The following is a 56,661-nucleotide window of genomic DNA, read 5'->3' on the forward strand; positions in this document are numbered from 1 at the left end:
GGTTCGGTCCTCCACTATGTGTTACCACAGTTTCAACCTGCTCATGGATAGATCACTCGGTTTCGCGTCTAATTCTTCCGACTTAATGCCCTATTCAGACTCGCTTTCGCTATGGCTCCATAGCTGAACTATTTAACCTTGCCGGAAAAATTAACTCGTAGGTTCATTATGCAAAAGGCACGTCGTCACCTCACGAAGAGGCTCCGACAGCTTGTAGGCGTATGGTTTCAGGATCTATTTCACCCTTCTATTCGAAGTACTTTTCACCTTTCCCTCACGGTACTAGTTCACTATCGGTCTCTGAGTAGTATTTAGCCTTACCGGATGGTCCCGGCAGATTCAGACAAGATTTCCCGTGTCCCGTCCTAATCAGGTTACTACATTAGGTCAACTTTCTATTTTGTATACAGGATTATCACCTTCTATGATTGGTTTTTCCAAACCATTCTACTATAAAAAAAAGACTTTATTATTGTAGACCTACAACCCCTTTACAGTCTCAAGGAACTATAAAAGTTTAGGCTGTTCCATTTTCGCTCGCCACTACTAACGGAATCACTTTTGTTTTCTTTTCCTCTAGATACTTAGATGTTTCAGTTCTCTAGGTTTACTTTACTTTATCAAAAAGTAATATCATAATATTATTTATGATAGGTTTCCCCATTCGGAAATCTGCGGATCAATTTGTATGTGCCAATCCCCGCAGCTTATCGCAGCTTATCACGTCCTTCTTCGCCTCTCAGAGCCTAGGCATCCACCATACGCCCTTATTTAGCTTTTTTCCCTAAAAATTTATTTTAGTATGTTATGTTATGTCAAAGATCTTTAAATAAAAATGGAGAATATCGGAGTCGAACCGATGACCTCCTGCTTGCAAAGCAGGCGCTCTATCCAACTGAGCTAATCCCCCCCCTTCTTTTTCTCAAATTGTTTTATATATACTATTTAAGTATTATTATATCTTCTTAATTAATTATATAGTCTCGCGCGGAATTGAACCGCGGACCTCTACATTATCAGTGTAGCGCTCTAACCAACTGAGCTACGAGACTGAACATGTAAATGAAACATGATCTATAATTAATTAGATAGATATTTTATTTTAATAAAAAGAAAACTTCTAACCCTGATACTTCAGATTTTTTTTGTAAAAAACTCCGAAAAAAGAGATATTCCAGCCGCACCTTCCGGTACGGCTACCTTGTTACGACTTAGCCCCAGTTATCGATTTTACCTTAAGCAGTTCCTTTTACGGTCACCGATTTCAGGTCCCCCCGACTTCCATGGCTTGACGGGCGGTGTGTACAAGGCCCGGGAACATATTCACCGCATCATGGCTGATATGCGATTACTAGCGATTCCAACTTCATGGAGTCGAGTTGCAGACTCCAATCCGAACTGAGATCGGCTTTTAGAGATTAGCTTTTGATTGCTCAGTAGCAAAACCCTTTGTACCGACCATTGTAGCACGTGTGTAGCCCAAGGTATGAGAGCCGTGATGATTTGACGTCATCCCCACCTTCCTCACGACTTACGTCGGCAGTCTTGTTAGAGTCCCCGACTTTACTCGCTGGCAACTAACAATAAGGGTTGCGCTCGTTGAGGGACTTAACCCAACACCTCACGGCACGAGCTGACGACAACCATGCAGCATCTTGTACTCCGTCCGAAGACTAAACTATTTCTAGCTTATTCGTAGTACATTTAAACCTTGGTAAGGTTCCTCGCGTATCATCGAATTAAACCACATGCTCCACCGCTTGTGCGGGCCCCCGTCAATTCCTTTGAGTTTCAGCCTTGCGGCCGTACTCCCCAGGTGGATCACTTATCACTTTCGCTTAGCCGCTGAATGAAAATCCAACAACTAGTGATCATCGTTTACGGCGTGGACTACCAGGGTATCTAATCCTGTTTGCTCCCCACGCTTTCGTGCCTCAGCGTCAGTATAGACTTAGTAACCTGCTTTCGCGATCGGTGTTCTGTGTAATATCTATGCATTTCACCGCTACACTACACATTCCAGCTACTCCAATCTCACTCAAGTTGATCAGTATCAATAGCAATTTTAACAGTTAAGCTGCAACATTTCACTACTGACTTAATAAACCGCCTACGCACCCTTTAAACCCAATAAATCCGGATAACGCTTGTGTCCTCCGTATTACCGCGGCTGCTGGCACGGAGTTTGCCGACACTTATTCGTATGGTACCTTCATAATTTTTATCTCGTAAAAATCTTTATTTCCAATACAAAAGCAGTTTACAACCCGTAAGGCCTTCCTCCTGCACGCGGCGTGGCTGGTTCAGAGTTTCCTCCATTGACCAATATTCCTCACTGCTGCCTCCCGTAGGAGTCTGGTCCGTATCTCAGTACCAGTGTGGGGGATCACCCTCTCAGGCCCCCTACCGATCATTGTCTTTGTAGGCTTTTACCCTACCAACTAACTAATCGGACGCACGCCTATCTTTTGCCGCATTTCTGCTTTAATAATATAGTCATGCAACTTAATTATACTATAGAACATTAATCTAAGTTTCCTTAGGCTATTTTCTTGCAAAAGGTAAGTTACGTACGTGTTACGCACCCGTTCGCCGGTCGCCATCAAAAACTATTATAGAATAATAATTTCCATGTTGCCCCTCGACTTGCATGTGTTAAGCCCGCCGCTAGCGTTCATCCTGAGCCAGGATCAAACTCTCCGTTGTGTATTAATTATATAAAAATGTCAAATACGCAATTATAAAAACCCGTTAAGAACCAGGAATTAGAAGCTTTTCTTTTAAATTTCATAATAAAGACAAAGAACTATATATTTTTAATACCTAATAATATAATAAATCAAAAATTAGGTATATAAATAAAAAACAAACAAATGTATATATTTTTTTTCCTAAAAAAAAATAAACTAATTTTAAAGAATTAATTTTTTTATAATTTTTTAATTTTTTTTTCATGAGAACCTCAAATTTTGAATTTGACTATCCTTTAGATTTACTAGCAAAATATCCAACAAAAGAAAGAGACGAATCCAGATTAATGATTATTCATAGGCACAACAATAAAATTGAACATAAATATTTTAAAGATTTACATTTTTATTTCGAAGAAGGAGACACTCTTATTTTAAATAATACAAAAGTTTTTCCGGCAAGATTATTTGGAAATAAAGAAAAAACAGAAGCAAAAATAGAAGTTTTTTTACTCAGAGAATTAGATTCATCAGATAGAATTTGGGATGTTCTTGTTGATCCAGCAAGAAAAGTAAGAGTAGGAAATAAATTAAATTTTGGTTCTGGATTAACAGGAGAAGTTATAGACAATACCACTTCAAGAGGAAGAATTCTTCAAATTCATTTTAATGGAACACACGAAAAACTTATAAAAAAAATAAAGGAATTAGGAAAAACTCCTCTCCCAAAATATATTAAAAGACTACCAGAAAAAATTGACGAAATACGTTATCAAACTATTTATGCAAAAATAGAAGGATCAGTAGCTGCTCCTACAGCAGGGCTACATTTTTCAAAACATTTATTAAAAAAATTAGAAATTAAAGGAATAAATTTAGTAGAAATTACATTACATTTAGGATTGAGTAGTTTCTTTCCCGTAGAAGTAGAAGATATATCAAAACATAAAATGGATTCTGAAAAATGTTTTATAAAAAAAGATGTTTGCTCTATTATTAATAATACAATTCAACAAAAAAAACGTATATGTGCTGTAGGGACATCATCTATGCGTGCTATAGAAAGTTCAGTTTCTTCTAATAAAAACCTTAATCCATTTTCAGGATGGACAAATAAATTTATTTTTCCTCCTTATAATTTTAGTATAGCAAATACTATGATTACAAATTTTCATATGCCTAAATCTACCTTATTAATGATGATAGCAGCATTTTCCGGATATGATCTAATAATGAAAGCATACAAGATAGCTATAGAGGAAAAATATAGATTTCACTCTTATGGAGATTCCATGCTTATTTTATAAAAAAATGAATAATGTTAGATAAACTTTTTATTTTTTTATCTTCACATTTATAATAAATTTCTATGAAATCTATCCTAAATTCTATCAAAAAAACTATCAAAAAGGAAATGATTCTCTTTGAAAAAGAATTTTCAATTCTTTTAGAGAGTAAAATCCCCCTTGTAAATAAAATAACAAATTATATTATTCATAGAAAAGGAAAAGAAATACGTCCCATGTTTGTTTTTTTAATAGCAAAAATGCTTGGATGCATACAAAAAAAAACATATCATACCGCATATATAATAGAACTAATTCATACTGCTACTCTTGTTCATGATGATGTCATAGATAATAGTTCATTACGTCGAGGTTCTCTTTCAATCAATGCTATTTGGAAGAATAAAAAAGCCGTTTTAATAGGCGATTTTTTACTTTCTAAAAGCCTTTTATTAGCCACAGATAATAATTATTATGATTTACTAAAAATTATATGTAAAACCATCAAAAATATGAGTGAAGGAGAATTATTACAAATGGATAAATCGGAAAAATTAGACATTACAGAGAAAATATATAAACAAATTATTTTTTACAAAACTGCTGGTCTAATTTCTGCTTCTTGTGAAGGAGGAGCCTTATCAGTTAATGCTGAGACAAAAACAATATTTCAAATGAAAAAATTTGGAGAATTAATTGGTTTAGCATTTCAAATTCGAGACGATTTATTTGATTATGATGAATTAAATAATTCAGGAAAACCTATTGGTACTGATTTAAAAGAGAAGAAAATTACACTACCTCTTATATATGCTATTCGAAATGCTTCAAAAAATGATCAAGAATCAATCTTAAATTCCATAAAATATTATAATAATGAAAAAAGAAATCACATAATTTATTATGTTAAAAAATATGGAGGAATAAAATATGCAACAAAAAAAATGATACAAATACGTGATAGTGCTTTGAAAATATTAAATAAATATCCAGAAAGTTTAGAAAAAGAATCGTTAAAAAAAATGGTTTATTTTGTTATAGAAAGAAATATATAATAATTAACAATGAAAAATAATTTAGTGATTGTTGAATCCCCTACTAAAGCTAATACTATTCAAACATTTCTTAATAAAGATTTTTATGTTGTTCCAAGTTACGGACATCTTATAGATCTTCCGGAAAAAAAAATAGGAATTGATATTCATAAAAATTTTAAACCAAATTATGTCATTCTTCCAAAAAAAAGAAAAATAATCCAGAGATTAAAAGAATTAGTTAAAAAGTTTAATACAATATGGTTAGCTTCAGATGAAGATAGAGAGGGTGAAGCTATTGCCTATCAGATTTATAAATCTCTAAAAATACCTTCTAATAAATTTAGAAGAATAGTTTTCCATGAGATTACAAAAGATGCTATTCTTCATTCTATAAAACATCCAAGATCAATAAATTATAACCTTGTTTATGCTCAACAAACTAGAAGAATTTTAGACAGATTAGTAGGTTTTCTATTATCTCCTATATTATGGAAAAAAGTTAACACTGGATTATCTGCAGGAAGGGTTCAATCCGTTGCAGTTAGACTTATAGTAGAACGTGAAAAAGAAATACAAAAATTTAAGCCAATTTCCAAATTTCAGATATCTGGATTTTTTTCAAATGAAAATAAAGAAGTTTTTGTCGCTAAACTAGAAAAAAAAATAGATAGTAAAAAAGAAATGGAAAAAATTTTATTATCATGTATTAATTCTGATTTTTTTGTAAAAAATATTGTTGTTAAAAGAGAAAAAAAAACACCTCCACCTCCTTTTACTACTTCATCTTTACAACAAGAAGCTTCTAAAGTATTGAATTATTCCATATCTAAGACTATGTTTTTAGCACAAAAATTATATGAAAAAGGATATATTACATATATGAGAACAGATAGTCTTCATTTATCTCAGTCTTTTTTATCGGAAGTAAAAAATCATATTTTATTTTCTTATGGAAAAGAATATTTATCTCCAAAAACTTTTTCATCTGAAAAAAAATTTACTCAAGAAGCTCACGAAGCAATCCATCCTACTAATATAAAAGAATTATTGAATGATTTTGAAGATTTAAATCAAAAACGTCTTTACAAAATGATATGGGAAAGGTCAGTTATAGGACAAATGACCGATTCAAATTTAGAAATAAAAAATTTTTATATTCAGTCTTCCAATCTAAAAGATTTAGAAAACCATTCTTTTATCTATATAAATAAAACCGTAATTTTTGATGGTTTTATGAAAATAAAAAATCAAAATTTTCAAAAAGATAATATTCCAAAAATTAAAAAAGGAACTTTTCTTCAGAAAAAAGAAATTATAGCAAAAAAAATATACACAAAACATATATCTAGATATAATGAAGCATCTTTGGTAAAAAATTTGGAAAGATTAGGAATAGGGAGACCATCTACTTATGTACCTATAATATCAACAATTCAAAAAAGAAATTATATAAATAAGAAAAAAATAATAGAGGTTTCCAAAAAAAATGAAATTTTTATTCTAAACGAAAATAATATTATTATTGAAAAAAAAGAAAAAATTTATGAAAAAGAAAAAGATAAATTTATTCCGACTGAAATGGGTTTTATTACTACTGATTTTTTGAAAGAAAACTTCCAAGAAATTTTAAATTTTGATTTTACTGCAAATTTAGAAAAAGATTTTGATAATATAGCTAAGGGAGAACTTTCTTTCCAAGAAGTGATTAAGAATTTTTATGAAAAATTTCATGAGAAAATAGAATACGTAAAAAAAAACGTAAAAAAAATACATAAAGAACGATTTTTAGGAATAGATCCAATATCTAATAGAAAAATATTTGCAAAAATAGCAAGATTTGGTCCCATTTTACAGATGGGAGAATTTAAAGATAAAAAAAAACCAAAATTTTCTCCATTGTTAAGTAGTAAAAAAATAGATACTATAACTTTTGAAGAAGCATTAAAATTACTTGAATTACCTAAATCTATGGGGGTCTTTAAAGAAAATGAAATTTTCTTAAAAATGAATAAGAACAATATTTATTTCGAATATGGTAAAAATTTTTTTAAAGTAAAAGAAGATATTTTTTTTCATTCTTTTGATTTAAAAGACGCTATAAATATGATAGAAAAAAATATCAATTAATTCTTATAATTAATTTAACTATCGAAATATCTTTGATTTAAATAAGTAGTAGGATATGCTTGGTCATGTCCTGTCCTTTTAATATGATCTAAATATTTAGGAATGTATGATAAAGCTTTTATTCTATCAGATAAAGACATTCTATTCCATATGCTTTCTGCCATTTTTTTTTTACCTACTTTGTATTGGTAATCTATCCAAAAACGATTAAAAGATAAATCAATAGGAATTTCTTCTATAGAAAAAGAAGCTCTAGTACTTTTCATTTTACTTATAATAGACTCATTATAAGGAAGAAATCTTCCTATCCATATATAATGAGAAAAAGAGAGTTTTTCTGGAAATATTATTTCCCTCAAAGCCCCATTCAGATCATATTTAAACACTATTTCTCCAGAAAATAAAGAACTTCTAAATATGTATTTCTTTCCTTTCATTTCTTTTTTCGTTTCATTCATATTAATTTTTAATAAATAATTAATCAAATTAATATTAATTAGGATTTAATACATTAAGTAAATTCTACAAAAAAAACGATTTTTAAAAGATTTTATAAAAGTTATGGTTTTTTCCTAAAAAATAAAATATATGTTATATATAGTTCCAACCCCTATAGGAAATATGGAAGATTTAACTTTCAGAAGTTTACGAATATTAAATGAAGTAGATCTTATTCTAGCAGAAAATAAGAATTATTCAAAAAAATTATTAAATTTTTACAAAATAAAAACCCCCACAAAAACTTACCATATATCTAATGAGAAAAAAATAATTCCATTTTTTTTAGAAAAAATAAAAAAAGGAGAAAAATTAGCATTAATTACCAATGCTGGAACTCCAAGTATTTCAGATCCAGGATATCTTCTTATTAAATCTTGCATAAAAAAATCTATTACTATAGAATGTTTACCAGGAGCAACTGCTATTATTCCGGCTATAGTAATATCTGGTTTTTCTATTAATGAATTTACATTTATTGGATTTTTATCCAAAAAAAAAAGAGAAAAAAAACTAAAAAATTTATCAAAAGAAAAAAGAACTCTAGTTTTATATGAATCCCCTCATAGATTATTACGTACATTAAATGATTTAAAAAAATTTTTTGGATGTAAAAGAAATATTGTTGTATGTAAAGAAATTTCCAAATTATTTCAAGAAATACTAAGAGGTAATATAGAAGAAATAATTCATTTTTATCAAATAAAAAATAAAAAAATATTAGGAGAATATGTTTTAATCATAGATAAAAAAAATTAAATATAATTTTTATCTATTAAGTATTCAGATATTTGTACTGCATTAGTTGCTGAACCTTTACGTAAATTATCTGCGACAATCCAAAGATTTAATGAATTTATACAAGAAAAATCTTCACGTATACGTCCTACAAATACATCATCTTTTTTATGTGAAAAAATAGGTGTTGGATAAATATTTTCTTTTGGAAAATCTAAAATAATTATTCCTCTTTTTTTTGAAAGAATCTTATAAATATGATTAATATCAGGTTTTTTTTTAAATGTAATATTAACACATTCAGAATGTCCTCCTATAACTGGGACACGTACTGCTGTAGCTGTTATAGAGATATTTTTATCATTTATTATTTTCTTTGTCTCTTCTATTAATTTTATTTCCTCTATTGTATAATTATTATCTAGAAAAGAGTCACATTGTGGTAATACATTTCCATAAATAGGATGAGGATAAACTTTTTTTGAAAAAAAAAGTTTATCCTTTTCTTTATTTAATTGATCTACTGCTTTTTTTCCTGTACCAGTAACAGATTGATATGTGGAAATAACGACTCTACTTATATGATATTCCATATGTAAAGGATATAAAATCATAACTAATTGTATTGTAGAACAATTTGGATTAGCTATAATTTTATCTTTTTTTTCTATAGAAGAACTATTTATTTCTGGTACTATTAATTTTTTATCAGGATCCATTCTCCATGCAGAAGAATTATCAATAACAATTGATCCTTTTTTAGCAAATAAAGGAGCCCATTTTTTAGAAATAAGAGAACCGGCTGAAAATAAAACAAGATTAGGTCTTTTTAAAAAAAGATCTTGAATACTAATTATCTGATATTTTCTTTTTCGAAAAAAAATTTCTTTTCCAACAGAATTTTTAGAGGCTGAAAAATACAATTTTTTTATCGGAAGATCCTTATTTTCTAAAATATCAATTATTTCCCTACCAACCATTCCCGTCGCTCCAACTATTCCAAATTTCATAATTAATTTTATCTATTTATCTTTCCATTTCTATTCTATGGAGAAACAAAATTAAGAAATATTAATATATTAAATTAATACTCATAAATACTCACACAATCTTTGAATCTTATTGATTCCATATTTATCATAATAATATAATTTAATCATGAAAAAAGGAAAAATGATTATTTTATCAGGACCTTCAGGATCTGGAAAAACAACAATATCACAATATTTATTGTCAATTATACCAGAATTAGAATTTTCTATATCATGCACAACTCGTCCTATAAGATTAGAAAAAGAAAAACAAGGAAAAGATTATTTTTTTATTTCTAATAATAAATTTTTATCCAAAATAAAAAAGGATCAATTTGCGGAATGGGAAGAAGTATATCCAAAATTGTTTTATGGAACTTTAAAAAGTGAAATATCCAAAATATGGAACAAAAAAAAACATGTTTTATTTGATGTAGATGTTAAAGGAGCCCTTCATTTAAAAAAAAAATATCCAAATAATTCCTTATCCATATTTATCATGGTAAATTCCACTATTTTATTAAAAAAAAGACTGGTAAAAAGAAATAATGAAAATTTATCAAAATTAATAATTCGTTTAAAAAAAGCAGAAAAAGAATGGAAATATGCTAATTTTTTTGATAAAATTTTGTTAAATATAAATTTAAATAAAACAAAAAAAATAATACAAAAATTAGTTTCAAATTATCTCAATTAATTCAATGATAAATGAATAAAAAGCTCCTCAGGCTGGATTCGAACCAGCGACCCCCTGATTAACAGTCAGATGCTCTAACCTACTGAGCTACTGAGGATATTTATTTGTAAATTGAAATTTTTTCTATTCTTTTTTTATGTCTACCTCCTTGAAAATCGGTATTTAAAAAAATATCTACTATTTCTAAAACATCTCTTTCTTTATTTAAAAAACGAGCTGGAAGACTTAAAATATTTGCATCATTATGTTTCCTAGCTAAAGAAGCAATTTCTTTTTTCCATACTAAAGCAGCTCTAATATTTGGATGTTTGTTAGCCGTCATTGCTGCTCCATTTCCACTACCACAAATAATAATTCCATATAGAGATTCTTCATTTTCTACCGAATTAACTGTTGGATGAATAAAATCAGGATAATCTACTTTTCTTTCACTACTATAAGAACCAAAATCTATCATGTTATATCCTTTATTATTTAAATACTCTATTATTAAATTTTTATGATATACACCAGTATGATCAGACCCTATTGCTATTTTCAAAATTTTATCCTAAAAATACATTAAAAAATTGTATTTTTCAGAACTATATAATGTAGTAAAAAATATATATGATGATAGCTAATATAAAAACAATAAACGATTTTGATTTTAAAAATAAAATAGCTTTAGTTAGAGTTGATTTTAATGTTCCTATAAAGATTAATGAAAAAATGAAATGTGAAATCATGGATGATACTCGTATTTTATTGAGTTTACCTACAATTAATAAAATTATTTCAGATAACGGAAAAATAATAATTATTACTCATATAGGAAGACCAAAAGGAATACGTTCTGAAAATCTTTCAACAAGATTTCTTGTTCCATTTTTATCCAAAAAACTAAAAGTATCTGTAAAATTTTCAGAAAATTGCATAGGAAAAACTGTAGAAAATGAAATCTCACTATTGAAAAATAGAGAAATTCTCTTATTAGAGAATATTCGTTTTTACAAAGAAGAAGAAAATGATGATAAAAATTTTTCTTTTAATTTATCTAAACTTGGAGATATTTATGTTAACGATGCTTTTGCTGTTTCTCATCGTTTACATGCTTCAGTACACACAACTCCAAAATTTTTTAATAAAAAAAAATGTATCGGGTTTCTCATGAAAAAAGAAATTCATTCATTAAAAAAAATTTTAGGAAAAGGAGAAAAACCAATTACTATTTTATTAGGAGGAGCAAAAATCTCTTCTAAAATAGCTATTATTGAAAATCTTATAAATAAAGTAGATAACATATTAATAGGAGGAGGAATGGCTTATCCTTTTATTAAAGCTAAAGGAGGAGAAGTTGGAGACTCTCTTATAAAAAATGAGTGTAAATATGTTGAAAAAACAATAACTAATATTTTAAATTATTTAAAATTTAAAGAAAAAAGAACAAAAATTTTTTTTCCTGAGGACGTGATAATAACAACTATGAATCACAATCATCATTCCAATTCTTCTCCTAAAAATATCAAAATTGTACCTATTCATTCTATTCCTTTCGGATGGGTAGGATTAGATATAGGTCCATCAACCATAAAAACTTTTTGTAAAAAAATAAAAAAATCGAAGACAATTTTATGGAATGGACCATTAGGTGTATTTGAAAAAAAAGATTTTTCTTTGGGAACTAAATCTATAGCAAAAACAATAATAGAAACAACTAAAGAAGGTTCTTTTTCTTTAATTGGAGGTGGAGATACTATTGCTTCATTAAAAAACATAAAAAAAAGAAAAACTGATATTAGTTATCTATCTACTGGAGGAGGAGCCATGTTAGAATTTTTAAAAAATAAAATTATTCCTGGAATCAAGTCTATTTCTTTGGAATGAAAATTATTTACCAAAATAAATATATTATAGTATCTTTATTTATTTTTAATTTAATACAAATTTATAATTAATAAATATTAATACTTATGTCATTTAAACTTCCAAAATTATCTTATTCATATAAAGACTTTGAACCATTTATAGATGAAAAAACAATGGAGGTTCATTATACAAAACATCATGCAACATATACAGATAATTTAAATAAATCCATTTGTGGTTCTGATTTATTAAATCTTTCTATAGAGGAAATATTAAGAAGAGCTAATATTGAAAAACTTGCAGTAAGGAATAACAGTGGAGGATATTATAATCACAATTTGTACTGGAAAATATTAGTTCCTTATTCAGAATACCTTTCTCCAAGCCAATATTTAAACGATATAATAAAAATATATTTTGATTCATTTGAATCTTTTAAGAATAAATTTTCTTCTGAAGCAATGAATCGATTTGGTTCAGGATGGGCTTGGTTATGCGTTAAAAATAAAAACGAATTAACTATTTGTTCTACTCAAAATCAGGATAATCCTTTAATGTTAGGCATAGGTTGTGAAGGAAAACCTATATTAGGTTTAGACGTATGGGAGCATGCTTATTATCTTAAATATCAAAATCGTCGTTTAGACTATATTTCTTCTTTTTGGAAAATTATCAATTGGAAACAAGTAGAAAAAAATTATAAAGAAGCTATTCAATAATGGAATGGGAAAAATTCTTATAGAAAATTTAAGATTATTTGGATTTCATGGATGTATGCCTGAAGAATCTTTGATAGGATCTCATTATACTATTAATTTAGAAATTGAATTAGATTTAAATAAAGCATCTATTAGTGATGATTTATCACAAACTGTAAATTATGTAGATTTATATCGTATAGTAAAAAAAGAAATGTCTATAAGATCTAAATTGATAGAACATTTAGCAAAAAGAATTGTAAAAAAAATAAAAGAACATAAAAAGGATTCAATCAAATCAACAAAGATAAAAATTTGCAAAGAAAATCCTCCATTAAAAAATATGGTAGATAGAGTTTGTATTATTTTAGAAGAATAGGCACTGTGGCCGATTGGAAAGGCAGAGGTCTGCAAAACCTTTTATAGCGGTTCGATTCCGCTCTGTGCCTTTTTTTTTATTATATCAATTATAATTTTTGATCCTTACAATATGAAAAAATATAAATAAAATTTTTTGTAATTTTGCAAATTTATATATTTTATATTCATGAAGATCAATCATATATTAATTTCGCAACCTTTTAAAAATTCTTATTCTCCATACATAGAACTTGGTAAAAAGAAAAATGTACAAATAGATTTTATATCTTTTATAGAAGTAAAAGAAGCTTCTCCAGTAGAAGTAAGAAAACAAAAAATAAATTTTTCTGATTTTAGTGTTGTTCTTTTCATTAGTAAAAAATCTGTCGATTATTATTTTAGATTAGCGGAATCTATGCGATTTAAAATTCCTATAACCATGAAATATATCTGTTTAACAGAAGTAGTAGCTCATTATTTACAAAAATATATAGTATATAGGAAGAGAAAAATTTACATTGGTAAAAAAAATTTCCAAGATATTGTCCCTTTTATAAAAAAACATTACAAAGAAAAATATCTATTACCATCTTCTAATATATTAAAACCAGAAATCCCAAAAATTTTAAATAGGCTTAATATTTTATGGAAAAGAGCTATTTTATATAAAACAACATCTAGTGACTTATCTGATTTAAAACATATACATCATGATATATTGGTTTTTTTTAGTCCAGCTTGCATAAAATCTTTATTCGAAAATTTTCCTAATTTTAATCAAAAAAATATAAAAATTGCAACTTTTGGAAAAAATACTTTAGATGCTGCTTATAAAGCAGGATTAAAAATAGAAATTAAAGTTCCTACTCCGAAATATCCTTCAATGGCAAAAGCTTTAGAAAATTACATACAAAAAAAATATCAATAATATTCATTCTACTGTTACTGACTTTGCTAAATTTCTAGGTTGATCAACATTTTCTCCTCTAAGAAATGCAATTTGATAAGCCAATAATTGTAGAGGAATTACCGTTATCAATGGATTTAATTCTTCAGATATTTTTGGTACTTTTATAATGTGATCAGCTAACATGCTTATTTGAATATCATCTTCGTTCACTATAGCAATAATTTTTCCTTTTCTAGCTTTAATTTCCTCAATATTTCCTATAATTTTTTTATATTGTCCAGTTTTTGTAGATAAAAAAACAACAGGTATTTTTTCATCTATTAAAGCGATAGGACCATGTTTCATTTCTGCAGCGGGATAACCTTCGGCATGTATATAAGAGATTTCTTTCAATTTTAATGCCCCTTCTAATGCTACTGGAAAATTTATACCTCTTCCTAAATAAAGAAAATTATTTACATGACAATATAATTGAGATATATTTTTTATAGTATCATCTATTTTTAATGTTTGACTAACTTTTTCTGGTATAGATTTAAGTTCTTTGCATAAATATTGATAACGATTATTTGTTATCGTTGATCTGTATTTTCCTATAATTAGAGAAAGAAGAGTTAATACAGTAATCTGTGCTGTAAAAGATTTTGTAGAAGCTACTCCTATTTCAGGTCCTGCATGAGTATAAGCCCCGGCATCAACATTTCTTGCTATATATGAACTAACAACGTTGCAAATTCCAAAAACAAAAGCTCCTCTTTTTTTTGCTAATTTTAAGGCTTCTATTGTATCTGCTGTCTCTCCAGATTGTGAAATAACAATAACTATATCTTTTTTACCCAAAATAGGTTTTCTATATCTAAATTCAGAAGCATATTCAACTTCTACTGGAATACGAGCTAATTCTTCCAATAAATATTCTCCTATTAAACTAGCATGCCATGAAGTTCCACAAGCTACTATAGTTATACTTTTAGCATTAATAAAAATATCTTTATTAGATTCAATTCCATCAATACAAATTAACCCATCTATATTCTTATTTGGAATTAATAATCTACCACGTAAAGTATCTCTAATACTTTTAGGTTGTTCATATATTTCCTTTAACATAAAATATTTGTAATTTCCTTTTTCTATTTCTTTAAGATTTATTTGGAGTTCTTTAATAATTGGATTAAGTTTATGATTATCTCTAATTTTTCGTAGATCTAAATCCTTATCTTTTCTAAGAATAGCCATCTCTCCATCTCTTAAATAAAGAACATTTTTAGTATAATTAACAAATGAAACGGGATCAGAAGAAATAAAAAACTCTCTTTCATTGATACCTAAAGCAAGAGGACTTCCTAATTTAGCTATTACAATTATTTCTGGATTTGATTTATCTACTATTGCTATAGAATATGCACCTACTATTTCATTTAAAGAAATACGAACGGCTTCCTCCAAGGATAATTTGTTTTTTTTTTGTACAAATTCAATTAAATTAACTAAAACTTCTGTATCTGTTTTACTTTTGAATATAAAACCGTTTTTGGATAAAATAATTTTAATAGCGTGATAATTTTCTATTATTCCATTATGAATTAAAAAAAGTTCATTAGAATTAGATACATGAGGATGTGCATTAATATTATCTGGAATTCCATGAGTAGCCCATCTTGTATGCCCTATTCCTGTATTTCCTTTCATCTTTATTTTGTAAAAAGAAATCTTTTTTTCTAATTCATTAACTTTTCCTTTAGTTTTATATAAATTATATTTTCGTTTTCTAAAAACAGCAATTCCAGAACTATCATATCCACGGTATTCTAATTTTTTTAATCCATTAAGAAGAATGGGATAAGCTTCTCTATATCCTAAATAACCTATTATACCACACATTATAATTTTAATAAATAATTAGAATTATATTTTTCTATATTCTATTTTTTTAATAGAAACTTTTAATCTGTTTCTAATAATACTGTTTCCTTATAAAATTTTTGATAGACTGTTTCTATTTTATCTACAGGATAATATTTGAATACTAATAATTTATTTAGATGAATAAAATCTTCTATTTCTTTAGGAAAAAGAAGATCACCCTTGATTATGGAATCAGAAAAATGCATACATAATTTAATTAAGTTAAAATAATTAGGTTTTTCCAATAATTTTAATTCTTCAGATTTAATTCCATCTGTTTGTATCTTTTTAAGAAGATTACTGTTTAAACTTCCTTGAAAAGGATTATTATAAATAGAAGATATTATTTTTGTATTCTTATAAATAAGATCATTCTTATAAAATTCATGAACATACAATGGAATCAATGAACTTATCCAACCATAGACATGAATTATATCAGGTCTCCAATTTAATTTTTTAACAGCTTCTAAAACTCCTTTTGTAAAAAATAAAGCCCTTTCGTCATTATCATGGAAAAATATTCCATTTTCATCTTCATATATAGCTTTTCTTTTAAAATATTCTTCATTATCTATAAAATAAACTTGTAACCTTGCATAAGGTATAGAAGCTACTTTTATTAATAGAGGTTGATCTATATCATTTATCATCAAGTTCATTCCTGATAAACGTATCACCTCATGTAATTGATGTCTTCTTTCATTTATAACTCCAAAACGAGGCATAAATATACGAACATCATTTCCTATAGACTGCATAAATTTTGCAGCCTTTAAAACTGACAAAGAAACAGGATTTTCTGAAGAAAAAGGAAATAAATCTGAAGAAACATATAATAAACGTTTACCTGTCATCTTATAGAGTATTTTATTAAAATATAATATATCAGATCATTGCAAAGATATAAAATAATATCCAGTTTGAGATGAAAAAGTAATGAAGAATATTTCTTTTATTAGTAGATAAATTACTTGTAGATTGTAGAATAGTGTTTAGTTTTTACTTTATTTAAGTAATCAATTTATAAGTTTTTTTTTTGTTATCATGAAATTAAAAGGAAAAAAGAAAAATTTTGTTGAAAAAAATAGTTTTTTAGTAACTGGACATATTTCTGTTACCAGTTATGGTTTTGCATTTTTTAAAAATATAGAGGGAGATACTCAAGATGTTTTTATATCTAAAAAAGATACAAATAGAGCTATAAACGGAGATCTTGTCCTCGTAAAAATTACGAAAAAAAAATCAAGGAAAAAAATAAAAGGAAAAGTTTTAAAAATTATTAAAAGAAAAAGAAAAAATTTTGTCGGAGTTCTTAAATTAAAAACTCATTCCAAATATGCTTATGTAAAAGTTTATGATAATACAATACATGTAGATATTCTTATTCAAGAACAAGAATTAAAAATATACAAAAATAATGAAAAAGTATTAACAAATATAATTTTATGGCCAAAAGAATCTAAAAATCCTATAGGAAAAATAATAAAAAGTTTTGGTATTTCTGGAGAATATAACACAGAAATTTTTTCTTTGTTATTTGAATATGGATTTCCTTACAAATTTTCAAAAAAAATTGAAAAAGAAACTAAAAAAATAATGGAAAAAGAAAATTTTGATTTAAGATTAAGGAGAGATATGCGTCATATTAATACTTTTACAATAGATCCTTTAGATGCTAAAGATTTTGATGATGCACTTTCTATTAAAAAATTAGATTCTGAAACTTGGGAAATTGGAATTCACATTGCAGATGTATCTTATTACATAAAAGAAGGAAGTTTATTAGATAAAGAAGCATATAACCGTGCAACATCTATTTATCTTATGGGAAAAGTAATACCTATGCTTCCTGAAGAAATTTCCAATAATCTTTGTTCTTTACTTCCTGAAGAAGATAAATTGTGTTTTTCATACATTTTTAACATGAATAGTAAAGGAAAAATTTTAAAAAATTGGTTTGGAAAAACAATTATACGGTCTAATAAAAGATTTACATATGAAGAAGTACAAGAAATAATAGAAAAAAATAAGGGAGAATATCATGAAGATATAATGGATTTATTCTTTTTTTCTAAAATTATTTCTAAAAATAGATTGAAAAATGGAGCTATTTTTTTAGATAGATTTGATACTAAATTTCATTTAGATAGTGAAAATAATCCTATCGATATTTTTTTTGAAAAAAATCATGAAGCTCATCGTCTCATCGAAGAATTTATGTTGTTGACTAATAGAAAAATATCTGAATTTGTTAGTCTAAATCTAGATGGAAAACCCTCTCGTAATACGTATGTTTATAGAATACATGAAGAGCCAGATTATCAAAAAATTTCTTTTCTAAAAAGTATAATAGAACCTTTAGGTTATATTTTGGATCTTAAAAATCTGAAAGATTCTATCAATTCTATTCTAAAAAAAATACATGGAAAACCAGAGAAAAATATGATTGAAAATTCAATTCTTCGTTGTATGAGCAAAGCTAAATATTCTACAAAAAATAGAGGACATTATGGTTTATCTTTTATTTATTACAGTCATTTTACTTCTCCTATCAGGAGATATTCAGATATTATAGCTCATAGATTGTTATGTTTTTATTTATCAAACAAAAAAAATGAAATTAAACCTATAGATTTTTACGAAGAACAATCCAAACATTGCAGTAATCAAGAACGTTTAGCAATAGATGTTGAAAGAGAATTTTTAAAATTTATGCAAGTAAAATATATAAAAAAATTTTTAGGGAAAAAGTTTAATGGAGTTATTATAGGATTGACAGAATGGTGTATTTATATAGATTTACTTTTTTTTCAGATAGAAGGAATGATACGATTACGAGATCTTAAAGAAGATTATTATTCTTTACATTCTAATAACTATAGCATAATTGGTAAAAATAAAGGAAAAATTTTTAGATTAGGAGATAAAATACAAGTCAAAATTATTGATGTTAATATAGAAAAGAAAAAAATAATTCTTGAATGGTTAATGAAAAAGGATAAAATTAAACTCTTACATAAGGAGGAACAAAAATAGTATAATCACCTTTATTTCTTATAATATCTCTTACAGCACGAGAACTAATATGTGAATTTTTATAAGAAGAAAGAATAAAAATAGTTTCTATACAATTTTTTTTATTTAATTCTCTATTTACATAAATAATGTTTTTTTCAAATTCAAAATCGAATTGATTTCTGATCCCTCTTAATATAAATTTAGCTTTTTTCTTTATACAAAAAGAAGTAGTTAAACCTTTAAATAAATCAATTTCTATTTTTGGAAAATCTAAAAAAGTTTTTTGTATCCATTTCTTTCTCTTATGAATAGAAAACATATGTTTTTTTTCTGAATTCTTTCCAATAGCTACAACTATTTTATCAAATAAATTTAAGGATCTAATAATTATGTCATAATGTCCTAAAGTTATTGGATCAAAAGTTCCAGGAAATACAGCTATTTTACTATCCATAAGATTTAAAATATATAAATTCTTATCAAGAAAAAAATAAAAAAAATAAAAATTTTTATGTTTTTTTTTTAAATTATAAAAATGAAAAAATCATGCACCGTTTGTTCTCAACAAAAATGTAATCAAAATATAGAAGGAAAATGTGTTAAACTAAATGTAGTAGATTGGCTTTCTAATATAAGATCTCCTTTTATAGATGAGAAAGAATATTATATAGTTGAAGTACAATTCAAAAATGATAGAAAAGAATTTTTCCATAATGAAAAAAAAATAAATCTTTTTAAAGATGATTTTGTTACCGTAGAATCCAAATTAAATGAATACGATATTGGAAAAGTGACTTTAACTGGAGAGTTAGTTAAAATACAAATGCGAAACAAAAATATTTCTTTAAATTCCTTAAAAATGAAAAAGATTTATAGAAAATCTACAAAAAAAGAAATATCTAAATACAATTTCTTAAAAAAAGAAGAATCTTCGATGCTTCTTGAATCAAGAAAAATTGCAAATGAATTAAATATTTCTATGAAAATTTGTGATATAGAATATCAAGGAGATGGAGAAAAAGCTACTTTTTATTACACAGCAGAAAATAGAATAGATTTTCGTCAATTAATCAAAAATTTTGCTTCAAAATTTCGTATTAGAATAGAAATGCGTCAAATAGGATATAGACAAGAATCGGCAAAAATTGGAGGAATTGGTTCATGTGGACGTGAATTATGTTGTTCTACTTGGTTAAAAAATTTTAGAAGTGTCTCAACAAACTCGGCTAGATATCAACAACTTTCTATAAATATAGAAAAATTAACTGGTTTGTGTAATAAATTAAAATGCTGCCTTAATTATGAATTAGATACTTATTTATCTTCCATAAAGGATTTTCCTGATTTTAACTGTAAAATAAAAACAAAAAAAGGAATAGCTCAATGTATGAAAATTGATGTTTTTCAAAAAAAAATGTGGTTTTCTTATATAAAAAAACCGAATATATGGTTTAGTTTAAACATAGATGATATCAAAATCATCTTAAAAAAAGATAAAATTACTCCTCCTTTAGAGGAATTAACTACAGTTAATATTATTAAAAGAACAGAATTAACGTTTCATTAATTATAATGAATAAGATATTCATAATCATAACAAAGAATTAGTGTATTATCTTAATAAGAAAAAAAGTACAAAAATATTTGGTTTACTCATTTTTTATTTCTGGTTTTTCTTTTTTTTAGGAATAGGAGTTATTTTTTTAATCTTTTATTCAGCATATAAAGGTCATTTAGGAGCTTTACCAAGCACAAAAGATATAGAAAATCCTACTATGGAAGTAGGATCAGAAGTTTATGATACAAATGGTGTTTTATTAGGTAAATTTTTTTCAGAAAATAGAACTTTGATTACCTATAAAAAGTTACCAAAAAATCTTGTTAATGCTCTTATTTCAAAAGAAGATATCCGTTTTAAACATCATTCTGGTATTGACATTAAATCTCTCTTAAGAGCTATTTTTTCTTTGGGGAAAAAAGGAGGTGGTAGTACAATTTCTCAACAACTAGCTAAACTCCTTTTTACAGGGAAATCAGCTAAAAATAAATGGCAAAGAATTCATCAAAAACTTTTAGAATGGGTAATGGCTATTGAATTAGAAAAACGTTATACGAAAGAAGAAATAATTACTATGTATTATAACAAATTTGATTTTTTATATAATGCTAAAGGAATAGAGACTGCTGCTCTCACTTATTTTAATAAAACAGCTTCTGAATTAGATTTAGGAGAATGCGCTATATTAGTTGGAATGTTAGAAAATCCGTCATTTTACAATCCAAGATTATATCCAATAAGAACTAAAAATCAAAGAAATCTTGTTCTTTTTCAAATGAAAAAATATAATTTTTTAAACAAAAACATATATGAAAAAGAATTAGAAAAACCTGTTCAAATAAATTTTAAATTACAAAGAAAAAATTTCGAATTATCAACGTATTATGGTGATTTTTTGAAAAAAGAAATTCAAGAAGAATTAGATAATTATGAAAAAAGAACAGGAAAAAAATTAAGTTTATATTCAAGTGGTTTAAAAATATATACATCTATCGATATAAGAATGCAAAATTATGCAGAAAAATCAGTAAAACAACATCTTAGCAAATTGCAAATTTTATTTAATAATTCTCAAAAGAAAAATAAAAATGCCCCATTTCTAAATATTACAAAGGAAAAAACAAACAGAATTATTCTTTCTGCAGTTCACAGAACACAATTATATCAAGATCTTAAACAAAAAGGAATGACGGAAGAACAAATTATAAAGATTTTTAAAAAACCACAAAATACAAAATTATTTACTTGGAAAGGAACAAAAGAAGTATTAATATCCCCATGGGATTTTATCCGTTATCAAAAAAGTATAATCCAAGCAGGATTATTATCCATAGAACCTTCGACGGGTTATATAAAAGCATGGGTAGGGGGAATAGATTTTAATTATTTTCAATATGATCATGTTTCAAAAACACAACGTCAAGTTGGTTCTATCTTTAAACCTATTTTATATGCTGCGGCTATCAGTGAATTACATTATTCTCCATGTACAAAAATATCCAATGAAAAATTCCATTTAGGAAAATGGAGTCCAAGAAATTCAAATGGAAGATATGGAGGTTTTTTAACATTAAAAGATGGATTAGCATTATCTGTTAATACTATTTCAGCTCGTCTTATATCAAAAATGACACCAAAACCAGTCATTAATTTAGCAAAAAAAATGGGAATAAAATCAATTATTCCTGAAAATCCATCTATAGCACTTGGATCAGCTGATTTAACCTTATATGAAATGACTGGATCTTTTAATACATTTACTAATAAGGGTTTTTATAGTAAGCCTACTATGTTAGTCAGAATAGAAGATAAATATGGTAAATTAATTAAAGATCATATAGATTTTAGTAGCAGAAGACAAGTATTTAGTGAAGAAGTAGCGTATGTTATGATAAAATTAATGCAAGGTGTAGTCCAATATGGAACTGCAAAAAGATTAAATAAATATAATCATCTTTTTTTTGGAAATGTTGCAGGAAAAACAGGAACTACTAATGAAAATTCAGATGGATGGTTTATAGGGATGATTCCTAATTTAACTACTGGAGTTTGGGTAGGTTGGGAAGATAGATTTTCTCATTTTGAGAATATTAAGTTGGGACAGGGAGCTAATATGGCTCTACCGATATGGGCATATTATATGAATAATCTATACAAAGATTCAAATCTTGTTTATCATGAACAATTTATATTCCAGAAACCGGAAAATTTTCATTTGGATAATTGTATTGAAGAAGAATACAAACATTCTAATGAATCCAATGAATCCAATGAATCCAATGAATCCAATGAATCCAATGAATCCAATGAATCCAATGAAGATGAAAAAAATAAGGATTTAAAAAATATTATAGAGACAGATAACTTTTTAAATAAAGAAGAAGATAATATTAAAAAAAATGACGAATAAAAGAATATTAATTTTAGACAAAATTCATCCTTTTATTTTAAAAAAGTTAAGAATAAATGGTTTTTTTTGTAACGAAAAATATTCGGAATCCGAAGAAGAAATAAAAAAAACTATATTTAGTTATAATGGAATTATTTTAAAAAGCAGATTAAAAATAGATAAAAATTTTTTAAATAAAGCTATGAATTTAAAATTTATAGCTCGTGTTGGATCAGGAATAGAAAATATAGATCAAGAATATGCATATAAAAAAAATATCAAATTAATAACTTCTCCAGAAGGAAATAAAGATTCAGTTGCAGAGCATGCTATCGGAATGCTACTTTCTATAATGAATCATATCTGTATTTCTAATGAAGAAATAAGGAAAGGAAAATGGAATAGGGAATTAAATAAAGGAAAAGAAATAAAAGGAAAGACTATAGGAATCATAGGATATGGAAATACAGGAAAAGCTTTTGCAAAAAAAATTTCATCATTTAATGCAAAAATATTATGTTACGATATTTTACCTAATAAAGGAGATCAGAATGCAATACAAGTAGATATAAATAAAATTTATAAAGAATCAGATATTATTAGTTTACATATTCCTTATACAAGGAATACAAAAGGAATGATAAATGAAAATTTTATTAAAAACTTCAAAAAACCTTTTTATTTGATTAATACTTCTAGAGGAAAATGCGTTTTTATTGATCACTTAATCAATGCTATAAAATATGGTAAAATACTTGGAGCATGTTTAGATGTCATAGATTATGAATCTAATTTATTTGAAAATTTATTTCGAAATAAAAAGTTTTCTAAAAAATTTTATAATTTTCTTCAATCTAAAAACATAATTTTAACTCCACATATTGCTGGATTAACAAAAGAATCAGAACGTAAAATGGCAAACATAATTGTCAAAAAAATTTTTTCTATTTATAATTCTTTCTCATATATGTAATATAATTAAAAATTATATCAATATACATCTTTTAAATATTTCTTTTTTTTCTTCATATTTCTTATAAAATATTCTGGATTACAAAAACCAACTTCTTTAATAATTCGAAAAATGGTATTTTCTACATCTAGACTCATTGGTTTTTTTTTCCCACAAATATATATATGTGCTCCACTTTTTATCCACAAAAAAAAATCTATACGATTTTCCCATATTTTATCCTGTACATAAATTTTATTTTTTTGATCTCTAGAAAAAGCAAAATCAACTCTAGAAAGAATTCCTTTCTTTTTCCAATTTTTTATTTCCATTTGATATAATAAAAAATCAAAAAAACGCTTTTGTAATCCAAAAAAAAGCCAACTTTTTCCTTTAGATATAACTTTCTCTCTTTCATATAAAAAAGAACGAAAAGGAGCTATTCCTGTCCCAGAACAAATAAGAATCATATTTTCATCATTTTTTGGAAGTTTAAAAGATTGATTCCTATGAATAGAAAATGTAATTTTTTCTCCTTTTTCTAAATTTGAAAGAAAATTAGAGCAATGTCCATATCTAGTTTTTCCGTCAATTCTAAATTGATCAAGCAATACAGATATATGTATTTCTAATAAATTAACTTTAGGAGAAGAAGAAATAGAGTAAAATCTAGGTTTAATAGGTTCTATGATTTTAACTAAATTTTCTAATTGAAAATCTTTATTTGGAGGAATAAATCTTAAAAGATCATAAAGTTTCCATTCTTTATTGGATGAAAAATTTTTTTTTATTAAAAAAGAATAATTTTTCAAAAAATTTGTTGATAAATGAGATATATTCAATTTTATAAATCTATTTATTAAATTTTCTTGATTTATATTAAGATTAAAAAAATTTAAAATTTTTTGAACTTCTTTTATTGTATTGTTAGGAACAATTCTTATAGAATCACCTGGTTCATAATAATATTGATTATTATCTTTTATGTTTGTTTTATCATTTTTTATCATGATAAATTCAATATGATATATATCTCTACTAGATCCTTTTTTTTTATCACTTAATAGTTTCTTTTCTAATACCTTCGCTGTTATTTTCTCCTTTTCTTTATTAAGAATAGACATAAAATTGTTATAATAGTTATATTATCCTTTCATTTTTTTTAAAAAAAAAGATTATCAATTGATAGATATCTTTCTCCAGTATCATAATTGAATGTTAAAATAGTAGAATTTTTTGGAATATTTGATAATTCTTTATCAATAGCAGATAAAGCAGCACCTGTGGAAATTCCAACTAAAATTCCTTCTTTTTTAGCAATTTTACGAACAAAACTAAATGCGTCTTCCTTAGATACCAAAAAAGAACCATCCAATATCTTAATATTTAAAATAGAAGGAATAAATCCAGCTCCTAACCCCTGTAAAAAATGAGAATTAGGCTTTCCTCCAAAAATTACTGGAGATTCCTCTGGTTCTACAGAGAATATTTTTATTTTTGGAAATTTTTCTTTTAATACTTCTCCTATTCCAGTAATGTGTCCTCCTGTCCCTACTCCCGTAATAAAATAATCTATTCCATTTGGAAATGATTTTAAAATTTCAATTGCTGTAGTATTCTTGTGTATATTAGAATTAGATATATTATCAAATTGTTTTGGCATCCAAGAATTTTGGATAGAATTTATAAGTTCTTCAGCTTTTTCAATAGCCCCCTTCATTCCTTCTTCTTTAGGAGTAAGTACAAATTTTGCCCCGAAAATTGAAAATAGTTTTCTTCTTTCTATACTCATAGATTCAGGCATTACTAAAATAAGACGATATCCTTTAACAGAAGAAACTATAGCTAATCCAATTCCAGTATTTCCAGAAGTTGGTTCTATAATAGTATCCCCTTCTTTAAGAATTCCTTTTTTTTCTGCATCTTCTATCATAGATAGAGCTATTCGATCCTTTATACTTCCTCCTGGATTATTTTTTTCTAATTTTATCCAAACTTCATGATTTGGATATAAACGACTTAAACGTACATGGGGTGTATTACCTATAGTATGTAATATATTTTTTACTCTCATCTCATTATTCTTTTCTTTAATTATATCATATAATTAATAGGGTCAGGGAAAGGACTATTGTTTCTCATTCTTATTTCACTTTTTTGATAAACTATAGAAAAGGGTGGGATACTATGTGTTACCCATACATTTCCTCCAAGAATACTGTCATGTCCAACTATTGTATCTCCTCCTAAAATTGTTGCTCCAGCATAAATAGTCACTTTATCTTCTATAGTTGGATGACGTTTCTTGTTTGCTAATTTTTTATCTACATAAATAGCACCCAAAGTTACTCCCTGATAAATTTTAACATCATTTCCTATTTTTGTACTGGAACCTATAACTATTCCTGTTCCATGATCTATCACGAAAGCTTTTCCAATTTTAGCTGAAGCATGAATATCTACACCCGTTCTGCTATGAGCATATTCTGTTATTAATCTAGGAAAAATAGGGATTTTCATCATCCATAGTTCATGTGCTATTCTATATAATGCAGTAGCAAAAAAACCTGGATAAGATAAATAAATCTCCTCTATTACTGTGGAAGCTGGATCAAAGTCTAAAATGGCATATGCATCTACGACCAGTGTTTGATAGATAATAGGTATTTTTTCAAAAAAAATTTTAGATATATTTTTCGATTTTTTTTCCTCAAAATTTAATTCGATAAGAATTTTGTATAATTCTATTTCTAATTTATTATAAATTTCTTTTAAAGAATTAAAATCTTCTAATTTTTCAGGAATAAAAAGAAAATTAAATAATTTATCAACAAATTTTTCGGACTTTTCCTTGTTAAGATAAGAAGGATAAAATCCATTTTTTATATTTTGGTTATTTTTTTGGAATAATTTTTTCAAAAAATGTGAACTAGTAGAATTCATTATGATTATTAAAATTTCAATATAACAAATTCAACAAACAGTCATGGAAGACATATTCATAAATAAAATTCATGAAAATATTTGATGATCTTCTTTCTCGAAGAAAAGAAACAACAAATATAAGAATTTATTTTTTTTTCTGTTAAAAAAATATAATATTTATTGTTGATTAAACTTAATCTAAATAATAGAACTGAATTAATTTTCATCTACATAAATAATATGAAAAAAATAAAAGTATATAATCCTATAGTAGAAATGAATGGAGATGAAATGGCAAAAATTATATGGAAATATATAAAAGAATATTTCATTTTTCCTTATTTAGATCTGAAAATTGTTTATTTTGATCTTGGAATAGAAAATAGAGATAGAACTAATGATCAAATAACAATAGAAGCAGCACATGCAATAAAAAAATATAATGTAGGAATAAAATGCGCAACTATAACACCAGACCATGAAAGAATGAAAGAATTTCATTTGAAAAAAATGTGGAAATCTCCAAATGGAACTATACGAAACATTTTAGGCGGTACTATTTTTAGAGAGCCTATTTTGGTAAAAAATATTCCAAATATCGTAAAAAATTGGAAAAAACCTATATGTATAGCTCGTCATGCAAATGCAGATCAATATAATGCAACTGATTTATTGATTAAAAAAAAAGGAAAATTATATTTCCATTTTATTCCAGAGGAAAATCAAAAAGAAGAACAAAAAAAAATTGAAATTCACCATTTTTTAGAACCAGGAATTGCTATGGGAATGTACAATACAGATAAATCTATTAATGAATTTGCTAATTCCTGTTTTAATTATTCTATTCAAAAAAAATATCCACTTTATCTTTCAACAAAAAATACCATATTAAAAATATATGATGAACGATATAAAGAAATATTTCAATATTTATATGAAAATAAATTCATATCCATATTTAAAAAATATGGAATAACTTATGAACATCGTTTAATTGATGATATGGTAGCTTTTTCCCTAAAATCAAAAGGAGGTTTTATCTGGGCTTGTAAAAATTACGATGGAGATGTACAATCTGATTATATTGCTCAAGGTTTTGGATCATTAGGGATGATGACTTCTTTTTTACTTAGTTCAGATGGAAAAACAATGGAATCTGAAGCGGCTCATGGAACAATAAAAAAACACTATGAAAGATATAAGAAAGAAAAAAAAACATCTACAAATCCAATAGCTTCTATTTTTTCCTGGACACGTGGATTAAAACACCGCGCTAATTTAGATCAAAATTTAGATTTAAAAATTTTTTCGGAAGAAATAGAAAAAACTTGCTTAGATGTTATTATTTCTGGAAAAATGACTAAAGATTTATTCAATCTATCTTATGAAAATAATTTAGATATAAAAAAAAATAATTATTTAGATACAGAATCTTTTTTTTACATTTTAAAATGTAAATTTGAAAAAAGAATGAAATTTTTATTCGGAAAATAATTTTTAATTAGAAAATTTCTAATTTCTTTTCTTTTCAATTTTTCATAAGGTTTTTCCATAAAATTTTTAATAAAAAAAGTATATTTTGGTTTATAAAATCTTTTTTTTCCTTTGAAAATATGTTTTGGTATTTTAACAAAAAAAGAATTTCCTTCAATAACTAAGACTATTTTTTCTCCTAAAATATTATCTGGAATAGAAGTTATTATAAATCTTTTGTAAATAAAGGGATATAATTCTTTTTCTATTAACTCAGGAATAATTTTAATACCTCCACTATTTATAACATTATCATATCTACCTATCCAATTAAATTTATGTTCAGAAAATAGGTTAACAATATCATTTGTTTGGATAAATATTTTTTTTTTCATAAAAATTCCTAAACAATTTCTTTTATCTACATTAAGAGAGATATCTTGTAAAGATTGGAAATAAGATTTTTTCTTTTTTCCATTAATTCTTTTTAAAGCTATATGACCTAAAGTTTCTGTCATTCCATATGTAAGATAACATCTTGTGGAGATCTTTTGTAATTTTTTTTCTATTTCTATAGAAATAGGACCTCCTCCTATAAGAATAATTTTTAATTTTTCTAATTGATATAAACTAGAATAAAAAACTTGAAGAGGAACCATCGAAACAATATCAAAATTTTCCTTTATATTTTTTAAAGGATTAGAAGTTGGAGGAATGCAATAAATATTCCAAGAGAATATGATTGAACGTATCAAAAACATTTTACTTGCTATATAATCTGGAGATAGACATAATAATCCTTTAATTTTTTTACTTCCTAATTTTAAAGTATCAACTGTTTTTTTCGCATTTTCATACAATTCATTTTTTTTTAAAAAAATTTTTCTTGGAAAACCTGTACTACCAGAAGTAAAACATTCCAATGTTTTTTGATTATTATCTTTCCAATTCTTTATAATAGAAAAAATTGATTCTTGCCAAGAATATAATGGATGTTTTCTTGCTAATAAATTATTAGAATATATTTTTTTTTGAGAAAAATTAATCCACATTTTTAAATATGATTTTTTATTTTCCACTTTTTTAAAGGATTATACCAAATAGATCCTTTTTTAACTATTAAAGGAGATAAGAAATCATTATGAAAATGACCTATGTTTAATCCATGTAAACCTCTACTACTATTATTGTTATATAATATTTTTTTCTCTAAATGAAAAAGCCATTGAGATATAGAGTTTATTCCTATATGACTTTCTAATGAAGAACTAATCCACCATCCTATTTTCCTTTCATTTGCTATCTCAATCCACTCCTTAGTCCCTGAAAAACCTCCACATACACTTGGTTTTAATACTATATAATTTGGATTAATAATGTCTAAAAAAATTTTTTTCATTTCTAAATCTTTAATATTTATTAATTCCTCATCTAAAGCTATAGGTATATTTGATTCTCTACAAACTTCAATAAGATCTTTAAAATTTCCAGGTTTTATAGGTTGTTCAATAGAATGAATGATATCTAAATTTTTCGTTTTTTTAATAAAACTAAAAAAATCTTTTTTTTCAAAAGAACCATTTGCATCTAAAGATATTTTAACATTTGGATATTTTTTTTTTATTTTTTCTAAAAAAAAACCTTTATGTAGAAATATTTTTGGATTTATCTTTATTTTTAAAAATAAAAAACCTTGAATAATTTTTTTTTTTATTTCTTTTTCTATTTCTTTTAAAGAGGAAATCCATATCAAACCATTAATAGGTATACCTTTTTTACCATCAGTAAATTCTGAATTATATAAAATAGGAAAACCTTTTTTTAATCCAAAAAGAGCTTGTTCTAATCCAAATAGAATTGAAGAAAAAGAAATATAAGGACGATAAAAATTCGTTTCTTCCTTCTTTAAAAAATTTATTTTTTCAGAAAGAAAGAATAATTCTTTTTTGTAAGAACTTAATTTTTTTAAGTTGGTTACCTCCAATAATGGATTACATTCTCCTATTCCTATTTTATTTTTTTTTTTAATTATTAAAAACCAAATTAATATTTTTTTAAAAACTCTAGAAGAATTTTGAATTCTTTTTTCAAAAAAAAATACACGTTTCTTCAATACAGATTTTAATTCCATAGTTTTACAGTTAAAAAAAAGCTATTAAAATAGAATTTTTTCTCCTTTTTCCAATAAAAAAAGTTTTTTTTTCTTTTCAGAAAACCTTTTTATTGCCAATTTTTTATTAATTTGAATTGGTTTAAAAGTGTTATAATGAACACCTAATATTTTATCACACTTCAAAAAAGAAGAAGCTATAATAGCTTCTTCTATATCCATAGTATAAATTCCTCCTATAGGAAGGATAGATATTTTTATCTTACCAAAAGTAGGAATAAGTTTCATTTCATATGTTAATGAAGTATCTCCTGATATATATATATTTCCTTTTTCCGTATGTAATAAAAAACCTCCAGGATTTCCACCATAAGTTCCATCTTTAAAAACACTAGAATGTGAAGCCCAAACATATTTTATATATCCAAAAGGAAAAGAAATAAAAGATCCATAATTTATTCCATATGTTTGTAATCCTATTTTATCATAATAAGAAGAAATTTCATAATTTGAAATAATTAAAGAATTAAATCTTCTTGCGATAAATTCTACATCACATACGTGATCATAATGAGCATGAGTTATTAAAATGTATTCAAGTTTTTTTATAGAAAAAAAATCTTCTCTTAATAAGGTTTTTTCCTTTTCTTGAAAAAAAGGATTTTCTGTAAAAAATGGATCTATTAATAAAGAATATTCTCTAATTTTTAACAAACATGTACTATGAGTAAAATACGTTAATTCCATTTTTTTATTATTATGACTATAATTAATAAATTTAAATATTAATTAATAAGTAAAACTACTAATTCCTATACTCATGGAATAAAAAAAAATCAAAAAAATAAGTTTATTTAATTCTAAAGTAAATTCTTTTGGTCTACTACTATAGTAAATAGTTTTCAAATGATCTATAAAAAAAGGAATATTTATTATATAAAAAAACCATTGAATAAAATTTTTATAAGTCAAAAAAATAAAAAATACACCAAAAAATAAGGATGTTATAACAGATATAAAATGATAAAATTTTGCATACTTTTTTCCTAAAAAACCTGCTAACGTATTTTTTCCATTTTTAAAATCATTTTCCATATCCCTCATATTATTGATATTCAAAACAGATGAATTCAACAAACCTATTGATAAAGATAAAAAAAACATTTCTAATGAAAAAAAACGAGTATATAAAAAAAAACTTCCTTCTATAGAAAAAAGTCCAAAAAAAATGAAAACAAGTAAATCTCCTATTCCTACTATATATCCATAAGGTTTGTTTCCTAAACTATATTTTATAGAAAAAAAAATACATAACAATAAACCTATTATGTACAACAAAAAAAGGAAAAAGTTTTTTTTCATAGAAATAGAATGAAAAATTAATAAAAAACCTAATAAAAAAGACAAAAAAGAAAATAAATATATAGCTATTCTCATTTCTGAGAATGAAAAAAAACCACTTTGAATGGCTCTTCTTGGACCAACACGATTTAAATTATCTAAACCATAAATACTATCACCATAATCATTTGCTAGATTAGATAATATTTGTAAAGAAACTGCTGTAGATAGAGATAATAAATATGTTGTTATATTTGTAATATTTTTAGATAAGGAGATTAAAAAACTTAATGTTATTCCAGAGAAGGATAACATTAAAGTATTAATACGGATAGCATATAGAAATTTTTTAAATTTCATAAAAATTTAGGAAATTTTTTAAAATTTGGATTTCTTTTTTCTAAAAAAGCTTTTTTTCCTTCTATAGATTCATCCATTAAATAAAACATTAAAGTAGCATCTCCAGCCAATTGCATTATACCATGTTGTCCATCTAATTCTGCATTTAAACAACGTTTAATCATTCTTAAAGCCATTGGGCTTCTTTTTTGAATAATCTTGCACCATTTTATGGTAACATTTTCTAAATCTTTTAGAGGAACAACTTTATTTATTAACCCCATATTTAGTGCTTCATTTGCAGTATATTTTTTGCATAAAAACCACATTTCACGAGCTCTTTTTTGACCTATATGACGAGCTAAATATGAAGAACCAAAACCTCCATCGAAAGAACCTACTTTTGGACCAATTTGACTAAAAATGGCATTGTCTGAAGCAATAGTTAAATCACAAACAACATGCAAAACATGTCCACCTCCTATAGAAAAACCGTTAACCATAGCTATAACTGGTTTAGGAAGTTCTCTTATTTTTTTATAAAAATCTAAGATATTTAATCTAGGAATACCATCTTTTCCTAAATATCCTCCTTTATCTCTCGTCTTTTGATCTCCCCCAGAACAAAAAGATTTATTACCAGAACCAGTTATAATCAATACATCTATATCCATTCTTTTATAACATATATCTATAGCATCAATCATTTCATTCACTGTTTCTGATCGAAAAGCATTATGACATTTAGGTCTATTAATTTCTATTTTTGATATTCCTTTACAAAAGGTAAATAAAATATCCTTATATTCTTTTATTAGAATCCAATTTATTGAAGAATCAACCATAAGAAAATATATATTAAAAATTGATATTTATTTTAAAATTATAGGAAAGAGTACAAAATAATAAAAAAAATTTTACTATTAATTGTGTTATTATGTTTAGAAATATTTTTTCAGTATTAATTGGAATATTAATCAGTTTTATTGAAATCCTTTTTTCTATAAAATATATTAAAAAAGGATTTATAAATATTCAATCTATTTCTATAATAGATTTAAAATCTATATTTTATTATGCTCCTGATAAATTTTTCATAATATTATTCATTTTTTATATATTTAGTACTTTTTTAGGGTGTATTTTAACTGCTTTTTTTGTGAAAAAAGCTAAAAAAGCATATGCTATGCTAACTGGATTTATTTTATTTATTTTTTCTTTTATTCATATATTTATATACACTTTTCCATTATGGTTTAGATTTTCTATTCTTACAATATTTTTTCCTTTTTCATATCTAAGTGGAGAATTTGTAGAATTTTTACAGAAAAAAAAATGGATAAAATAATAAGTATAAAAAACCAGAAAAATATCCAATTAATGCTATCCATCCTATTTTTTTGAAATACCAAAAAAAATCAATATTTTCCATACCCATAGCAGCTACTCCAGAAGCTGATCCTATAAGAAAAATGCTACCTCCTGTTCCAGAAACATAAGCTATAAAATGCCAAATATCATGATCTAATGGATAAGAAAACATAGCTATAGTTGCAGCAACTAATGGTACATTATCTATAATAGAAGATATCAATCCAAATAAAAATGCAGTAATTTTCCATGAAGAAACAGTGTTATTTATCCATTGAGATAAATTATATAATATTCCTAAAGATTCTAATGAAGAAACAGAAAGTAAAATACCAAAAAAAAATAAAATACTAGAAAGATCTAGATTCTTAAAAATTTCATCTATAGAAAAATTTTTTTCTGAAAAATTAGTTGTTGCTATTCCTAATATTCCAAGAGAAAAAATCATTCCCATATATGGAGGTAAACCAGTAATAGTTTTAAATATTGGAACAAATAATAGTAAACTTATACCCAAATTTAATATGAAAAAAGCTTTTTGAAGATCCTTTCTAGACAATTCACTTTTCTTTATAGAAAGAAAACCATTAAAAACAGGCATAAAAGAACCAATTAAAGTGGAGATAATCAAACATAAAATAGAAGGAATAAAAACTTTTCTAAGAAGATTTAAAGTTGTTACTTTGTTAGATATCCATAACATAGTAGTGGTAATATCCCCTATTGGAGACCATACTCCTCCTGCATTTGCAGATATAATAACTAAACCAATATAATATAAACGTTCTTTATAATCAGAAATTATTTTTCTTAAAATAGTAATAATAACCATAGTAGACGTTAAATTATCTATAATAGCAGATAAAAAAAAAGATAAAATACTTATTATCCACAAAAATTTACGTTTTGTTATACTGTCAGTAATAAATAAATTTCTTAATGCATCAAAACCAGAATATCTATCAATAATAGATATTATTAACATTGCTCCTACAATAAAAAAAACTATTTCTGAAGTTTTTCCCAAATGATATAACAATAAAGATTTAGTATTTATGTTAAGTGAAATCGTTGATTTGTCATTTAAATCATAAACAGGAATTTTAAAAAACATAATTAATGACCAACAAACTGACGCCATAATTAAGGAAGAAAAAACCTTATTTAAGGATATAATATTCTCAATGGTAATAAATAAATATCCAATGATAAAAACTAATATTATCATTGATTCCATAATCTTATTTTGGAATTTATTTTTTTTTTAATACCATCCTGCGTAATCAGATTTACCACTTAACATTTCTTCTATACGAAGTAATTGATTATATTTAGCTGTTCGTTCAGAACGACAGATAGAACCTGTTTTTATTTTTCCAATATTTAAAGATACAGTTAAATCTGCTATAAAAGTATCTTCTGTTTCTCCAGAACGATGAGAAATAATATTATGATATCTGTGTTTTTTTGCTAAATTTATAGTTTCGATAGTTTCTGTTAATGTTCCTACTTGATTAAGTTTTATTAAAATAGAATTTGCCGAAAAATTTTTTATTCCTTTATTTAATTTTTCTACCTGAGTAACAAAAAGATCATCCCCTACTAATAGAATATCTTCACCTAATTCTTTAGTTAGAATATTCCATCCTATCCAATCATTTTGATCCATTCCATCTTCTATAGATACAATTGGGTAACGCTTGACTAAATAAGATAAATATCTTACATGTTCTTCTCTAGATCTTTTTATACTTCCTTTCTCAAATTTAGAATAATCATATACATTATTTGAATAAAATTCAGATGAGGCACAATCTAATGCTATTCCTATTTGATCATAAGGTATATAACCTGATAAATGAATAGATTCTAAAATATGATCTAAAACATCTTCTATTCCATTAAAATTAGAAGAAAAACCTCCTTCATCTCCAACACTTATTGATAATTTTTTTTTAAATAAAAGGTTTTTTAACTGATAAAAAACCTTATGTCCCATTTCAATAGCATCGTAAAAAGTATTAGCCTTCATAGGTACTATCATAAATTCTTGAAATGCTACAGGAGCATCAGAATGTCTTCCTCCATTTACTATATTAATCATAGGAACTGGTAATACATTTGTACTAAATACACCTCCAATATATTTATAAAGAGGAATATCCAATTCTTTAGCAGCAGCTTTTACTGCAGCGATAGATACACCTAATATAGAATTAGAACCCAATCTACTTTTATTTTTTGTTCCATCTAAATCTATCATTAGATGATCTATATAGATTTGATCTATAATAGATACACCTGTTAATTCTGGTGCTATAATATTATTAACATTATATATAGCTTTATATACTTCTTTTCCTAAAAATTTCTTTCCACCATCTCTTAATTCAAAAGCTTCATGTTCTCCTTTAGAAGCTCCAGAAGGAACAGAAAAACGTCCCAAAACATTATTATTTGTTATAACATCTACTTCTATTGTTGGATTTCCTCTTGAATCTAATATCTGTCTGGCTTTTATCCTTTTAATTTTTCTCATTACTGATCAAACTTATATCTCTTTTTTTTTTACCACTACGTCTTGTTGCCTTTGATGATTGTTTAGAATTATAAATTCTATTAAAATCAACTAATTCTATTAAAGATAATTTACCCATATCACCAAGTCGAGATCCTATTTTTATAATTCTTGTATATCCACCAGACCTTTCTCTAACTTTTCTGAAAGATTCTTCAAAAAGTTCCTGAACAGCTTTTTTATCTCTTAATAAAGAAAATATATTTCTTCTAGAATGTGTAGTATCTATTTTAGATTTAGTGATAATAGGTTCTATATATTTTCTTAACACTTTAGCTTTTCCTAAAGTCGTATAAATTCTTTTTTCTTTAATTAAAGAAGAAGACATATTAGATAAAAGTGATTTTACATGTTCTTTTTTTCTTCCTAAATGGTTATTTTTTTTTCTATGATTCATAAATCCTAATTTAATTTAAAATCTGAAATATCCATTCCAAAATATAAACCTTTTTCTTTCATTTTATTTTCTAATTCTTCTAGTGATTTTTTACCAAAATTTCTCATTTTTAACATAGTGGATTTACTACATTTCACTAAATCATATATAGATTCTATAGAAGCATTTTTTAAACAATTTTTTGTACGAACAGATAAATCCATATCCATTAATTTAGATTTTAATAATGTTCGCATTCGTAAAAATTCATCATCATATTTTTTTGCTTTATTATTAATCTCATTATTTTCTATTTTTCCTATTTTTTCATGAGAAAAAATAGAAAAGTATTTTATCAGGATTAAAGACGCTTCCATTAAAGCGATTTTTGGACAGATAGATCCATCTGTTTTTATTTCTAAAGAAAGACTTTCAAAGTCTGTTTTTTTACCTACTCGGCAATTTTCAACTGTATATTTTACATTTTTTATAGGAGTATAAATAGAATCTATAGGAATATTTCCTATTAAATCTTCATCTTTTTTATTCATTTCAGCAGGAATATACCCTCTTCCTTCTTCTATAGTAAAACTCATTTCTAATGGAACTGATTTTTCTTTATTACAAAGAACTAAATCTTTGTTAATAATTTGAAAACTAGAAATAAATTCATTTAACATATCTCCAGTAATTTTTTCATGATTCTTAATTAGGATGTTCACTATTTCTTTAGAAACTCCATCAATTTTCTTCTTGAAACGAATTTTTTTAAAATTTAAAATAATTTCAGTTACATCTTCCACTATTCCTTCTATTGTAGAAAACTCATATTTTACTCCTTTTACTCTAATCGAGGTTACAGCATAACCTTTTAAAGAGCCTAATAAAACTCTTCTTAAAGAATTTCCTAACGTTAAACCATATCCTGGCTCCAAAGGTTGTAAATGAAAAATACCATTTTTATCCGAAAGTTCTGATACCGTGATCTTATCAGGTTGAACAAAATCAATAATAGACATATAATTTTTCCTTATTTTGAATAAAACTCAACAATGAGTTGTTCTTTAATGTTTTCGGGAATTTCCTTTCTCTTTGGCATAATTCTAAATATTCCAAACATTTCTTTTTCATTTGAAACTAACCAATCCATTACAGATCTTGTTTTATCATTTATAGTATTTAATATAACAGGATGTTTTTTAGATTTATTTTTCACACTTATACGATCTCCAACTTTTAATTTAAAAGATGGAATATTAACAATATGATCATTTACCATAATATGCCTATGAGAGACTATCTGACGGGCAGATGATCTAGATGGAGCAAAATTTAAACGAAAAACAATATTATCCAAACGTGATTCACACTCTTGTAATAATAATTCTCCAGTTATTCCTTTTTTTCTTGAAACCTCAAAGAATAATTTTTTGAATTGATTTTCTAATATACCATAAGTATATTTAGCTTTTTGTTTTTCTGATAGTTGAATAAAATATTCTGAACGTTTTACTCTACGACGACTATTTCCATGTTGACCAGATGGATATCTTCTTCTGTCAAAATATTTATCTTCTCCATATATACATTCTCCAAACTTACGAGAAATTTTTGTTTTTGGTCCTACATATCTTGCCATAAAAATATTTATAAATAAATTTTTATACTCTTCTCCTTTTAGGAGGACGACAACCGTTATGAGGTAACGGTGTTATATCCTTTATTATAGTTACTATCAAGCCAGAATTACTCAAGGATCTTATAGCAGAATCTCTTCCACCTCCAGGTCCTTTAATATTTATTTCTATTTTTTTTATTCCAGCATTTAATCCTTTTTTTGCTACATCTTCTGCCGCTATTTGAGCAGCATATGGAGTATTTTTTTTGGATCCTTTAAAGTTCATTTTTCCGGCAGAAGACCATGCTATTACATCTCCTTTTTTATTAGTTAAAGTAATAATAATATTATTAAAAGTAGATTGAATATGTGCAACTCCAAAAGAATCAACTATTACAGATTTTTTTTTCTTTAATAACTTTTTTTTTCCATACATAGTAAAAATTTTTTTATTTCGTAATCTTCTTCTTATTTGCTACAGTTTTCTTTTTCCCTTTTCTTGTCCTACAATTATTTTTTGTTTTCTGTCCTCTTAATGGTAAATGTTTTCTGTGTCTAGTACCCCTATAACATCCAATATCCATTAGTCTCTTAATACTTAATTGTACTTCTGACCTTAATTCTCCTTCAATTTTTATATAATCTGATACATATTTTCTTATACGACTTAATTCTTCATCAGACCAATTTTTTACTTTAACATTTTCATCAATTCTAACAGATAATAATATTTTTTTAGATAAACTTATATTTATTCCATACAAATAAGTAAGTCCAATTACACCTCTTTTTGATTTAGGGATATCAATCCCTGATATTCTAATTCTGGACATAAATTACTAACCTTGTCTTTGTTTAAATCTAGGATTTTTTTTATTAATAATTCGCAAACGACCTTTTCTAATAATAATTTTACAATCTTTTGTCCTTTTTTTTAAAGATGATTTAATTTTCATAAAAATTTTTTTTTAATATCTATACGTAATTCTTCCCCTTTCTAAATCATAAGAAGACATTTCTAATTTAACTTTATCACCAGGTAATATTTTAATATAATGCATCCTCATTTTACCAGAAATATGAGCTTTAACAATACATCCATTTTCCAATTCTACACGAAACATTGCATTTGGAGATGATTCTATAATTTTACCGTCAACTTCAATATGTTTTTGTTTAGCCATACACTTTCTTTATATTTGTTATAAATATAACAAAAAATTAAATTTTATTATATAAATTATATGGGATACCTAATGTTTCTATTTTTCATCATCATTAAATCATCATAATAATAATTTAATAAATGCATATTCACTTGTTGAATAATATCTAAAACAACTCCAACTAAGATTAACAAAGAAGTTCCTCCATAAAATAGGGAAAAATTTTGGGTGATTCCAATACGAAAAACAATAGAAGGTAATATAGCTATTAAAGCTAATAAAATAGAACCAGGAAATGTTATTTTAGACAAAATAGAATCTAAATATTTTGCTGTATCTTTTCCAGGTTTAATTTTAGGTATATGTCCTCCATTTCTTTTTAAATCATCAGCTATTTGATTCACTGGAATAGTAATAGCTGTATAAAAAAAAGTAAAAATTATAACTAAACTTGAAAAGGCTAAATTATACCATAAACCATATACATCTTGAAATAAATGAAAAAAATTTTTTATTTTATTATTGGATACATAATCATAAAAAGTTAAAGGAAAAAGCATAATTGCCTGAGAAAAAATAATTGGCATTACACCTGCAGATGTCATTTTTAATGGAATATACTGATGTTTTCTATGCATTATTTTAGAACTAAAGACTGTTGATTTATGATGAGAAACATATTGAACTTGTATTTTCCTAATTGCTTGTATAATTACAATAGAAAAAAGGATAACTAATAACCATAACATTAATTCAAGAAATAAAACTATTAAACCACCATGTCCGACTTCGGTTTTATTATATATTTCTTTAATTACTGCGTCTGGAAAACGAGCTACAATTCCTGACATGATAATTAAAGATATTCCATTTCCAACACCTTCTTCTGTCATCTTATCTCCTAACCACATAGTGAATATTGTTCCAGAAGTTAATACAACCATCCCTATAATCCAAAATAACATTTTTTCATAAAAAAAATCTATATTTAACAAATAAGCATGAGATAAAGTAGTATAAGGAATAAATTGCTTTGTTAAAGATATCAAATACAAAGGACCCTGAATCATACATATTCCAATAGTTAACCATCTTATTATTAGATTTACTTGTTTTTTTCCACTTTCTCCATCCTTTTGCAGTCTTTGTAAAGAAGGAACAACTAAACACATTAATTGTATAATAATAGAAGCAGAAATATAAGGCATTATACCTAATGCAAAAATAGAAGCACGATTAAATGCCCCTCCTGTGAAAGAAGATAAAATTTGCATAATTCCCTTGGATCCTAAATTCATTTTATCTATAAAATCACTGATACCTAAAGGATTAATTCCAGGAAGAGGAATATATGCACCTAATCGGTATATTAATAAAAAATTTAAAGTTGTTATTATTTTATCACGTAATTCTTTTGCATTCCAAATATTATGAAATATAGTGAAGAAATTTTTCATTTCTATTCAAATAAAGCTTTTCCTCCAGATTTATTTATAACAAAAAGTGCTTTTTTACTAAATTTAGAAGCTTTTATTTTTAATGAATAACAAAATTTATTTTTTCCTGATAAAATTTTGATAATAGAATTTTTTTTAATTAATTTTTTCTCATATAAAACACTTTTAGTTATGATATTCTCATTGGATATTTTTTTATCATTTATCCACTTTTGTAAAGTGTCCAAACTAATTACAAAATATTTTTTTTTATTATAACTACGAAATCCAAATTTTGGAATTCTTCTTTGTATAGGCATCTGTCCTCCTTCAAATCCTACTTTTTTAGAAAATCCAGAGCGAGATTTCGCTCCTTTATGTCCTCTTCCACAAGTTCCTCCTTTCCCACTTCCTTGTCCTCTACCTAATCTCAATTTTTTCTTTTTAGATCCTTTTTTTGGAGTTAAATATTTTAATGATTGCATAAAATTAATTAATCTATAAAATTACCCATTGTATACTCTTTCAATGGAAATTCCTCTTTGTTTTGCTATTATTTTAACATCCCTCATATAACTGAGAGCTTTTATTGTTGCTTTAATAATATTATGAGGATTTGAAGATCCTTTTGATTTAGATAAAACATTCCTTAATCCAACAGATTCAAGAACAGCTCTTAAAGGTCCTCCAGCTATTACTCCTGTACCTTCAGATGCTGGTTTAATTAAAATTTTAGCCCCTCCATATTTTGCTTCTTGTTCATGAGGAATAGTTCCATTAGGCAATATACAAACTTTACATAAACTTTTTTTTGCTCTTTCTCCAGCTTTACGAATTGCATCAGGTGCTTCTTTTGATTTTCCAAAACCATAACCAACCATTCCTTTTTCATTACCTTTAATAACGATAGCGCTAAAACTAAAATATCTTCTTCCTTTAGTTACCTTGCATACTCTAGTCACGCCAATCAATTTTTCTCTTAATTCTAATCCAAGATATTTTTTTTTTTTTTCTTTATCAGATGTATTTTGGGCTTTCATATAATATCAAATTAAAAATCTAATTCTTTCTCTCTTGCTCCTTCAGCTAAAGATTTCACTCGTCCATGATATAAATATCTACCTTTATCAAAAACAACTTTTTTTATATTTAATTTTTTAGCTCTTTCACCTAAAAGTTTTCCAACTTCATTGGAAATTTCCATTTTTGTTTTTGATTGATTCATCAATAATAACTTTTTTTCTTGAGAAGATGAGTATGTCAATGTTTTTCCGGTTTGATCATCTATCAATTGAGCATATATAGCTTTATTACTTCTAAAAATAGATATTCTCGGTTTATCTAATTTTCCAAGAAAATTTTTTTTTCTTTTAAAATTCTTTTTTACCATAATATAATATTTTTTATTATTACGTCATATATATCTTTATTTATTACGTCAATAATAACTAAGCAGTTTTACCTTCTTTTCTTCTGATTTCTTCTTTCAAATATCTAATTCCTTTTCCTTTATATGGTTCTGGTTTTCTAAAAGAACGAATTTTTGCAGCAACTAAACCCAATAATTGTTTATTATACGATTTTAAAAGTAAAATAAAATTACTTCCTTTTTCTGTTTTTATATCTACAGATATTTCTTTTGGAATTTGAATCATAATACTATGAGAAAAACCCAAATTTAATTCTAAAATATTATTATCTCTATTAATAGCTCTATATCCAACACCTACCAATTCTAATTCTTTTTTAAATCCTTTAGTTACTCCTTGAATCATATTAAAAATTAAAACACGATATAAACCATGTAGAGATTTAATTTTTTTAGATTCTATATTTCTAGTTAAATATAACTTATTATTATCTATTAATAATTTTATCTCCTCAGGAATTTTCAGGTTTAAAACACCTAATTTTCCTTTAACAATTATTAAATTTTTATCAATTTTTATATTTAAATCTTTAGGAATAAAGATAGGAATTTTTCCAATTTTAGACATAGAAAATATATTTTTCTAATATATATAACACAATATTTCTCCTCCTAATTTTCTTTTTCTTGCTTGTTTATCCGTTAAAATACCATAAGATGTAGAAAGTATAGCTATACCCAATCCATTCAAAACACGAGGTAGTTCTTTGTATTTTGAATATTTTCTTAGACCTGGCTTGCTTATTCTAATAATTTTTTGTATTACTGATACATTTTTATAATATTTTAAAGCAATCTTAATCGTTTTTATTTTTTTATCTCCTAATTTATAATCAAATATATAACCATTATCTAATAAAACTTTGGATATTCCTTCTCTTATATTAGAAAATGGAACTTCTATGAATTTATGTTTAACCATACAAGCATTTCTAATTCGAGTTAAAAAATCTGCAATAGGATCAGTATACATAAAAATTACCAACTTGCTTTCTTAACTCCGGGAATAAGACCTTGAGAAACCATATCTCTAAAAACAATGCGGGAAATACCAAATTTCCTCATATAACCTCTACATCTTCCAGTAATAGAACATCTATTTTTTAAACGGACAGGAGATGCATTTCTAGGCAACTTTTGTAACAATTCATAATTCTTAGAGTCTTTCAAAAACTTACGTTTTTTCGCATATTTTAAAACTATTTTTTCTCTTTTTCTTTGTCTTGCTTTTACTGATTCTTTAGCCATATTTTCTATTTATTTTTAAATGGAATACCAAATGAAGATAAAAGATCTTTTCCTTCTATATCACTTTTTGCAGACGTTACAAACGTAATATTCATTCCCATATTTTTTTTTATCTTATCTATATTTATTTCTGGATAAATCACTTGTTCGTTAATTCCAAGATTATAATTTCCAAAACCATCAAAACTGTTATTCTTTAAACCTTCAAAGTCTCTTACTCTTGGCAAAGAAATTACAATTAACCTTTCCAAAAATTCATACATCCTAACTTTTCTCAAAGTAACCATTACACCTATAGGTGTACCTTTTCTCAACTTAAATCCAGATTCATCATGTTTAGAATAACATAAAACAGATTTTTGTCCAGTTATAGAAGATATTTCTTTTAATGAAAAATCAACTATTTTTTTATCTAAAACAAAAAATGATCCTATTCCTTGATGAATAATTATTTTTTTTAATCTTGGAACTTCCATAACAGAAGTATATTTAAACTTTTTCATCAATTTAGGAATAATTTCAATATTATATAATATTTTTAATCTAGGATGATAAATCATGAGTTTATCTTTTTGACATTTGAAATATGTATAGGCGCTTCTTTTTCTACAATAGAACCTTTCAGATTATTTCTATTTGGTTTTAAATGTTTTTTAATCATATTAATACCATGTATTAATACTTTATTTTTTTTTTTAATAACCTTTAGGATTGTTCCTTTTTTTCCTTTATTATTACCAGATAAAATATATACTAAATCTCCTTTTTTCATATATAAAAATATGTTTATAAAACTTCCTGTGCTAATGATATAATCTTCATGTATTCTTTATCTCTTAATTCTCTAGCAACAGGGCCAAAAACTCTAGTTCCCATTATTTCTCCAGTAGTGTTAATAAGAACACATGCATTATCATCAAAACATATATAAGAACCGTCTTTTCTCCTTTTTCTATTTTTTGTCCGAATAATAATAGCTTTTATTACTTGACCTTTTTTCACTAATCCACCCGAAACTGCTTCTTTAATAGTAACAATAATAGAATCTCCCAATGATGCATATTTTTTTCCTGTACCACCTAAAACTCTAATAATTAAAGCTTCTTTTGCTCCTGTGTTATCCGAAACTCTACATCTAGATTCTTGTTGTAACATATATAATTTATTTTAATATTTCCTTTTTTTTTTCTAAAACAGAAACCAATCTCCAACATTTTTTCTTACTAATAGGACGTGTTTCCATTATAAAGACTACATCACCTTTTTTAGAAATATTTTTCTCATCATGAACCATATACTTTTTTCTTTTCAGAATTCTTTTCTCATAAAATTTATGTTTTACTCTTTTTATTTCAGAAACAATAACAGTTTTATCCATTTTATCACTAGTGACTATTCCTTTTCTTTCTTTTCTTTTTTTCCTAATCTTAATAAAAGAATCTTTATTCTTTTTATCTTGAATAATCATTTTGCTTTTTTTCTATTAAATTCAGTTTTTAATTTAGCTATATCTCTTCTTAACCATCTAATTTCCATAGTATTTTTTTTTAAACCAATAGAATGATCAAATTTCATTTTTTTGTAATCATTTCTTTTATTTTCTAAATATTTTAGAATTTCTTTTTCAGAAAGTATTTTCAAGTCAGAATATTTCATATATATTCTTTAGAATAAATAAATTTTATTTTTATAGGTAATTTTTGTGCAGCTAATCTTAAAGCTTCTTTTGCTATATCAATAGTAACTCCATCTATTTCAAATAAAATTCTTCCTGGTTTTACCACTGCAACCCAAAATTCCACAGGCCCCTTTCCTTTTCCCATACGTACTTCTTGTGGCTTTTTTGTAGCAGGTTTATCTGGAAAAATATTTATCCATAAATTTCCTTCTCTTTTCATATATCTTGTGGCAGCAACACGAGCAGCTTCTAATTGCTTAGAACTAATCCATCCTCCTTCTAAAGCTTTTATCCCATATAAACCTCTCGATAAAAATATTCCTTTTGACGCATACCCACGTATTCTTCCTTTCTGTCTTTTCTTATATTTTGTTTTTTTCGGTTGTAACATATTTTTATCAAAACTTTTTTCTACGAAATGTTTTATGGTTAGAAAATCTATATTTTTTTTGCATTAATGAAGGAGATAATTCTTTTTTTCCATATATTTCTCCTTTCATTATCCATACTTTAACTCCTATACTTCCATATATTGTATGAGCTACAGACATATAATAATCAACCTCTGCTCTAAACGTACCTAAAGAGATTCTTCCTTCCTTGTAAATCTCACATCTTGCCATCTCTGCTCCATTTAATCTTCCTGATATCTGAATTTTTACACCTTTGGCATTCATTCTCATAGCAGCAATCATAGATAATTTAATTAATTTTTTATAAGAAATTCTATTTTCTAATTGTCTTACCAAATTTTTTGCAACTAAAGGAGCATCTAATTCAGGACGTTTCACTTCAGATATATTTATTTGAATTTCTTTTTTCGTTAGTTTTTTTAATTCTTTTCTTACAGTATCAACTTCATCTCCACCCTTTCCTATAACAAGAGCTGGACGAGAAGTCCTAATGGTTAAAGTAATGAATTTCATAGTTCGTTCTATAAAAATTCTAGAAATTATTCCTTTAGGAAATCTTGCTTCTATATATCTTCTAACTTTAAAATCTTCTAATATTCTTTCTTTATAATTGTTACACCAACTAGATTGCCATCCTACAATAATACCTAATCGATTCATCATTGGATTCGTTTTTTGTCCCATAATATTTTATCTTTTTTCTAAAACAACTAAAATTTTACTCGATCTTTTCCTTATTCTATTTCCTCTTCCTTGAGGGACTGGACGTAATCTTTTCAAAGTTTTTCCTTGATTAACTACTATTTTACCAATATATAAATTAGAATCTTTTTCCAAAATATTTTTATAAATTTTATTCCAATTAGATAAAGCAGATAATAGTAATTTTCTCAAAATCAAAGATATTTGATGTTTCTTACTATATTTTAATATATCTAAAGCCTCTTGTATTTCTTTATTTTTAACTAAGTTAACTACTAGCCTAATTTTTCTTGGAGAAATAGAAACTTCATTTGAAGAAGCAAAAATAATATTTTTTTTATGTTCTTCCATAGATAGAATAAATAAAATCTAATTTTTAACTTTTACTTTATTTTTTGATCCAGAATGTTTTCTAAAAGTACGTGTAGGAGCGAATTCACCCAATTTATGTCCAATCATATTTTCTGTTATATAAACAGTGATAAATTGTCTTCCATTATGAACAGAAAAAGTTTGACCTACAAAATCAGGTAAAATAGTAGAAGGTCTAGACCATGTTTTAATAACAATTTTTTTTTCGTTTTTTATATTTTTTAAAACTTTTTTGTACAATTTATGAGAAACATAAGGTCCTTTTTTAAGAGATCTTGCCATAATTTATTTTTTTCTTCTTTGCAAAATATATTTATCAGAATATTTTTTTTTCGAACGTGTTCGAAAACCTTTAGATGGAATTCCTTTCCTACTTCTAGGTATACCACCAGAAGCTTTCCCTTCACCACCTCCCATTGGGTGATCTACAGGATTCATTGCCACTCCTCTAGTTCTTGATCTTCTTCCTAGATGTCTATTTTTTCCAGCTTTTCCATATTTTTCTAATTGATGATCAAGGTTTGAAACAATACCTATTGTTGCCATACATTGATTCAATATTATCCTTACTTCTCCAGATGGAAGCTTAATTGTTGCATATTTATTATCTCTTGCATATAATAAAGCATAAGAACCTGCACTTCTAGCTATTTTTGCTCCTTCTCCAGGCCTCAATTCTATACAGGAAATATTTGTCCCTAAAGGAATTTCACTTAGAAAAGTAGAATTTCCTATATTAAACGGTATTCCTTTTCCAGAAATAATTTCTTGTCCTATTTTTAATTTATCTAAAGCTAAAATATATCTTTTTTCACCATCTTTATAATGAAGTAAAGCAATAAAAGAAGATCTATTAGGATCATATTCTATAGTTTTTACTATAGAAGTAATTCCAAACTTTCTTCTCTTAAAATCAATTATTCTATACCTTTTTTTATGTCCTCCTCCAAGATAACGTACAGTCATTTTACCATAATTATTCCTTCCTCCAGATTTTGATTTTCCTCTTGTTAAATTTCTATCAGGAATAGAATGTGTAATTTGATCAAAATTATTAACTATCTTAAAACGTTGACCGGGTGTTAATGGTTTTAATTTTCTTATTGACATTAAATTTATTTTTTAGATATATCTATATCTTCTTTTTTTTTCTTAAAAAAACTAATTTTTTGATCTACTTCTAATTTAACAATTGCTTTTTTAACTTTAGAAGTTCTTCCATATAAATATCCTTTTTTAGTATACCTTGATTTATTTTTTCTAGGATAAATCATAGTACAAATTTTTCTCACAGAAACTCCAAACATTTTATTTATTTCTTCTTTAATTTCTTTTTTATTAGAATTAATATATACCAGAAAAGTATAACATAAATTTTTTTCCTTTCCAGATGATTTTTCTGTAAGATAAGGTTGATTTAAAATAATCATAAATTTAAGGGATCAAGAAAATTCTTAATTTTTTTAGCGGAACTCTCCGAGAATAGAATATATGAATATTTTAATAACAAATAACTATTTACTTCACAAATAGTAGATAATCTAAATTTATCTAAATTTCTAGAAGATAAATACAAATTTGTATTTTTTTTTTCGACTATCATTAATAATTTTTCATTTATTAATCCTAAGTATTCTAATATTTTTAAAAAAGGTTTCATTTTTGGTTTATCCAATCTAATGTCTTCTATTATTTTAACTTTATTTTTTTTCAATTTATATTCTATAATAGATTTTCTAACTAAAAATTTAGTTTGTTTGTTCATTTTAGATAAATAAAGTCTTGGACGAGGACCAAAAACTCTTCCTCCTCCTCTAAATATAGGATTTTTTATATCCCCTTTTCTAGATGCACCTGTTCCTTTTTGCCTATGTAATTTTTTTGTACTTCCAGATAAATCACTTCTTTCTTTAGATTTATGTTTTCCATGACGTTGAGCTGATAAATATCTTTTAATTTCTAAATATATAGAATGATTATAAGGTTTTGTCTTTTCAAAAAAATTATCATTTAATACAATCTTACGATTCGTTAATTCACCCTTAATATCTAATATTTCTAACTCCATTTTTTTTCTTTATTATTAAATATGAATTTTTATTACCAGGAACAGATCCTTTTAATAAAAGGACATTGTTATCTAAATCTATTTTTAATAGAATCAAATTTTTTACAGTCATATAACATCCTCCCATTCGTCCACCCATTTTTTTACCTTTAAAAACTCTAGAAGGATCCGATCCTGCTCCAACAGATCCAGGAGATCTTAATCTATTATGTTGCCCATGACTACTTTCTCCTACACCAGAAAATCCATGTCTTTTAACCACTCCTTGAAATCCTTTTCCTTTAGTTTTCCCCTTTACATCAACTAATTCTCCTTCTGAAAATATATTTATATCAATTAAATCTCCCATTTTAATTTCTTCTTTTGAAGAATTTAAGATTTTTCCTCTAAATTCCATTAATTGTTTTTTTGGAGTAATTCCTGCTTTTTTAAAATGACCCTGTAAAGCTTTAGTTGTATGTTTTTTTTTCTTATTTATCATTCCTAATTGAATAGAAGAATAACCATCTTTTTCTAAGTTTTTTATTTGAACAATATAACAAGGATATATTTTTACAATAGTACATGGGATATTTTCCCCATTCTTAGAAAAAATACTAGTCATTCCAAAATGGATTCCCATTAAACCAAACATTTCTTTTTTCATACTTTAATTTCAGCTTCTACACCACTTGGTAATTCTAATTTCATTAAAGCATCTACTGTTTTAGAGGAAGCATTATGAATTTGCAAAAGTCTTTTATGCGTAGGAAGTAAAAATTGTTCCCTTGACTTTTTATTTACATGTGGAGAACGCAATACTGTAAATATTTTTTTCTCTGTAGGTAACGGAACCGGACCATTCAATACAACACCTGTTGGAAGTACAGATTTTACTATTTTCTCAGCCGATTTATCTAATAAATTATAATCATAAGATTTTAATTTAATTTTTATATCATGCCCCATGCTTATTTATTTTCTTATTTTTTCTTAATTTTCTTTTTTTTATCATCTAAATTATTCTTTTCTTGCTTTTGATTTACAAAGATTATGTTTTCCATTATATTTTTTGGAACTACATCATAGTGATAAAATTCCATAGTTGATGTTCCTCTACCTGAGGAAAGAGTTCTTAAGATAGTAACGTAACCAAACATTTCAGATAAAGGAACTAAAGACTGAATTATTTTTATATTTTTTTTGTCATTCATATTTTGTACAATTCCCCTCCTACGATTCAAATCACCTATTACATCTCCCATATTTTCTTCTGGTACTACTATCTCCAATTTCATAATTGGTTCTAAAAGAATAGGTTTAGTTTTTTTTACTGCTTTTTTAAAACCTAATCTTCCTGCTATTTCAAATGCTAATTGATCAGAATCAACAGAATGATAAGATCCGTCTAAAATAATTATTCTTGCGTTATCAATTTCATATCCTGACAAAGGGCCTCTTTTCATCATTTCTACACAACCCTTTTTTATTGATGGAATATATTCTTTAGGAATATTTCCACCTTTTATTTTATTAATGAATTCTAAACCTTTACTTCCTTTACTTCCCGGACCAACTTTAAACAAAATATCAGCATATTTACCACGTCCTCCTGTTTGTTTTTTATATATTTCTCTATGTTCTACCAAAGTAGTTAGCGCTTCTTTATATTCTACTTTTGGTTTACCTTGATTAACTTCTACTTTGAATTCTCTATTCATTCTGTCTAAAAGTATTTCTAAATGTAGTTCACCCATACCAGAAATTATAGTTTGTCCTGTATAATTATCTACACGTACTTGAAAAGTTGGATCTTCTTCCATTAGTTTGGACAAAGCTAAACTCATTTTGTCAATATCTGATTTATATTTTGGTTCTATGGCTATTCCTATGACAGGATCAGGAAAAGAAATACTTTCCAAAAGTATTGGGTTTTTTTCATCACATAACGTATCTCCCGTTCTAATATTTTTAAATCCTACTATCGCAGCTATATCTCCTGCTTCTATTTGACAAATAGGATTCTGTTTATTAGCGTGCATTTGATATATACGGGAAATTCTTTCTTTACTTCCAGATCTAGGATTTAAACCATATGATCCTGCTTCTATTTTACCAGAATAAACTCTAAAAAAAGCCAATCGTCCAACAAATGGATCGCTAGCTATTTTAAAAGCTAAAGCAGAAAATGGTTCTTTCTCACTAGGTTTTCTTGTTTCTTTTGTTTGATAAACAGGATGTATACCTACAATATCCTTTACCTCTAAAGGAGAAGGCAAATAACGACATATAGCATCTAATACTGTTTGTACTCCTTTATTTTTAAAAGAAGAACCACATAATATTGGAATAATCTTCATTTCAATTGTGCTTTTATGCAAAGAAGATATTATTTCTTCTTCAGAAATAGAATAATCATTAGATATATACTTTTCCATAAGTACATCATCATATTCAGATAATGATTCGATTAACTTGTTATGATAATCATTTACAATATCTTTCATATTTTCAGGAATAGGTATTTTTTGATACGTTATACCATAATTATGATCATCCCATATAATTGCTTTATTTGATATTAAATCTACTACTCCTTTAAATCCATTTTCAGATCCAATAGGAATTTGTAAAGGAACAGAATGAGCCCCAAACATATCTGTTATTTGGAAACAAACATTAAAAAAATCTGCTCCTTGACGATCCATTTTATTAATAAAAGCTATTCTAGGTATAGAATATTTATCTGCTTGTCTCCATATTGTTTCTGATTGAGGTTCAACTCCATCTACAGCACTAAATAAAACAACCATTCCATCTAATATTCTTAAAGATCTTTCCACTTCTACTGTAAAATCTACATGACCAGGTGTATCTATAATATTGATTTGATATTTCTTATTTTTATAATTCCATTTACAACATGTAGCAGCTGAAGTTATAGTTATTCCACGTTCTTGTTCCTGTAACATCCAATCCATTGTAGCTGTTCCATCATGGACTTCCCCTATTTTATGATTAATTCCTGTGTAAAAAAGAATTCTTTCTGTTGTTGTTGTTTTTCCAGCATCAATATGTGCTGCAATTCCTATATTTCTTGTATATCTTAAATCCTTTGACATGATTAAAATCTAAAATGAGAAAAAGCTTTATTAGCTTCCGCTATTTTATGAATATTTTCCTTTCTTTTTACCGCTTCTCCTTGCTCATTGTAAGCATCAAATATTTCATAAGCCAATCTAGAAGACATTGTTTTTTCTTTTCTAATAGAAGCACAAGAAATAAGTAATTTTATTGCTTTAGTTATTCTGCTGTTAGAAGAAATAGACGTGGGTATTTGTATATTGGATCCTCCCATTCTACGACTTCTAACTTCTACATTAGGTGTAACATTTTTTAATCCATCTTTCCATATTTCTAAAGAGGATTTTTCTTCTTTATCTTTGATTTCCTCTATTTTTTTCATTGCATTATAAAATATCCTATAAGCTAAATTTTTTTTTCCATTTTTCATTAAATGATTGATAAAACGAGAGACAAGAATATCATTAAATCTTGGATCAGGAAAATAAATTCTTTTTCTTTTTTTAGATTTTCTCATTTTATTTTCCTTTTTTTTCTATTTTAGCTCCATACTTACTTCTACTTTTTTTCCTTCCGTTAACCCCCGCAGTATCACGAGCACCACGTACCACTTTATATTTTACTCCTGGTAAATCTTTCACTCTACCTCCTTTTACCAAAACAATTGAATGTTCTTGTAAATTATGTCCCTCTCCATTTATATAACTAATAACTTCTTTACCATTTGTAAAACGAACACGAGCTACTTTTCGCATCGCAGAATTAGGTTTTTTTGGAGTAGTAGTATAAACTCTTGTGCATACTCCTCTTTTTTGCGGACAAAAATCTAAGGCAATAGATTTTCTTTTTTTAGAAGAAGATTTTCTTCCTTTTCTAATTAATTGTTGTATAGTAGGCATAATATACTGCAAATAGTATTTTATCTTTAATAAATAATAATTGCAAATTATATTATTTAATAATAAATTACAACTAATTTGTTTAATAATTAATTTTTTTATTTTTAAATAAATCCTCTTCTGAGGATTCAATTTCTAGTTCGTTATATATATACCTAAAAGTAGAAAGTAAACAAGGTTTTCCATCCACTATAGCTACATTATGCTCAAAATGAGCAGAAAGATCTTGATCAGAAGTTGTTATAGTCCACCCATCTTCATGAAAAATAACATCAGGTTTTCCTTTGTTGACCATAGGTTCTATAGATAGAACAAGACCTTCTTCTAGTTTTAAACCTTCTCCCCTTTTTCCGAAATTAGGAACTTGAGGTTCTTCATGTATTTTTTTTCCTAAACCATGACCTACAAGATCTCTAACTACACTATATCCATATTTTTCAACACTAGATTGAATAGAAAAACCTATATCACCAATATGATTTCCTTTTATACAATTAGATAATCCTTTATATAGGGATTCTTTTGAACACTTGACAAATTTTTTAACATCTTTAGAAACTTTTCCTACTTCAAATGTATATGCATGTTCTCCATAATAACCATTCATATATACACCACAATCTATAGATAAAATATCACCTTCACATAAAAGTTTTTTATTAGGTATTCCATGTACTACTTGATTATTTGGTGAAGAACATAAAGTATGATCAAAATTATATAATCCTAGAAAAGCAGGCATACCTCCATGATCTCTAATAAATTTTTCAGCTATTTTATCCAAATAAAGAGAATTTATTCCTGGTTTAATTTCTTTTGCCAACATTCCCAATGTTTTAGATGCTAAAAAAGCACTTTTTTTAATAAGAATTATTTCTTCAATTGTTTTTATCATATTCTTCGAATATAATTTATTTGATATTTCCTAATTTTAATTTATTATGGAACATCCATTCATAATTTTAGGTTTTTGCAAACCCATTATTTGAATAATAGTAGGAGATACATCAGATAATGTTGCAATTTTTTTTAAACAATTTTTATTTTTATATGTAGAATCTATAAGAATAAAAGGAACTAAAGAATTAGTATGATTTGTATTAGGACTTCCATCTTTATTAATCATGCAATCTGCATTTCCATGATCTCCAACTATTATAACTGTATAATAATTTTTCATAGCTTCCTCAGAACATATTTTCGTACATAAATCTACAAATTCACATGCTTTAATAGTCTCTAACATTTTTCCAGTATGACCAACCATATCTGGATTAGAAAAATTTAAACATACAAAATCAACTTCTTTTTTTTTTAACTCTGGACATATTTTTTTAACTATTTTTTCTGCACTCATTTCGGGTTTTAAATCATAAGTTGAAATTTTTGGAGAATTACATAAAATTCTTCTTTCTTTATCAAAAGGTTTTTCTCTTCCTCCTGAAAAAAAAAAGGTTACATGTGGATATTTTTCTGTCTCAGCTATACGAATTTGTTTTTTCCCTTCTTTTTCTAGTACTTCTCCCAAAGTATTTGACAAATTTTTCTTCTTAAAAAGAATATGAACATTCTTATATATAGGATTGAAACAAGTCATTGTTATATACATTAAATCTAATTTCTTAGAAAAAGAAAAAATTTTCTTACTATTATTTGTCAGTAATTCGGTTATTTGTCTAGAACGATCTGAACGAAAATTAAAACAAAAAACGACATCTCCTTTATCTATTCTGGAAACAGGAACCCCTGATTCATTAACAATAATTATAGGAGGAATAAATTCATCAGTTACTCCATTTTTGTATAATGATGTTATAGAATGAATTATATTATTAGTATATTCACCTTCAGAGTAAACCAAGGCTTTATATGCAATCTTAGTTCTATTCCATCTTTTATCTCTATCCATAGAATAATATCTACCCATCACAGATGATAATTTTCCAACAGATTTTTTTGTTTTTTCTAATAAATTTTTTAGAAAAAAAATTCCACTTTTTTGAAAAGTATCTCTACCATCTGTAAATGCATGTATAAAAACGTTAGATACATTTTTTTGATAAGCAACGTCTAATATAGAGAAAAGATGATTTATATGAGAATGAACTCCTCCATCAGATAACAATCCAATCAAATGAATATTCTTTTTAAATGAAATAACATAATCAAAAATAGGATTTATTTTTTCGAAAAAATCTTCATTATCAATAGATCGATTTATTTCTTCTAAACTTTGAATAATTTTTCGTCCAGACCCTAAACTTATATGACCAACTTCTGAATTCCCCATTTGATTTTCTGGTAAACCAACAAAATAACCCGAAGCATGTAATTTACTAAATGGATATTGTTTATAGCAATAATCTATAAAAGGAGTATGAGCTAATTCAATAGCTGAATATTCAGAATTTTTTGAAGATAAACCCCAACCATCTAATATTAACAACATTAACTTTTTTTTTTCTTTCATCTCAACAAACTTATTCTTTTGAAGATATTGATCTTTATTTTTTCATTAAATTTTCTAATATATTCCTGAATAGTTTCTTCTTCATTTTTTATATATTTTTGATGAAGAAGGGTATTTTCCATAATAAATTTTCTTTTTTTTCCAAGAAAAATTTTTTCTTTTATTTCATTACTTTTATCCTTAGTTTTTTCATTAATATTATGCCAAATAATTTTTTCTTCTTTTTTTATTAAATCATCTGGAATTCCTTGTTCATCTATGGCTATAGGATTCATAGCTGTTATATGCATTGCTATATTTCTAGCAAATAAAATATTTTCAGATAAAGAAGTATCAAAAGATGAAGAAGAACAAATAGAAAAACCTACTAAAGTTGCAATTTTATTATTATGGGTATAATTTATAACAATTGTAGATTCTACATTTTCAAATATTTTCAATTCTAATTTTTCGCAAAATAAACCCATTTTTTCTATAATTATTTGTTGAATAGTCCTATTATTTTCAACTATACTAGATAAAAATTCATTTTTATTTCTATAGAATAATGATTTTTTTGACAAAAAAGATAAAAATTCAATAAATTCAGTACTTCTAGAAAGAAAATCTGTTTCACATGTTAACCCAATTATACTTCCTTTATTAAATTCAGGATTAACAGAAGAAATAATAGAACCTTCTTTTATTTGAATAGATGAACGATTCAATGCTATATTTTCTCCCTTTTTTCTTAGAATATAAATAGCTTTGTCTAAATTTCCTTTAGATTTTATTAAAGATTTTTTACAATCCATAATTCCAATTCCAGTAATTTCTCTAAGCTTTTTTATTTTAGAAGTAGTTATTTTCATGGTTTTACATTTGTAATTAATTTAACTTCTTTCTTTTTTCTTGAATTAAAAATATTAATTCCTTCCTGAATAGAAGATGTTATAACTTTTAAAATAATATCAATAGATTTGGAAGAATCATCATTAGATGGAATAGGATATTTTATTCCATTTGGATTTGTATTAGTGTCAACCATAGCATAAACTGGTATTTTAAGTTTTATCGATTCGGACAAAGCTATTTTTTCTTTGAATGGATCGATTAAAAAAATTCCTCCAGGTAAATGAGTCATAGATGATATACTTCCTAGATTTTTATATAATTTTTCATGTAATCTGTCTATTAATAATCGTTCTTTCTTAGAAAAAGAAGAAAATGTTCCATTTTTTTTCAATTTATCTATGTTATTCATTTTCTTTACAGAACGACGTATGGTCATAAAATTAGTCAAAAAACCCCCTAGCCATCTTTCTGTAACAAACGGCATATTTACATTTTTAGCGTAAAATGCTACTTTTTCCTGAGCCTGAGCTTTTGTTCCTACTAACAAAATTTTTTTTCCCATAGAAACAATTTTTTTTAAACTGTTACAGGCTTGATCTAATTTTTCTATTGTTTTTGATAAATCTATAATATGGAAGCCCCTTTTTTTCATGAATATAAAAGGACGCATATTTGGATTCCATTTGCATGCAATATGTCCAAAATGAACTCCAGCTTTCAATAAATCTTTAGTATTAATTTTCATATATAAAAACAATTTTTTAACGTTTTGAAAACTGAAATTTTTTTCTCGCTTTTTTTTGCCCGAATTTTTTTCTTTCTACTTCTCTAGAATCACGAGTTAATAAACCCTCAGCTTTTAATATTTTTCTATGATTTAAATGTATCAAACAAAGAACACGGGAAATAGCTAAACAAATGGCTTCAGCTTGACCATTGAAACCTCCTCCACAAACTTTAATTTTTATATCAAAATTTTGATTTCCTATTTTCTTTAAAGGATA

Annotated in this window: 67 protein-coding genes, 4 tRNA genes and 2 rRNA genes (2 of these 73 running past the window's edge); 16 read left to right on the forward strand and 57 right to left on the reverse strand. The window is 25.8% G+C overall.

Annotated features, from left to right (window positions below):
• The 4 genes from H0H78_RS01590 to H0H78_RS01605 all read right to left on the reverse strand — a co-directional run.
• Positions 1-781: ribosomal RNA gene (locus tag H0H78_RS01590) — 23S ribosomal RNA — on the reverse strand (it extends 2,120 nt beyond the left edge of the window).
• Positions 782-836: 55 nt separating this feature from the next.
• Positions 837-910 (reverse strand) — tRNA-Ala (locus H0H78_RS01595).
• Between the two features lie 68 nt (positions 911-978).
• Positions 979-1,052: transfer RNA gene (locus tag H0H78_RS01600), tRNA-Ile, on the reverse strand.
• Between the two features lie 110 nt (positions 1,053-1,162).
• Positions 1,163-2,706: ribosomal RNA gene (locus tag H0H78_RS01605) — 16S ribosomal RNA — on the reverse strand.
• Together the 16S and 23S rRNA genes with 2 tRNA genes alongside form the textbook arrangement of a ribosomal RNA operon.
• A 247-nt stretch (positions 2,707-2,953) precedes the next feature.
• On the opposite strand from H0H78_RS01605, the gene queA reads away from it, so the two are divergent.
• The 3 genes from queA (at position 2,954) to topA (ending at position 7,140) form a co-directional block, all read left to right on the forward strand.
• Positions 2,954-3,997, forward strand: a complete 1,044-nt coding sequence (queA, locus tag H0H78_RS01610; RefSeq protein ID WP_185850764.1) for a tRNA preQ1(34) S-adenosylmethionine ribosyltransferase-isomerase QueA — start codon at positions 2,954-2,956, stop codon at positions 3,995-3,997.
• 62 nt (positions 3,998-4,059) lie between these two features.
• On the forward strand, positions 4,060-5,031 hold the full coding sequence (locus H0H78_RS01615) for a polyprenyl synthetase family protein (protein WP_185850765.1): 972 nt from the start codon (positions 4,060-4,062) through the stop codon (positions 5,029-5,031).
• Between the two features lie 9 nt (positions 5,032-5,040).
• Positions 5,041-7,140 carry a type I DNA topoisomerase gene (topA, locus tag H0H78_RS01620; RefSeq protein ID WP_185850766.1) on the forward strand — a complete coding sequence of 700 codons (2,100 nt, stop codon included), beginning with the start codon at positions 5,041-5,043 and terminating at the stop codon, positions 7,138-7,140.
• 14 nt (positions 7,141-7,154) lie between these two features.
• Here topA and H0H78_RS01625 read toward each other — a convergent pair whose 3' ends face one another.
• On the reverse strand, positions 7,155-7,598 hold the full coding sequence (locus H0H78_RS01625; protein WP_238783738.1) for a hypothetical protein: 444 nt from the start codon (positions 7,596-7,598) through the stop codon (positions 7,155-7,157).
• A gap of 130 nt (positions 7,599-7,728) precedes the next feature.
• On the opposite strand from H0H78_RS01625, the gene rsmI reads away from it, so the two are divergent.
• Complete coding sequence (rsmI, locus tag H0H78_RS01630; RefSeq protein WP_185850767.1) at positions 7,729-8,397, forward strand: 16S rRNA (cytidine(1402)-2'-O)-methyltransferase; 669 nt, start codon at positions 7,729-7,731, stop codon at positions 8,395-8,397.
• Here rsmI and H0H78_RS01635 read toward each other — a convergent pair.
• A complete protein-coding gene (locus H0H78_RS01635; protein ID WP_185850768.1) occupies positions 8,394-9,386 on the reverse strand; it encodes an aspartate-semialdehyde dehydrogenase in 993 nt (330 codons plus the stop codon). The genes rsmI and H0H78_RS01635 overlap by 4 nt on opposite strands.
• A 148-nt stretch (positions 9,387-9,534) precedes the next feature.
• Here H0H78_RS01635 and gmk point away from each other — a divergent pair, with 148 nt between their 5' ends.
• Positions 9,535-10,104, forward strand: coding sequence for a guanylate kinase (gmk, locus tag H0H78_RS01640; protein ID WP_185850769.1), 570 nt, complete (start codon positions 9,535-9,537; stop codon positions 10,102-10,104).
• A gap of 23 nt (positions 10,105-10,127) precedes the next feature.
• On the opposite strand, the gene H0H78_RS01645 is transcribed toward gmk, so the two are convergent.
• Both H0H78_RS01645 and H0H78_RS01650 read right to left on the reverse strand, forming a co-directional pair.
• Positions 10,128-10,201: transfer RNA gene (locus tag H0H78_RS01645), tRNA-Asn, on the reverse strand.
• Positions 10,202-10,204: 3 nt separating this feature from the next.
• Entirely contained in the window at positions 10,205-10,645 is a 441-nt protein-coding gene (locus tag H0H78_RS01650; RefSeq protein ID WP_185850770.1) for an RpiB/LacA/LacB family sugar-phosphate isomerase, read from the reverse strand.
• A gap of 68 nt (positions 10,646-10,713) precedes the next feature.
• Between H0H78_RS01650 and H0H78_RS01655 the strand changes: the two genes are divergently transcribed.
• The 5 genes from H0H78_RS01655 (at position 10,714) to H0H78_RS01675 (ending at position 13,938) form a co-directional block, all read left to right on the forward strand.
• Positions 10,714-11,970, forward strand: coding sequence for a phosphoglycerate kinase (locus H0H78_RS01655; protein WP_317167988.1), 1,257 nt, complete (start codon positions 10,714-10,716; stop codon positions 11,968-11,970).
• An 86-nt stretch (positions 11,971-12,056) separates the two neighbouring features.
• On the forward strand, positions 12,057-12,671 hold the full coding sequence (locus H0H78_RS01660) for a superoxide dismutase (protein ID WP_185850771.1): 615 nt from the start codon (positions 12,057-12,059) through the stop codon (positions 12,669-12,671).
• A gap of 4 nt (positions 12,672-12,675) precedes the next feature.
• A complete protein-coding gene (folB, locus tag H0H78_RS01665) occupies positions 12,676-13,029 on the forward strand; it encodes a dihydroneopterin aldolase (protein WP_185850772.1) in 354 nt (117 codons plus the stop codon).
• A tRNA-Cys gene (locus H0H78_RS01670) sits at positions 13,029-13,099 on the forward strand. Before folB ends, H0H78_RS01670 begins: the two co-directional genes overlap by 1 nt.
• Before the next feature lie 98 nt (positions 13,100-13,197).
• Positions 13,198-13,938, forward strand: a complete 741-nt coding sequence (locus H0H78_RS01675; RefSeq protein WP_185850773.1) for a uroporphyrinogen-III synthase — start codon at positions 13,198-13,200, stop codon at positions 13,936-13,938.
• 3 nt (positions 13,939-13,941) lie between these two features.
• Here H0H78_RS01675 and glmS read toward each other — a convergent pair whose 3' ends face one another.
• Both glmS and H0H78_RS01685 read right to left on the reverse strand, forming a co-directional pair.
• Positions 13,942-15,804: a glutamine--fructose-6-phosphate transaminase (isomerizing) gene (gene glmS / locus H0H78_RS01680; RefSeq protein WP_185850774.1), complete on the reverse strand. Its 1,863-nt coding sequence runs from the start codon at positions 15,802-15,804 to the stop codon at positions 13,942-13,944.
• A gap of 62 nt (positions 15,805-15,866) precedes the next feature.
• Positions 15,867-16,685 (reverse strand): glycogen/starch synthase, encoded by an 819-nt coding sequence (locus tag H0H78_RS01685; RefSeq protein WP_185850775.1) that lies wholly within the window; start codon positions 16,683-16,685, stop codon positions 15,867-15,869.
• A 190-nt stretch (positions 16,686-16,875) separates the two neighbouring features.
• Between H0H78_RS01685 and rnr the strand changes: the two genes are divergently transcribed.
• Entirely contained in the window at positions 16,876-18,867 is a 1,992-nt protein-coding gene (rnr, locus tag H0H78_RS01690) for a ribonuclease R (protein ID WP_185850776.1), read from the forward strand.
• Here rnr and coaD read toward each other — a convergent pair.
• Positions 18,836-19,303, reverse strand: a complete 468-nt coding sequence (gene coaD / locus H0H78_RS01695; protein WP_185850777.1) for a pantetheine-phosphate adenylyltransferase — start codon at positions 19,301-19,303, stop codon at positions 18,836-18,838. The two genes, rnr and coaD, sit on opposite strands and share 32 nt — an antisense overlap.
• An 81-nt stretch (positions 19,304-19,384) precedes the next feature.
• Between coaD and H0H78_RS01700 the strand changes: the two genes are divergently transcribed.
• The 3 genes from H0H78_RS01700 to H0H78_RS01710 are packed head-to-tail and all read left to right on the forward strand — an operon-like array spanning position 19,385 to position 23,769.
• Entirely contained in the window at positions 19,385-20,416 is a 1,032-nt protein-coding gene (locus H0H78_RS01700; RefSeq protein ID WP_185850778.1) for a PSP1 domain-containing protein, read from the forward strand.
• A 40-nt stretch (positions 20,417-20,456) separates the two neighbouring features.
• A complete protein-coding gene (locus H0H78_RS01705) occupies positions 20,457-22,817 on the forward strand; it encodes a transglycosylase domain-containing protein (protein WP_185850779.1) in 2,361 nt (786 codons plus the stop codon).
• A complete protein-coding gene (locus tag H0H78_RS01710; protein WP_185850780.1) occupies positions 22,807-23,769 on the forward strand; it encodes an NAD(P)-dependent oxidoreductase in 963 nt (320 codons plus the stop codon). Before H0H78_RS01705 ends, H0H78_RS01710 begins: the two co-directional genes overlap by 11 nt.
• A gap of 17 nt (positions 23,770-23,786) precedes the next feature.
• Here the strand turns inward: H0H78_RS01710 and H0H78_RS01715 are convergent, their stop codons facing one another.
• The 3 genes from H0H78_RS01715 to H0H78_RS01725 are packed head-to-tail and all read right to left on the reverse strand — an operon-like array spanning position 23,787 to position 26,691.
• The gene (locus H0H78_RS01715) at positions 23,787-24,872 is read right to left on the reverse strand and encodes a flavodoxin domain-containing protein (RefSeq protein ID WP_185850781.1); all 1,086 of its coding nucleotides are present in this window, start codon (positions 24,870-24,872) and stop codon (positions 23,787-23,789) included.
• Positions 24,873-24,910: 38 nt separating this feature from the next.
• A complete protein-coding gene (gene cysK / locus H0H78_RS01720; RefSeq protein ID WP_185850782.1) occupies positions 24,911-25,822 on the reverse strand; it encodes a cysteine synthase A in 912 nt (303 codons plus the stop codon).
• Between the two features lie 20 nt (positions 25,823-25,842).
• Positions 25,843-26,691: a serine O-acetyltransferase gene (locus tag H0H78_RS01725; RefSeq protein ID WP_185850783.1), complete on the reverse strand. Its 849-nt coding sequence runs from the start codon at positions 26,689-26,691 to the stop codon at positions 25,843-25,845.
• A 222-nt stretch (positions 26,692-26,913) separates the two neighbouring features.
• On the opposite strand from H0H78_RS01725, the gene H0H78_RS01730 reads away from it, so the two are divergent.
• Complete coding sequence (locus tag H0H78_RS01730; RefSeq protein WP_185850784.1) at positions 26,914-28,167, forward strand: NADP-dependent isocitrate dehydrogenase; 1,254 nt, start codon at positions 26,914-26,916, stop codon at positions 28,165-28,167.
• On the opposite strand, the gene H0H78_RS01735 is transcribed toward H0H78_RS01730, so the two are convergent.
• The 5 genes from H0H78_RS01735 to menB are packed head-to-tail and all read right to left on the reverse strand — an operon-like array spanning position 28,113 to position 32,781.
• Entirely contained in the window at positions 28,113-29,225 is a 1,113-nt protein-coding gene (locus H0H78_RS01735; RefSeq protein ID WP_185850785.1) for an AMP-binding protein, read from the reverse strand. The two genes, H0H78_RS01730 and H0H78_RS01735, sit on opposite strands and share 55 nt — an antisense overlap.
• A complete protein-coding gene (locus tag H0H78_RS01740) occupies positions 29,201-30,277 on the reverse strand; it encodes an enolase C-terminal domain-like protein (protein ID WP_185850786.1) in 1,077 nt (358 codons plus the stop codon). Before H0H78_RS01740 ends, H0H78_RS01735 begins: the two co-directional genes overlap by 25 nt.
• 24 nt (positions 30,278-30,301) lie before the next feature.
• Complete coding sequence (locus tag H0H78_RS01745; protein ID WP_185850787.1) at positions 30,302-31,003, reverse strand: metal-dependent hydrolase; 702 nt, start codon at positions 31,001-31,003, stop codon at positions 30,302-30,304.
• Positions 31,004-31,045: 42 nt separating this feature from the next.
• Positions 31,046-31,957 (reverse strand): 1,4-dihydroxy-2-naphthoate octaprenyltransferase, encoded by a 912-nt coding sequence (gene menA, locus H0H78_RS01750; protein WP_185850788.1) that lies wholly within the window; start codon positions 31,955-31,957, stop codon positions 31,046-31,048.
• Complete coding sequence (menB, locus tag H0H78_RS01755; RefSeq protein ID WP_185850789.1) at positions 31,954-32,781, reverse strand: 1,4-dihydroxy-2-naphthoyl-CoA synthase; 828 nt, start codon at positions 32,779-32,781, stop codon at positions 31,954-31,956. Before menB ends, menA begins: the two co-directional genes overlap by 4 nt.
• A 92-nt stretch (positions 32,782-32,873) precedes the next feature.
• Between menB and H0H78_RS01760 the strand changes: the two genes are divergently transcribed.
• A complete protein-coding gene (locus H0H78_RS01760; RefSeq protein ID WP_185850790.1) occupies positions 32,874-33,284 on the forward strand; it encodes a hypothetical protein in 411 nt (136 codons plus the stop codon).
• On the opposite strand, the gene nhaD is transcribed toward H0H78_RS01760, so the two are convergent.
• The 38 genes from nhaD to rpsI form a co-directional block, all read right to left on the reverse strand.
• Positions 33,258-34,544 (reverse strand): sodium:proton antiporter NhaD, encoded by a 1,287-nt coding sequence (nhaD, locus tag H0H78_RS01765; protein WP_185850791.1) that lies wholly within the window; start codon positions 34,542-34,544, stop codon positions 33,258-33,260. The two genes, H0H78_RS01760 and nhaD, sit on opposite strands and share 27 nt — an antisense overlap.
• A 27-nt stretch (positions 34,545-34,571) precedes the next feature.
• Positions 34,572-35,846 (reverse strand): phosphopyruvate hydratase, encoded by a 1,275-nt coding sequence (eno, locus tag H0H78_RS01770; protein WP_185850792.1) that lies wholly within the window; start codon positions 35,844-35,846, stop codon positions 34,572-34,574.
• The gene (gene rplQ, locus H0H78_RS01775) at positions 35,833-36,282 is read right to left on the reverse strand and encodes a 50S ribosomal protein L17 (RefSeq protein ID WP_185850793.1); all 450 of its coding nucleotides are present in this window, start codon (positions 36,280-36,282) and stop codon (positions 35,833-35,835) included. The genes eno and rplQ overlap by 14 nt, the downstream gene beginning before the upstream one ends.
• 5 nt (positions 36,283-36,287) lie before the next feature.
• Positions 36,288-37,280, reverse strand: coding sequence for a DNA-directed RNA polymerase subunit alpha (locus H0H78_RS01780; protein ID WP_185850794.1), 993 nt, complete (start codon positions 37,278-37,280; stop codon positions 36,288-36,290).
• An 11-nt stretch (positions 37,281-37,291) separates the two neighbouring features.
• Positions 37,292-37,900 (reverse strand): 30S ribosomal protein S4, encoded by a 609-nt coding sequence (rpsD, locus tag H0H78_RS01785; RefSeq protein WP_185850795.1) that lies wholly within the window; start codon positions 37,898-37,900, stop codon positions 37,292-37,294.
• Between the two features lie 22 nt (positions 37,901-37,922).
• Positions 37,923-38,315 carry a 30S ribosomal protein S11 gene (gene rpsK / locus H0H78_RS01790; protein WP_185850796.1) on the reverse strand — a complete coding sequence of 131 codons (393 nt, stop codon included), beginning with the start codon at positions 38,313-38,315 and terminating at the stop codon, positions 37,923-37,925.
• 13 nt (positions 38,316-38,328) lie between these two features.
• Positions 38,329-38,712 (reverse strand): 30S ribosomal protein S13, encoded by a 384-nt coding sequence (gene rpsM, locus H0H78_RS01795; RefSeq protein WP_185850797.1) that lies wholly within the window; start codon positions 38,710-38,712, stop codon positions 38,329-38,331.
• 6 nt (positions 38,713-38,718) lie between these two features.
• Positions 38,719-38,835, reverse strand: coding sequence for a 50S ribosomal protein L36 (gene rpmJ / locus H0H78_RS01800; RefSeq protein ID WP_185850798.1), 117 nt, complete (start codon positions 38,833-38,835; stop codon positions 38,719-38,721).
• A gap of 12 nt (positions 38,836-38,847) precedes the next feature.
• Positions 38,848-39,063 carry a translation initiation factor IF-1 gene (gene infA, locus H0H78_RS01805; RefSeq protein WP_185850799.1) on the reverse strand — a complete coding sequence of 72 codons (216 nt, stop codon included), beginning with the start codon at positions 39,061-39,063 and terminating at the stop codon, positions 38,848-38,850.
• 56 nt (positions 39,064-39,119) lie between these two features.
• The gene (secY, locus tag H0H78_RS01810) at positions 39,120-40,502 is read right to left on the reverse strand and encodes a preprotein translocase subunit SecY (protein ID WP_185850800.1); all 1,383 of its coding nucleotides are present in this window, start codon (positions 40,500-40,502) and stop codon (positions 39,120-39,122) included.
• 2 nt (positions 40,503-40,504) lie between these two features.
• Positions 40,505-40,966: a 50S ribosomal protein L15 gene (gene rplO, locus H0H78_RS01815; protein ID WP_185850801.1), complete on the reverse strand. Its 462-nt coding sequence runs from the start codon at positions 40,964-40,966 to the stop codon at positions 40,505-40,507.
• 21 nt (positions 40,967-40,987) lie between these two features.
• Positions 40,988-41,521, reverse strand: coding sequence for a 30S ribosomal protein S5 (rpsE, locus tag H0H78_RS01820; RefSeq protein WP_185850802.1), 534 nt, complete (start codon positions 41,519-41,521; stop codon positions 40,988-40,990).
• 11 nt (positions 41,522-41,532) lie between these two features.
• Complete coding sequence (rplR, locus tag H0H78_RS01825) at positions 41,533-41,871, reverse strand: 50S ribosomal protein L18 (RefSeq protein WP_185850803.1); 339 nt, start codon at positions 41,869-41,871, stop codon at positions 41,533-41,535.
• Between the two features lie 58 nt (positions 41,872-41,929).
• On the reverse strand, positions 41,930-42,478 hold the full coding sequence (rplF, locus tag H0H78_RS01830) for a 50S ribosomal protein L6 (RefSeq protein WP_185850804.1): 549 nt from the start codon (positions 42,476-42,478) through the stop codon (positions 41,930-41,932).
• A 15-nt stretch (positions 42,479-42,493) separates the two neighbouring features.
• Entirely contained in the window at positions 42,494-42,883 is a 390-nt protein-coding gene (gene rpsH, locus H0H78_RS01835; protein ID WP_185850805.1) for a 30S ribosomal protein S8, read from the reverse strand.
• 5 nt (positions 42,884-42,888) lie between these two features.
• Entirely contained in the window at positions 42,889-43,158 is a 270-nt protein-coding gene (rpsN, locus tag H0H78_RS01840; protein ID WP_185850806.1) for a 30S ribosomal protein S14, read from the reverse strand.
• A gap of 5 nt (positions 43,159-43,163) precedes the next feature.
• A complete protein-coding gene (gene rplE, locus H0H78_RS01845) occupies positions 43,164-43,718 on the reverse strand; it encodes a 50S ribosomal protein L5 (RefSeq protein ID WP_185850807.1) in 555 nt (184 codons plus the stop codon).
• Positions 43,715-43,930 (reverse strand): 50S ribosomal protein L24, encoded by a 216-nt coding sequence (gene rplX / locus H0H78_RS01850; protein WP_185850808.1) that lies wholly within the window; start codon positions 43,928-43,930, stop codon positions 43,715-43,717. Before rplX ends, rplE begins: the two co-directional genes overlap by 4 nt.
• Before the next feature lie 14 nt (positions 43,931-43,944).
• On the reverse strand, positions 43,945-44,313 hold the full coding sequence (gene rplN / locus H0H78_RS01855) for a 50S ribosomal protein L14 (protein WP_185850809.1): 369 nt from the start codon (positions 44,311-44,313) through the stop codon (positions 43,945-43,947).
• A 7-nt stretch (positions 44,314-44,320) separates the two neighbouring features.
• The gene (rpsQ, locus tag H0H78_RS01860; RefSeq protein ID WP_394366919.1) at positions 44,321-44,626 is read right to left on the reverse strand and encodes a 30S ribosomal protein S17; all 306 of its coding nucleotides are present in this window, start codon (positions 44,624-44,626) and stop codon (positions 44,321-44,323) included.
• Complete coding sequence (gene rpmC, locus H0H78_RS01865) at positions 44,623-44,814, reverse strand: 50S ribosomal protein L29 (RefSeq protein ID WP_185850810.1); 192 nt, start codon at positions 44,812-44,814, stop codon at positions 44,623-44,625. Before rpmC ends, rpsQ begins: the two co-directional genes overlap by 4 nt.
• Entirely contained in the window at positions 44,811-45,227 is a 417-nt protein-coding gene (rplP, locus tag H0H78_RS01870) for a 50S ribosomal protein L16 (RefSeq protein ID WP_185850811.1), read from the reverse strand. The genes rpmC and rplP overlap by 4 nt, the downstream gene beginning before the upstream one ends.
• Positions 45,228-45,234: 7 nt before the next feature.
• Complete coding sequence (gene rpsC, locus H0H78_RS01875; protein WP_185850812.1) at positions 45,235-45,933, reverse strand: 30S ribosomal protein S3; 699 nt, start codon at positions 45,931-45,933, stop codon at positions 45,235-45,237.
• A gap of 6 nt (positions 45,934-45,939) precedes the next feature.
• Positions 45,940-46,302 carry a 50S ribosomal protein L22 gene (rplV, locus tag H0H78_RS01880; protein ID WP_185850813.1) on the reverse strand — a complete coding sequence of 121 codons (363 nt, stop codon included), beginning with the start codon at positions 46,300-46,302 and terminating at the stop codon, positions 45,940-45,942.
• Positions 46,303-46,320: 18 nt separating this feature from the next.
• A complete protein-coding gene (gene rpsS / locus H0H78_RS01885; protein ID WP_185850814.1) occupies positions 46,321-46,605 on the reverse strand; it encodes a 30S ribosomal protein S19 in 285 nt (94 codons plus the stop codon).
• A gap of 3 nt (positions 46,606-46,608) precedes the next feature.
• Positions 46,609-47,433 carry a 50S ribosomal protein L2 gene (gene rplB, locus H0H78_RS01890; RefSeq protein ID WP_185850815.1) on the reverse strand — a complete coding sequence of 275 codons (825 nt, stop codon included), beginning with the start codon at positions 47,431-47,433 and terminating at the stop codon, positions 46,609-46,611.
• A 5-nt stretch (positions 47,434-47,438) separates the two neighbouring features.
• Positions 47,439-47,753 (reverse strand): 50S ribosomal protein L23, encoded by a 315-nt coding sequence (locus H0H78_RS01895; RefSeq protein ID WP_238783739.1) that lies wholly within the window; start codon positions 47,751-47,753, stop codon positions 47,439-47,441.
• Positions 47,750-48,391: a 50S ribosomal protein L4 gene (gene rplD / locus H0H78_RS01900; RefSeq protein ID WP_185850816.1), complete on the reverse strand. Its 642-nt coding sequence runs from the start codon at positions 48,389-48,391 to the stop codon at positions 47,750-47,752. The genes H0H78_RS01895 and rplD overlap by 4 nt, the downstream gene beginning before the upstream one ends.
• On the reverse strand, positions 48,366-49,025 hold the full coding sequence (gene rplC, locus H0H78_RS01905) for a 50S ribosomal protein L3 (RefSeq protein WP_185851274.1): 660 nt from the start codon (positions 49,023-49,025) through the stop codon (positions 48,366-48,368). The genes rplD and rplC overlap by 26 nt, the downstream gene beginning before the upstream one ends.
• Before the next feature lie 8 nt (positions 49,026-49,033).
• Entirely contained in the window at positions 49,034-49,339 is a 306-nt protein-coding gene (rpsJ, locus tag H0H78_RS01910; RefSeq protein WP_014158839.1) for a 30S ribosomal protein S10, read from the reverse strand.
• A gap of 14 nt (positions 49,340-49,353) precedes the next feature.
• Positions 49,354-51,492 (reverse strand): elongation factor G, encoded by a 2,139-nt coding sequence (gene fusA / locus H0H78_RS01915; protein WP_185850817.1) that lies wholly within the window; start codon positions 51,490-51,492, stop codon positions 49,354-49,356.
• Between the two features lie 2 nt (positions 51,493-51,494).
• Positions 51,495-51,971 carry a 30S ribosomal protein S7 gene (gene rpsG / locus H0H78_RS01920; RefSeq protein WP_185850818.1) on the reverse strand — a complete coding sequence of 159 codons (477 nt, stop codon included), beginning with the start codon at positions 51,969-51,971 and terminating at the stop codon, positions 51,495-51,497.
• A 1-nt stretch (position 51,972) separates the two neighbouring features.
• Entirely contained in the window at positions 51,973-52,353 is a 381-nt protein-coding gene (rpsL, locus tag H0H78_RS01925; RefSeq protein ID WP_185850819.1) for a 30S ribosomal protein S12, read from the reverse strand.
• Between the two features lie 82 nt (positions 52,354-52,435).
• The gene (map, locus tag H0H78_RS01930; RefSeq protein WP_185850820.1) at positions 52,436-53,248 is read right to left on the reverse strand and encodes a type I methionyl aminopeptidase; all 813 of its coding nucleotides are present in this window, start codon (positions 53,246-53,248) and stop codon (positions 52,436-52,438) included.
• A gap of 36 nt (positions 53,249-53,284) precedes the next feature.
• Complete coding sequence (gene gpmI / locus H0H78_RS01935; protein ID WP_185850821.1) at positions 53,285-54,823, reverse strand: 2,3-bisphosphoglycerate-independent phosphoglycerate mutase; 1,539 nt, start codon at positions 54,821-54,823, stop codon at positions 53,285-53,287.
• Entirely contained in the window at positions 54,820-55,674 is an 855-nt protein-coding gene (gene tsf / locus H0H78_RS01940) for a translation elongation factor Ts (protein WP_185850822.1), read from the reverse strand. The genes gpmI and tsf overlap by 4 nt, the downstream gene beginning before the upstream one ends.
• Positions 55,671-56,402 carry a 30S ribosomal protein S2 gene (gene rpsB, locus H0H78_RS01945; RefSeq protein ID WP_185850823.1) on the reverse strand — a complete coding sequence of 244 codons (732 nt, stop codon included), beginning with the start codon at positions 56,400-56,402 and terminating at the stop codon, positions 55,671-55,673. The genes tsf and rpsB overlap by 4 nt, the downstream gene beginning before the upstream one ends.
• Before the next feature lie 16 nt (positions 56,403-56,418).
• Positions 56,419-56,661 carry the 3' portion of a 30S ribosomal protein S9 gene (rpsI, locus tag H0H78_RS01950; protein WP_185850824.1) on the reverse strand. It continues 141 nt past the right edge of the window, so only the last 243 of its 384 coding nucleotides appear in the window; the start codon falls outside the window, past its right edge; its stop codon occupies positions 56,419-56,421.

It is taken from the genome of Blattabacterium cuenoti (genome assembly GCF_014251235.1).
Lineage (GTDB): Bacteria > Bacteroidota > Bacteroidia > Flavobacteriales > Blattabacteriaceae > Blattabacterium > Blattabacterium cuenoti_AF.

Bases quoted from the DNA above. Each gene is read 5' to 3' on its own strand.
- H0H78_RS01740 (WP_185850786.1), bottom strand. From the start codon at position 30,277: ATGGAATTAAAATCTGTATTGAAGAAACGTGTATTTTTTTTTGAAAAA.
- rplB (WP_185850815.1), bottom strand. From the start codon at position 47,433: ATGTCAATAAGAAAATTAAAACCATTAACACCCGGTCAACGTTTTAAG.
- coaD (WP_185850777.1), bottom strand. From the start codon at position 19,303: ATGGATAGTAAAATAGCTGTATTTCCTGGAACTTTTGATCCAATAACT.
- rplQ (WP_185850793.1), bottom strand. From the start codon at position 36,282: ATGAATCATAGAAAAAAAAATAACCATTTAGGAAGAAAAAAAGAACAT.
- rplO (WP_185850801.1), bottom strand. From the start codon at position 40,966: ATGCAATCATTAAAATATTTAACTCCAAAAAAAGGATCTAAAAAGAAA.
- rplE (WP_185850807.1), bottom strand. From the start codon at position 43,718: ATGATTTATCATCCTAGATTAAAAATATTATATAATATTGAAATTATT.
- rplV (WP_185850813.1), bottom strand. From the start codon at position 46,302: ATGGAAGAACATAAAAAAAATATTATTTTTGCTTCTTCAAATGAAGTT.
- H0H78_RS01660 (WP_185850771.1), top strand. From the start codon at position 12,057: ATGTCATTTAAACTTCCAAAATTATCTTATTCATATAAAGACTTTGAA.
- H0H78_RS01730 (WP_185850784.1), top strand. From the start codon at position 26,914: ATGAAAAAAATAAAAGTATATAATCCTATAGTAGAAATGAATGGAGAT.
- rplD (WP_185850816.1), bottom strand. From the start codon at position 48,391: ATGGAGTTAGAAATATTAGATATTAAGGGTGAATTAACGAATCGTAAG.
- rpsN (WP_185850806.1), bottom strand. From the start codon at position 43,158: ATGGCTAAAGAATCAGTAAAAGCAAGACAAAGAAAAAGAGAAAAAATA.
- gmk (WP_185850769.1), top strand. From the start codon at position 9,535: ATGAAAAAAGGAAAAATGATTATTTTATCAGGACCTTCAGGATCTGGA.
- rpsM (WP_185850797.1), bottom strand. From the start codon at position 38,712: ATGTCCAGAATTAGAATATCAGGGATTGATATCCCTAAATCAAAAAGA.
- H0H78_RS01635 (WP_185850768.1), bottom strand. From the start codon at position 9,386: ATGAAATTTGGAATAGTTGGAGCGACGGGAATGGTTGGTAGGGAAATA.
- H0H78_RS01625 (WP_238783738.1), bottom strand. From the start codon at position 7,598: ATGAATGAAACGAAAAAAGAAATGAAAGGAAAGAAATACATATTTAGA.
- rpsE (WP_185850802.1), bottom strand. From the start codon at position 41,521: ATGAAAGCCCAAAATACATCTGATAAAGAAAAAAAAAAAAAATATCTT.
- H0H78_RS01675 (WP_185850773.1), top strand. From the start codon at position 13,198: ATGAAGATCAATCATATATTAATTTCGCAACCTTTTAAAAATTCTTAT.
- rpsL (WP_185850819.1), bottom strand. From the start codon at position 52,353: ATGCCTACTATACAACAATTAATTAGAAAAGGAAGAAAATCTTCTTCT.
- rpsH (WP_185850805.1), bottom strand. From the start codon at position 42,883: ATGTATACTGATCCTATTGCAGATTTTTTAACTCGAATTAGAAATGCT.
- H0H78_RS01685 (WP_185850775.1), bottom strand. From the start codon at position 16,685: ATGACAGGTAAACGTTTATTATATGTTTCTTCAGATTTATTTCCTTTT.
- rplP (WP_185850811.1), bottom strand. From the start codon at position 45,227: ATGTTACAACCGAAAAAAACAAAATATAAGAAAAGACAGAAAGGAAGA.
- rplC (WP_185851274.1), bottom strand. From the start codon at position 49,025: ATGTTTGGTTTAATGGGAATCCATTTTGGAATGACTAGTATTTTTTCT.
- infA (WP_185850799.1), bottom strand. From the start codon at position 39,063: ATGGCTAAACAAAAACATATTGAAGTTGACGGTAAAATTATAGAATCA.
- queA (WP_185850764.1), top strand. From the start codon at position 2,954: ATGAGAACCTCAAATTTTGAATTTGACTATCCTTTAGATTTACTAGCA.
- nhaD (WP_185850791.1), bottom strand. From the start codon at position 34,544: ATGGAATCAATGATAATATTAGTTTTTATCATTGGATATTTATTTATT.
- fusA (WP_185850817.1), bottom strand. From the start codon at position 51,492: ATGTCAAAGGATTTAAGATATACAAGAAATATAGGAATTGCAGCACAT.
- rpsB (WP_185850823.1), bottom strand. From the start codon at position 56,402: ATGAAAATTAATACTAAAGATTTATTGAAAGCTGGAGTTCATTTTGGA.
- rnr (WP_185850776.1), top strand. From the start codon at position 16,876: ATGAAATTAAAAGGAAAAAAGAAAAATTTTGTTGAAAAAAATAGTTTT.
- H0H78_RS01655 (WP_317167988.1), top strand. From the start codon at position 10,714: ATGATGATAGCTAATATAAAAACAATAAACGATTTTGATTTTAAAAAT.
- rpsK (WP_185850796.1), bottom strand. From the start codon at position 38,315: ATGTATGGAAAAAAAAAGTTATTAAAGAAAAAAAAATCTGTAATAGTT.
- rpsC (WP_185850812.1), bottom strand. From the start codon at position 45,933: ATGGGACAAAAAACGAATCCAATGATGAATCGATTAGGTATTATTGTA.
- rplR (WP_185850803.1), bottom strand. From the start codon at position 41,871: ATGGTAAAAAAGAATTTTAAAAGAAAAAAAAATTTTCTTGGAAAATTA.
- H0H78_RS01710 (WP_185850780.1), top strand. From the start codon at position 22,807: ATGACGAATAAAAGAATATTAATTTTAGACAAAATTCATCCTTTTATT.
- map (WP_185850820.1), bottom strand. From the start codon at position 53,248: ATGATAAAAACAATTGAAGAAATAATTCTTATTAAAAAAAGTGCTTTT.
- rplN (WP_185850809.1), bottom strand. From the start codon at position 44,313: ATGTTACAACAAGAATCTAGATGTAGAGTTTCGGATAACACAGGAGCA.
- secY (WP_185850800.1), bottom strand. From the start codon at position 40,502: ATGAAAAATTTCTTCACTATATTTCATAATATTTGGAATGCAAAAGAA.
- H0H78_RS01725 (WP_185850783.1), bottom strand. From the start codon at position 26,691: ATGAATTCTACTAGTTCACATTTTTTGAAAAAATTATTCCAAAAAAAT.
- rpsG (WP_185850818.1), bottom strand. From the start codon at position 51,971: ATGAGAAAATCTAAAAAAAGAAAAAGAATTTATTTTCCTGATCCAAGA.
- gpmI (WP_185850821.1), bottom strand. From the start codon at position 54,823: ATGAAAGAAAAAAAAAAGTTAATGTTGTTAATATTAGATGGTTGGGGT.
- rpsQ (WP_394366919.1), bottom strand. From the start codon at position 44,626: ATGATTATTCAAGATAAAAAGAATAAAGATTCTTTTATTAAGATTAGG.
- rpsD (WP_185850795.1), bottom strand. From the start codon at position 37,900: ATGGCAAGATATGTAGGACCAAAAACAAAAATTTCTCGTAAGTTTGGA.
- cysK (WP_185850782.1), bottom strand. From the start codon at position 25,822: ATGAGAGTAAAAAATATATTACATACTATAGGTAATACACCCCATGTA.
- rpsS (WP_185850814.1), bottom strand. From the start codon at position 46,605: ATGGCAAGATCTCTTAAAAAAGGACCTTATGTTTCTCATAAATTGTAC.
- rplF (WP_185850804.1), bottom strand. From the start codon at position 42,478: ATGTCTAAAATTGGAAAAATTCCTATCTTTATTCCTAAAGATTTAAAT.
- H0H78_RS01715 (WP_185850781.1), bottom strand. From the start codon at position 24,872: ATGTCTATTCTTAATAAAGAAAAGGAGAAAATAACAGCGAAGGTATTA.
- folB (WP_185850772.1), top strand. From the start codon at position 12,676: ATGGGAAAAATTCTTATAGAAAATTTAAGATTATTTGGATTTCATGGA.
- H0H78_RS01760 (WP_185850790.1), top strand. From the start codon at position 32,874: ATGTTTAGAAATATTTTTTCAGTATTAATTGGAATATTAATCAGTTTT.
- tsf (WP_185850822.1), bottom strand. From the start codon at position 55,674: ATGAAAATAACTACTTCTAAAATAAAAAAGCTTAGAGAAATTACTGGA.
- rpsJ (WP_014158839.1), bottom strand. From the start codon at position 49,339: ATGGGGCATGATATAAAAATTAAATTAAAATCTTATGATTATAATTTA.
- rpmC (WP_185850810.1), bottom strand. From the start codon at position 44,814: ATGAAATATTCTGACTTGAAAATACTTTCTGAAAAAGAAATTCTAAAA.
- H0H78_RS01780 (WP_185850794.1), bottom strand. From the start codon at position 37,280: ATGTCTATTATTGATTTTGTTCAACCTGATAAGATCACGGTATCAGAA.
- H0H78_RS01745 (WP_185850787.1), bottom strand. From the start codon at position 31,003: ATGGAATTAACGTATTTTACTCATAGTACATGTTTGTTAAAAATTAGA.
- H0H78_RS01700 (WP_185850778.1), top strand. From the start codon at position 19,385: ATGAAAAAATCATGCACCGTTTGTTCTCAACAAAAATGTAATCAAAAT.
- glmS (WP_185850774.1), bottom strand. From the start codon at position 15,804: ATGTGTGGTATAATAGGTTATTTAGGATATAGAGAAGCTTATCCCATT.
- topA (WP_185850766.1), top strand. From the start codon at position 5,041: ATGAAAAATAATTTAGTGATTGTTGAATCCCCTACTAAAGCTAATACT.
- eno (WP_185850792.1), bottom strand. From the start codon at position 35,846: ATGAGAAAAATTAAAAGGATAAAAGCCAGACAGATATTAGATTCAAGA.
- rsmI (WP_185850767.1), top strand. From the start codon at position 7,729: ATGTTATATATAGTTCCAACCCCTATAGGAAATATGGAAGATTTAACT.
- menB (WP_185850789.1), bottom strand. From the start codon at position 32,781: ATGGTTGATTCTTCAATAAATTGGATTCTAATAAAAGAATATAAGGAT.
- H0H78_RS01615 (WP_185850765.1), top strand. From the start codon at position 4,060: ATGAAATCTATCCTAAATTCTATCAAAAAAACTATCAAAAAGGAAATG.
- H0H78_RS01895 (WP_238783739.1), bottom strand. From the start codon at position 47,753: ATGATTATTTTAAATCAACCTTATCTTACAGAAAAATCATCTGGAAAG.
- menA (WP_185850788.1), bottom strand. From the start codon at position 31,957: ATGAAATTTAAAAAATTTCTATATGCTATCCGTATTAATACTTTAATG.
- rpmJ (WP_185850798.1), bottom strand. From the start codon at position 38,835: ATGAAAATTAAATCATCTTTAAAAAAAAGGACAAAAGATTGTAAAATT.
- rplX (WP_185850808.1), bottom strand. From the start codon at position 43,930: ATGAAAAAAGGAGATTTAGTATATATTTTATCTGGTAATAATAAAGGA.